The sequence below is a fragment of the Streptococcus suis YS161 genome (assembly GCF_002760245.1).
In the GTDB taxonomy this organism is placed as follows: Bacteria; Bacillota; Bacilli; order Lactobacillales; family Streptococcaceae; genus Streptococcus; species Streptococcus suis_I.
Genome location: NZ_ASCA01000056.1, coordinates 57,244 through 102,237, shown reverse-complemented (window position 1 = coordinate 102,237; position 44,994 = coordinate 57,244). Strand labels below are relative to the sequence as shown.

Sequence of the window (44,994 nt, the reverse complement as noted above, 5' to 3'; positions counted from 1 at the left end):
CCTTTACTCAAAGACAACTCCAACCGATCCTTTAAAACCGCGTAGGCTACCTTAACCTCCAGCTTCATATCCTTGTAACGTTCACTCTCAAACAAAATTTTAGGGAGTTTATAATAACGCTCTGATGTCTGATATTGATTAGCGGTAATTCGTTTCATGATTGTCCCTCCAAGACTAAAATTCCAATATTTCCATATTCATCAAATCGGATTAAACCTGTTTGTTCCATTTCATTTACCAGTTGAGTTGCTTTCTCAATATCAACTCCTAAAATAGCCACGAGATGACACATCACGATTTGGCGTGATGATTGTTCCTTCTTTTGCATGAATTCCTCCTGAAAATAAAAAAACGAGAACACTTAGTAAAATGTCCTCGCTTGTGCGATATGATATTATAAATAAAAAATAAATTTTTCCTCCTTAATGACAGATTGTAGAACACTCAAATCCTTGATTTGACAGCGTTTTAAGCACCTGTCATTATTATGACACAATCCCCACCTGGAAAAGCAACACCAGACCAACGATAACGCTTGGGATCTCGAATCTGTACAACGACCTTCCCTTCCTTATCTTCGATTAGACACATGTTGGTCAAAGTGACCATTTCTTTTCTAGCCATTTTCTCCCTCTTTCTGTTTTAAAATCATTCTATATTCTGTGCGTTCTGCGCCTAAATTGACTGTTTTTTTGACACCATCAAATCGGAACCCCACTTTTTCATAGAAGGTAATGGCACGCGCATTCCCCTCCAAGACCCAGAGAGTAATGGTTTCGTAGCTCTGCAATTTTTCCAAAGCCGCCTGCATGAGCTGGTAACCAATCTTCTGATCATAATAGTCCGCCAAGACATAGAGGGCGTAGAGCTCCCCTGCACCTTGCAAATCCTCCTGACTAGACGAGCCGTAACAGGCAAAACCAACCACCTTATCATCCATCACAGCAATCAGGATATTCTGAGGATACCGAACTGCCCAGTCTTGACAGCGTTCTAAGGTGTAAGTATTCTTTAAAAATTCCTGAGGTAACAAGTCAGCATAGGCCTCCTGCCATGATTTCCAATGAACATAGGCCTTACCTAGCATTTCACTTTTCGTTTCCAGTGGTTTAATCATCATCTAATGTACCTCCGAATTTTTCCTCTAGTATACATTAAAAAACAAGTTGGCACAAGACCCAATGTCATTAATTTAACTAACCTATCACGTTTTGTGGTGGGTTAGTTAACTTAATGACATTGCCGTCAACTCTTTCTTACCTTTTTTATCAAATCTAACAGCTAATAACAGGAGAGACACTCCACCCACCACCAATAGTCCGGTTTCTACAGAGCCAGTATTTGGCAAAACTTGAGACGTGCTTGTCGATGGAGTAGATGCTGTGCCAGTAGCTGGACGATAGATCAGGTAATAATTTGCATCCGTTTCCTGAGCTAAGCCAGGCAAGTCACGAATAATCAACTCCTTTTCTGCATCTGTCAATTCTTGCTCTGTCACATAGGAATAATTGATAGACTGAGCACTAGCTGACGGTGCCGCTGCGACCGATGACGCCAAAAACAAACTTGCTACAGCTGCCGAGACAAGTCCAATTGACAGTTTCCGAAAACCGAACCGCTGTCGTTTTTCACCAAAAATATTTTTTATAAAAACTCCCCCTATTCCCTAAATAGTATAGAAACCATTATAACCTTTTATAGGGACGAGGCTGGGCAAAAAGTCCAAAGCCACTTCTCAGAGTTCGTATCAACATCTCAGCGCAGTGGTTGATTGGGTTTAACAGTCCAGTGGACTGTTAAAGGTTGGAGATAAGATTTGCGAAGCAAATCTCAGCAATTCGCATTTTACACTCCAAATCTGGCCTATACGACTGATGCGAACAGAGTTCGCTTCATCTCCAACCTCAAACTGTCTCCCAGACAGTTTGAGCTGTGCAGGGGTGGGAGTGAAACAGTCTGGGAATAGACTGTTTCAGCTCAACAACTTAAAACGAAAAATTGTTGACGAACTCTTCTTATGAATGGTTGAGTTCTTTCCCACTCCCAAGTCCACAAGTAAAAATTTTAAGTATTATAAAAGGTGGCAGGTCAATTTCTACCTGCCGCCTCTTGTAATTTCATTCTACTTAAATCACTGAACCTAGTAACTCTTACTACGTATTCTTCAACTCAATGACCATGTCACGAATCTGGGCTGCCAGTTCAAAGTCAAGTACTTCTGCTGCTTCCTGCATCTGACCTTCCAGTTTCTTGATCATAGCCTTGCGTTCGTCTTTGTTGAGGGCATTGAAGTCGACCACTTCTTCCTTGTCCTGATTGATAGCCTTGGTCACGCTTATCAGGTCACGGATTTCTTTCTTAATGGTCTGTGGAATAATGCCATGCTCTTCATTATAAGCCATCTGGATTTGACGGCGGCGGGCTGTTTCGTCCATAGCCTTGCGCATGGACTCGGTGACCTTGTCCGCATACATGATGACATGACCTTCAGAGTTACGGGCCGCACGACCAATTGTCTGGATGAGCCCTCGTTCATTACGGAGGAAACCTTCCTTGTCAGCATCTAGAATAGCAACCAGACTGACTTCTGGCACGTCAATCCCTTCACGCAAGAGGTTAATCCCTATCAAGACATCAAAGACGCCTAAACGCAAATCACGAATAATCTCCGTACGCTCCAAGGTCTTAATGTCCGAGTGCATATACTTGACCTTGACACCCATTTCTTTCAGGTAGTCGGTCAAGTCCTCTGCCATTTTCTTAGTCAGGGTAGTGATAAAGGTCCGCTCACCCTTCTCAACACGGGCATTGATTTCACCCAAGAGGTCATCCATTTGACCCATGGTTGGACGGACTTCCACTTCTGGATCCAAAAGCCCTGTCGGCCGAATAATCTGCTCGACAACGGTATCAGTCTGCTCCATTTCATAATCACCCGGCGTCGCAGATACATAGACAATCTGGTGGACATGACTCTCAAATTCTTCCCTGCGCAGCGGACGATTGTCCAGTGCACTTGGGAGGCGGAAACCATAATTGACCAACATCTCCTTGCGTGAGCGGTCACCATTGTACATCCCCTTAATCTGCCCCATGGTCATGTGACTCTCGTCAATCATAATCAGGTAGTCTTCAGGGAAAAAGTCCAGCAGAGTATAAGGAGGCTCGCCCTCGCTTCGCCCGTCCATGTGTCGTGAATAGTTCTCAACTCCGTTGGTGTAACCCATTTCCCGCAGCATTTCGATATCGTAGTCGGTCCGTTGTTTCAATCGCTGAGCTTCTAAGAGTTTTCCTTCTGCCTCAAAGACCTTGAGCTGCTCTTCCAGTTCCGCCTGAATCTTGGCAATGGCCGTTTCCATGTGGTCGTCGTTGGTCACGAAGTGGGTGGCAGGGAAAATCGCCAAGTGGTCCACATCGCCCAAGACCTTACCTGTCAGGCTTTCAATCTCACGAATGCGGTCGATTTCATCCCCGAAAAACTCCACACGGAAGGCGTGTTCATCACGAGAAGCTGGAAAAATCTCCACCACATCCCCACGCACACGGAAACGTCCCCGTTGGAAGTCAATGTCGTTGCGCTCAAACTGGATATCTACCAGAGAATTGAGCAACTGGTCACGGGAAATCTCCTGACCTGGTCGCAGACTGACCACGCTGTCAGAATATTCCTTGGGCGAACCCAAACCATAGATACAAGAAACCGAAGCTACAACAATAACATCGTTTCGCTCCAGCAGGGCTGAGGTTGCTGAGTGACGGAGTTTGTCAATCTCATCATTGACCGAGCTATCCTTCTCAATATAGGTATCGCTGGACGGGACATAGGCTTCGGGCTGGTAGTAATCGTAGTAGGACACGAAGTATTCTACCGCATTTTCTGGGAAGAACTCTTTGAACTCACTATAAAGCTGACCAGCCAAGGTCTTGTTGTGGGCGATAACCAGAGTGGGCTTATTGACACGGGCAATGACCTGACTCATGGTGTAGGTCTTACCAGTACCAGTCGCCCCCATGAGAATCTGGGCTTTTTCGCCCCCCTCGATGTTATCAACCAAGGTTTCAATGGCTTGGGGCTGGTCGCCAGATGGGGAATATTTCGATACAAGTTTAAATTGGTTTTCAGTATTTCGATTAATCATACTTCTATTTTATCATAAGTTCGACTAATGGAGAAACATTATAAACCATTCACAACTATGTCCAAAATATTAAATTTTCTCACATTTTAATGACTTTGTATGTTAGAACTTCTAACATTATAAAAGCCTCGATTTTGCATTAATTTTCAGAATATGATATACTAGGACAGTTATTTTATAATAGAAGGAGTATGGAAATGAAGAAAAAATTACTCATATTATTGGCAAGCATTCTGCCAGTATTCTTTATTTTTACTGGCGTTAAAGCTGACGATACTATTGATATCGTATTTGACAATGCTTACGCCCCATTCGAGTTTAAAGACTCAGATCAAATTTATAAAGGATTAGATGTTGACATCATCAACGAAGTAGCCAAGCGCTCAGGTTGGACCATGAATCAAAGCTTCCCAGGATTTGATGCAGCTGTAAACGCTGTACAGGCTGGATCTGCGGACGCCCTAATGGCAGGTACAACTATCACCGAAGCGCGTAAGAAAGTATTTACTTTCTCAGACCCTTATTTCGACACCAAAATCGTTATCGCTACCACAAAAGCAAATACCATCTCTTCATATAAGGACCTTAAAGGCAAGACTGTCGGTGTCAAAAACGGTACCGCAGCCCAAAACTTCCTAGATGAAAACAAAGACAAGTACGGATACAACGTAAAAACTTTTGATACTGGCGATTTGATGTATAATAGCCTTTCTGCTGGTGCTGTTGATGCAGTCATGGACGACGAAGCGGTTATTCAATACGCTATCCAACAAGGTCAAGACCTAAGCATTGACATCGAAGGCGAAGCAATCGGTTCATTTGGTTTCTCTGTAAAAAAAGGTAGCCAATATGAATATCTTGTTGAAGACTTTAACAAGGCTTTAGCTGAGATGAAGAAAGATGGCACCTACGAAACAATCATGAACAAATGGTTAGGAACTTCTACCACTTCTGCCGAAAGTACAGATTACTCATCTCGTTTAAGCTTAACAGGAAACGCATCAGCTAAAGCAACACCTGTCAAATCAAGCTACACAATTGTGGCAGATTCTTCTTTTGCTCCATTTGAATACCAAGATGAATCAGGTAACTATGTCGGAATCGATATGGAATTAATCAAGGCAATCGCTGAACAACAAGGATTTACCATTACCATTCAAAACCCTGGGTTCGACGCTGCACTAAATGCTGTTCAAGCTGGACAAGCTGATGCAGTTATTGCCGGTATGTCTATCACAGATGCTCGTAAGGAAATCTTTGACTTCTCAAACGCCTACTATACTTCAAACATCCTATTAGCTGTTAAAAATGGTAGCGACATCGCTTCTTACGAGGACTTAAAAGGGAAAACTGTTGGAGCTAAAAATGGTACTGCTTCATATAGCTTCTTAGAAGAAAACAAGGCAAAATATGGTTACACCCTAAAAGCCTTCGACGAAGCTTCAAGTATGTATGACAGTTTAAACTCTGGTTCTATTGATGCTCTTATGGATGACGAAGCCGTTCTTCTATATGCCATCCAACAAGGTCGCAACTTTGCAACACCAATTCCTGGCGAAAAATCAGGTGAGTACGGATTTGCCGTTAAAAAAGGTGCCAACCCAGAATTAATTGAAATGTTTAACAATGGCTTAGCTACCCTAGTTGAATCAGGCAAGTATGATGAAATCCTTAATAAGTATTTCAACTCAACTGAAGAAGCAAGCACAACGACTTCAACTGTTGATGAGACAACGATTGTTGGTCTTTTGAAAAACAACTACGGTCAATTGCTCTCAGGTCTTGGTATCACAATTGGACTTGCCCTTCTATCATTTGCTATTGCAATTGTCATCGGTATTATCTTCGGTATGTTTGCTGTCAGCCCTGTTAAAGCACTCCGTGTTACTTCATCTGTTTTTGTAGATGTTGTTCGTGGTATTCCGCTCATGATTGTCGCTGCATTCATCTTCTGGGGTATCCCAAACTTGATTGAATCCATCACAGGTCAACAATCACCAATTAACGACTTTGTTGCTGGTACCATTGCCCTATCCCTCAACTCTGGTGCCTATATTGCTGAGATTGTTCGTGGTGGTATTCAGGCAGTTCCAGCTGGTCAGATGGAAGCATCTCGCAGTTTGGGTATTTCCTACGGAACAACCATGCGTAAGATTATCCTACCTCAAGCTGGTAAAATTATGTTGCCTAACTTCATCAACCAGTTTGTTATTACTCTGAAAGATACTACTATCATTTCTGCGATTGGTTTGGTCGAACTCTTCCAAGCAGGTAAAATCATTATTGCACGTAACTACCAATCCTTCCGTATGTATGCAATTCTTGCCATCATTTATTTGGTAGTTATCACACTCTTGACTCGCTTAGCACGCAAACTCGAAAAAGGAGGCAAATAATGGCTCAATTAAAAATTAACGTCCATGACTTACACAAGTCTTATGGTAAAAACGAGGTCCTCAAAGGTATTACTGCTAAGTTCTATGAAGGCGATGTTGTTTGTATCATCGGTCCTTCTGGTTCAGGTAAATCGACCTTCCTTCGTACAATGAACTTACTTGAAACCATTACAAGTGGTCAAGTAATAGTCGATGGATATGACTTAACCGATCCTAAGACAGATGTTGACGCCTTCCGTTCAAATGTCGGAATGGTATTCCAACACTTCAACCTCTTCCCTCATATGTCTGTACTTGACAATATCACATTTGCGCCAATCGAACACAAATTGATGGACAAGTCTGAAGCTGAAAAGGTCGGCATGGAATTATTGGAAAAAGTAGGATTGGCAGACAAACGCGATGCTATGCCAGACAGCCTTTCAGGTGGTCAGAAGCAACGTGTTGCTATCGCTCGTGCCTTGGCTATGAACCCAGACATCATGCTCTTTGACGAACCAACTTCTGCCCTTGACCCTGAAATGGTTGGCGATGTACTCAATGTTATGAAAGACTTGGCTGAGCAAGGTATGACCATGTTGATCGTAACTCACGAAATGGGCTTCGCCCGCAAGGTCGCTAACCGTGTTATCTTTACGGATGGCGGTGAGTTCCTTGAAGATGGTACCCCAGAGCAAATCTTTGATAACCCACAACACCCACGTTTACAAGACTTCCTAGATAAGGTATTGAATGTGTAGATATGCAAAAAGCCTTTGACCCAAAGAGTCAAGGCTTTTTTAGCATTTCATAATACAATTACAATATCATCTTGTAAGACCAACCTTTCTTTGTCTTTTCAACAGCTTCAAAGCCACATTTCTCAAATAGTTTACGGGAGCCCGTATTCCAGTCATAAATTTCTTCGACAAGTATTTCCTCAAGACCCACTTCCCTTGCACGCTCGATCATTCGCTGTAATACCTTAGTCCCGATTCCCTTTTTCCAATACCGCTTATCTCCAATGGCAATGGCAAAATCATCTGCAAACAGCGTCACATCACCAATTGGGATAAACTGATCGTCTTCAAAAATTTCAATAAAGTAACATTCGCCATTTTTAGACAAATAATCATACATACGATTGAGCAAGTCAAGACTATAACGTTCTTTATCGCCATCAACAAGCCAGACCAATTCTAGATCTTGGTGCCATTCAAAAGCAAAATCATGCTGACCATCATACCGACGTAAACGGACTTGTTTGTCTATTTCTAAAATATCTGCTTGCTTAATTCCAGTGATTGCCATTTCGGATCCTCTCTCATTTACAATAAGTTCATTTTAACATACATCTCTATCAATATCAATAAATGTTATAGCATGCTAATTGACAAGATTTTATCAAAATGCTATACTGAAATAAATAAAGCATGCGAGGTAAGGAGAAATGGACAATAACAAGTAAACTCAATCTAAGTTCTATACTTATTTAGTAGTTTTCTTGCGTCCATTTTTCTGTTTCCTCTATTCCTTGAATAGGGTCTTTTTGAGCAGATTTCGACACACTACTAAATAGGTAGTGTGTTTTTTCTTGTAAAGGAGGCCCTATGCTACTAACCACTCAACATTTATCTCTCGACCATCAAAAAGATTTAAGAACCTTGGTTCACGACCTAAACTTCATTGTCAACCCTGGCGATAAAATAGCCATCATCGGGGAAGAAGGAAATGGCAAATCCAGTCTATTACTCACCTTGATGGACTCAACTCTTGTTGCTGACTACCTGCTTCAATCAGGCAATATTCAACGAAATTTTTGCTCACCAGTCTACATTCCCCAAAGTCTTCCACTGGAAATAGCAGAGCTAACCTTGAACGACTACTTCTTCGGAGATATGGACAGTGACATTGATTACGGCCTACTCTACCTCTATGCTGAGCAACTCCAGTTTAACAGTGAGCGATTTGCCAGTCAACAATTGATTGGAAGCCTGTCAGGTGGCGAAAAATTAAAAATTCAGTTAATCAAATCTCTAGCAACTCCATCTGATATTATTTTTCTGGATGAACCATCCAATGACTTGGATTTAGATACCTTACTTTGGCTTGAAAACTATATCATCACGAACCCTAAAACCATTCTATTTGTTTCCCATGATGAAGACTTTCTTAGCAAAACAGCCACAAAAATCATTCACCTAGAATCGGTTAAGAAGAAAACACTTGCTCAAACCAAGGTTGAAGAACTGGACTACCAGGATTACGCATTGAGACGCCAACAAGCCTATCAGAAACAAGTCCAACAAGCTCGGAACGACAAAAAAGAATTTGACAAAGCTATGAACAAGCACCTACGTCAAAAATCACAGGTTCGTCATACCTTGCTCAACACCCATGATGCCACACTAGGACGGCTCATAGCCAAGAAAATGAAAAATGTCTTATCACGTGAAAAACGCTATGAAAGAATGAAAGAAAATCTCACACAAGTTCCTTTTCATGAAGATGCTATTTCCCTCTTCTTCTCAGACATTTCACCACTACCAGCTAGAAAACAAGTGCTTCACTTAGAAAACTTCCAATTAAAGGTTGACGAGCAACTACTCGTTCAAAACATCCATTTCAACATAAATGGGCAAGATAAGATTGGTATCATTGGACAAAATGGAATTGGTAAATCCAGCTTTCTAAAGATAATCTATAAAGAATTCAGGCAACGAGCGGATATAAACTTGGGCTACATGCCCCAGCACTATACAGAAGTCCTTGATGAGTCTAAAACTCCACTTGATTTTTTATTAGAAAATGGCAATCGTGAGCAGGAACAACTTATCTTAACACATCTAGCCAGTCTGCAGTTTACACGACAAGAAGTTCATCACAAGATCTGTGAACTTTCGGGGGGACAAAAAGCCAAGTTACTCTTGTTAAAAATGGTTCTTGATCAAGCCAATTTTCTCTTATTAGATGAACCAAGCCGAAACTTCTCTCCTACTTCTCAGCCATATATTCGTCAACTATTTGCCGATTATCCAGGTGGCTTGGTATGCGTATCACACGACAGACGCTTTTTGAAAGAGGTTTGTCAAAGAATCTACCGACTAACTGAGAATGGACTGGAAGAACTAGAACATATATAAAAAAGGAAACTGGCACACACGCCAAATTTCCTTTTATTTATTCATAAAGAATGAAATCATGCCATTCGATTCACAACCTATAATTTATCAAGAGCAAGTTGCAAATCTTCAATCAAATCATTGATATTTTCAAGACCAACAGATAGGCGGATTTGATTTGGTGTTACACCTGCTGCAATTTGGTCTGCTGGTGCTAATTGAGCGTGCGTGGTTGTAGCTGGATGAACTACTAGTGATTTAGCATCGGCAACGTTTGCTAGATTAGAAAAGATTTCCAAACTATCAATAACCTTACGCGCTTCTTCTGCTCCGCCTTTTACTTGGAAAGAGAAAATAGAGCCAACTCCCTTAGGCAGGTACTTATCCGCCAAAGCCTTATAAGGACTATCTGGAAGTGATGGATAATTGACCGACTCTACCTGAGGATGACTAAGTAAAAAGTCAACAATTTTTTCAGCATTAGACACATGACGCTCTACACGGAGAGACAAGGTTTCTAACCCTTGTAAAAGTAAGAAAGCGTTGAATGGAGCAAGGGCAGCACCTGTATCGCGAAGCAATTGTACACGAACTGCTACAATAAATGCTGCAGCACCAATATCACGAGTATAACTAATGTTATGATAGCTTGGATCTTCTTCAACAAATTGCGGAAACTTACCAGATGTCGCCCAGTCAAACTTGCCGCTATCGACAATCACACCGCCAATGGTCGTACCATGCCCACCGATAAACTTGGTTGCTGAATGGACTACAATATCAACACCATGAGAAAATACATTAATCAAATATGGGGTTGCGAAGGTATTATCTGAAACAAGCGGGATATGGTGGTTGTGTGCAATTTCTGCTAATTTTTCAAGATCAGGAATATTGATAACAGGATTTCCCAAGGTTTCAATAAATACCAGTTTTGTATTATCTTTAATCGCAGCTTCTACCGCTTCAAAATCATCAATATCTACAAAGCTTGTTGTAATACCATAGCGAGGAAGGGTTTCTTTGAATAGGTTAAAAGTCCCACCATAGAGTGTCGTTGCCGCCACAATGTGATCTCCAGCATGTGCTAGCGCTAGAATAGTGTATGTGATGGCTGCCATTCCTGAAGAAGTGGCCAAGGCACCAATCCCACCTTCTAAGGCTGCTACACGATTTTCAAAAGTAGAGACCGTCGGATTCGTGATACGAGTATAGATATTCCCCGGTTTACGTAAAGCGAATAAATCTTCTGCTTCTTGAGCATCTTCAAATACATAGGAAGTGGTTTGATAAATCGGTACTGCACGTGATTTTGACGCGGGGTCAACTTCCTGCCCAGCATGGAGTTGAAGGGTTTCAAATGAAAATTCTCTAGTCATAAAGGTACTCCTTTGATCTTTTTCTGTATTCTACCTCATTTTTACCATCTTGACTAATACTTAAACATTAGAGATATGTATAGTTAACAACTATAGCCACTAATCAGTTATCCTATAAGAAAAATTTTTCCATATTACATGGATACTAAACAAGCACTTAAATGACTAAAATGTCAGTCAGTAAAACTGCAAACTTACATTCCAACACAAAAAAGATATTCTCGTAAAGTCGGTATGATTGGTCATGCAATCAATGGCATAGAGGAAGCTATGTTTGCAATGCTCTATGAAGCTGATCGGACTTATTATCGTTGTCAACATTGCGGTTACCGATTTTCTAGAAAGGAGAATCGTTTTATTTCTAACATCGAATAACCTCCCTGATTTTAATAGCTATAATTCAAAAACATTCACTCCAATTTTTATTAGCTGAAATATAATCCTATAAACGCATCAGTAGACTTCTTTCTTTAAGATTCTAAGCTGATGCGCTTTTTATTTATCTGTTACTCCAATCAGCATGAGATGTTTTCCTACAACTGCATCAGTTAACTGACTAACTTAAAAATTCCTGTCCAATTTAGAAATGCCTTTCGACGCATTTGTTCGATTTCACAGCGAAATAATCCTGCTAATGTTGCTCTATTTAAAACAATATCATTCTTACGAGAAAGGCTAGTTACTTTATTTACAAGCGTCTCGACTTCTTCACCATCTCTAATTCCCATATCCCATAACTCTTGAAGTACCGATTTTTTATACATTTTCTCATATTCTGCCATACCTTGTAGAGTCCAGTAACGTTCATTATTCTCAACTTCTAACCATTGCCACACAATTTCTGTATCAGCTACATTAGGTTTTTCATGCTGACAGGATAGACAGAGGACCATCTGATTAGCCAGGCTCGTATCCTTGCTCCATTTGCTTGATACAATCTGACACACAGCTACACCATGAGAACTTTTACATCTCCAGCATTTTCCTTCAAGCAATTCATCAGCGCTCAAAATTCCTCTTTCTATCAAAGTATCATTCCAATACTCTGCAACTTTCGATACTTCAGCTTTCTTATTCAACAAATCAAACATTTTCATTCTCCTACTATAATTACTTTTCTAATATCTGTGTCCGAACCATACTAGCCTGCAACATTGCTAACTCCACTACACAAGAATAATGACTCAAATCAAGATTTTCCAACAAACGATAAGATACAAATAACTTCGGTTGTAATCGTGTGAGAGGTTTTGACCATATTACCGCTTCTGACTGGAATTGTTTGAGTGCCTGAAAATAAATCTGATTGACTGTAAGATAGGCTCTACCATTTAGTAAATATGCGTAATCTTGTATTAAATCTCTACAAAACGAAGCTACCCAAATAGCTGCGGTCTTCTCAGAATCAGTATCGTAATCGGCTAATAAGTCCAGCGTAATCAGACTTCCTTTTCCAAAATCCTTCGATTTCTGATCTCGCAATTTTTCAGTATTTATCGGAGTCGTCAAACCAAAATGATTAGCATAGGTTTCCCACTCTTTATAAATATCATTCCAAGAAATCTCTGTCATCCTTTTCATTTGCGACTCCTATTTTTCTTTTTGTGAGATTATCATAACACCGTTTTGATTTTTTGTCAAACATGTTAAACAAAATTTGCAAAAAATATTTTTTAATGGTATAATTGGTTAAACAGATAAGGAGACAACCATGATTTTAGGTGATATTTTAAAAGAATACCGAAGCAAGAATAAATTATCAATGGATAAATTCGCTGAATTATCTGGTTTAACAAAAGGTTATATTTCTATGTTGGAAAAGAACCAGCATCCCAAAACCAAAAAAGCTCTCCTGCCAACGATGGATACGCTAGAAAAAGTCGCTAAGGGCATGGCTATATCGGTTGGTGAGCTAATCGAGCAACTAGATTCCAATCAGGATATAGCTTTAACGATTACTCCTTCCCAATTTAAACTCTTTCAACAGCCTATTCATCCAGAGGTTCAAACCTTGGACAATGAATTAAAAGGTGATTTCCATGCACAATGGTTAACTTTTGGTCAAGAACAGTTATCAGCTATGCAAACTGCCTCAGTTACTCCTGCTGCTTCTATTCTTCACTTGGATGACTATCGGGAGCGAATCGAATTACCTGTTCCTGGTAAGGTTTCTGCCGGTACAGGTTACTGGCAGGATACAGATATGAACAATCTTGTATCATTCTATAACGATGAGATTCCAGATAACCAATCTTATGATACAATCGCTCAGGTTGTGGGAGATTCTATGGCTCCGCATATCGAGGATGGAGACTATCTCTTCATTCGCCTAACTCCTCATATTCCTCTAAATACGATCGGAATTTTTTCAGTCAATGGGGAAAATTTTGTTAAAAAGTTCAAAGGTGACTATTTGCAATCACTCAATTCTGACTATGATGATATCTATTTTAGCCCAGAAGACGATATTCGGCCTATTGGTCAAGTTGTAGATATTTATAGTCCAGATTGATTTCTAAGCCTAGTTAATCACTAGTTATATTGGCTACATTCATCCATCTGGTTTTGGAAAGTCTGTTCGTATAGCTGGCGTTTTTTCCTACTGAAAACAAACTGAAAAGCACAGTAAAAGGAGGCTATGACAGCCTCCTTTTTATATGTCAAATTGGAAAAGTCCATTACCAGATAGTTATTTGACAACAAGTTAATGATTAAATAATTATTCTGCTACCCTTATGTCTTTGATTGTCCTCTTACTATTTGTCTAAAGTGTGGAGATTGCTTATTATGATGAAAATCGCTAGAGCTTTTTGTGATTTTCTAAGGTTATGTTCAAAAGTTACAACATCTTGAACACATAGTAGTTACGACACGAATAACCTTAGCCTACTTCTGATTGAACCGGGTAGCAAGGCTAAATAATGAGTTAATGCTATGCATTTGACAATGGATATCACAAATAGATATAAAACAGGGATAACGGACTTTTCCCCTACTAGCATCCCTCTCTTTTTATTAGAGAAAGATGGCTAATAGTATATACACTTCTACGAACGCTAAAGAACTCCTTTCAACAATTCAGATGGCGTTCAACATCTTAACTAACTATTTCCTTTTTTCAATTAGATTATACCACTATTATAAAACGCTTTCAAATAATTATGTGCTCCAAAGTCAACTTTTTTGCTTTTCTTTTTCCTTGATAAAGTTTTCCCACATTTTTTGTTGCGGCTTAGCAAATGGGTAGGTAGGAAAATCTTCTACAGAAACCCATTTCAATTCTTTTGATTCTGGAAGGTTAAGTGTTTCTGCCACACCTTCTACCATTTCTATCTGCCATTTGCGGTGACTAAAAATGTGCTGGACGATGCCAAATTCTTGCTCTTGCCAATCAACAGTCAGACCATAAAGTTCCGTAAAGCTCTGCCGAATATCTGGCTGAACAACTTCTTCTGCAACTTCAAAGAGAGAGACTTGTTTGTCAACGATTGCTCCTTTTTCCAAAAGCGGAAAAGACCAGAAACCTGATAGAAGACCTGCTTCATTATTTTTTTCCAATAAAAATTGATTGTCTTTATTTCTGATGAGAAATCCCTGGTAGGCCACGGGAATCGGCTTTTTCTTTGGTGCTTTGATTGGATACTTATCCATTGTACCGTTTAAGTAGGCTGCGCTAAAGGCTTTGACTGGGCTGTCCTGGGGACGTGGATTAACTGGCGATTCAATATCCGACCCTAGATCCATCAGAGCTTGGTTGAAATCGCCCGGTCGCTCTGGATCAATCAATAGCTCCATCATCGCTTGGAAAATCTTGCGATTGGCAGGAAGCCCAATGTCATAATCAACCTCAAACAAGCGGCTGAGAACCCGCATCACATTGCCATCTACCGCTGGTTCTGGCAAATTAAAAGCAATACTGGAAATTGCTCCAGCAGTATAGGGACCAATGCCCTTTAGGCTTGAAATGGCTGCATGCGTGGTCGGAAATTGCCCATCAAAATCTTCTACCATTTGCTGAGCCGCCTTTTGCATATTCCGCACGCGCGAATAATAGCCCAATCCCTCCCAGAGTTTGAGAATGACCTCCTCTGGTGCTTGTGCTAAATCACTAATCGTAGGCAAGTGATGGAGAAAACGTTCATAATAAGGAATGACCGTGTCTACTCTTGTCTGTTGAAGCATGATTTCAGAAACCCATATAGCATACGGATCCTTGGTCCTTCTCCAAGGCAAATCACGTTTATTGGCATCATACCAATCTAAGAGTGCCTTGCGAAAAGCTTGAATCTTTTCCTCCGGCCACATTTCAATTCCATATTCTTTCAAATCTAACATACATCTAGTATAACACAAAGAAAGGGAGCCAGCTTTTGCCAACTCCCTTATATCGTTTATAATCAAAATCAAACTAGCTCCAAAGGTTTGGGGAAACTTTGGAGGTTGGAAATAGAACGAACGAATTTGTTTTTCTAAATCTAGCCAAGACTGTCTGCTTTTGATGTTCGAAGAGTTTTATTCTACTTTTCCTGTTACAAACATGGTAAAACTTGCTGAAGTAAGTAGCTGTTTATCTTGATTTTCTATCTTAACTTCGACGACCTTTGTTCTACTTCCATCATGTGTGCAAGAGCCTATTACTGATAAGGTATCACCAAGTTTAGCTGCCTTCATATAATGGATATTGGACTGTAGGGTGACAGAATAAGAACCCCGTGCTACCGTTGTCAGACCTGCAACTGAATCTGCCAATGTGAAAAGAAAGCCTCCATGTGCCATACCGTATGGATTGAGAGATTTTTCCGTCACCTTTGTAGTCAGTAGCACCTCTTTCTCATTGAGCATTGTAGCTTGATAGTCATCTAAAACCGTAATCGGTTGTAAGTTTAATTTATCTAACACTTTCATCCTCCTCTGTCTGCTGACTTGTTTGCATTTGATAATAAACGCCTTGTTCAGCCATCAACGCTTCATGGTTCCCTTGTTCAACAATTTTTCCATCCACCATGACCAAAATCAAGTCAGCTGATTGAATGGTTGATAGGCGATGAGCAATAATAAAACTGGTCCGTCCTTCCATCAATTTGGCAAATGCTTCCTGTACTAAAATTTCTGTCCGTGTATCAATAGAGGAGGTCGCCTCATCTAAAATCAGGATTTTAGGTATCTTGACAAAGACACGCGCAATAGACAAAAGCTGACGTTGTCCCTGGGATAAGCCTTCTCCTCCATCTGCCAAAACCGTATCGTAACCCTGTGGAAGCTGACGAATAAAGAAGTCTGCATTAGCTGCCTTTGCCGCCTCAATGACCAATTCCCGCGTGGCATTTGGATAGCCATAGGCAATATTATCATGAATGGTACCAGATTTGATCCATGTCTCCTGTAAAACCATCCCAATCTGTCTGCGAAGATCCTCACGACTGTATTGGCTAATCGGAACCCCATCTAAGACAATCTGACCAGCCGTCACATCGTAGAAACGCATAAGAAGGTTAATCATGGTTGATTTACCAGCACCAGTAGGTCCAACAATGGCTACTTTTTGTCCAGCTTTGACATCAATGTTCAACTGTTCTATCAGAGAACGGTCAGGGCTATATGAGAAAGACACATTGTCAAAGGAAATAGCTCCCTTCAACTCCTCTGAATCAATTTTCCGCTCAGCCTGATCGTCAATGCTATCTAGAGCCAAGATAGCAAACAGCCTGTCTGCACAAGCTAAGGCGCTCTGCAATTCCGATAGGACCGAAGAAATATCATTAAAAGGCTTGCTGTACTGACTAGCATAATTGAGGAAGGTTGTCAGAGATCCCACTGTAAAATTTCCTGCCATAATTCTCAGCGCTCCAAGTCCTGCAAGTAAGGCATAAATAATAGCATTGATAAACCGCGTACTTGGATTGACCGTTGAAGAGGCAAAGATAGCCTGTTGGGAATAGGTTGCATACTGGTCATTCACAACTTGAAAACCTTGCGTAAATTGCTCTTGAGCATTGAAAGATTGAACCAGTGTCAATTGACTGATGGACTCTTCCAAAAGCTGAGATTGCCTCCCACGTGCCTGAGTCTGTTGCCTATAATAACCATAGGATTTCTTAGCGATATAGCGTGCCACAAGCAGAGAAACCGGAGTCAGGGCGACAACAAGCAACATCATGGTCAAGTCAAGCCTAGCCATAGTGAAAATAGTTAAGAAAATGGTCAAGATACCAATGAAAAATTGATTGAAAATCATCAAGAGACCATTTGTTAATTGCTCACTATCACTTGAAAAACGAGCCACCAAATCACCGACTGATTGACGATCCAGATAAGATAGGGGCATCTGGTGCAGCTTCACATAGACCTGTTCACGCAAGTCGGCCACCATTCCGTAAACCAAGCGATTGGTTACCAAAGGTAAGTACCATTGCACCAGCGTATTAAGCAAGATAACCATCACCATTTTGCCTAAGATACCGAGCAAGACCTGACCATTTGCTATCAATACTGCATCGACTGCCTGACCAATCAAGATAGGCAGATAAACTGTCAGAAGGACTTGCACCAAAGTTCCCACCAACATCAAGGACATTCGAAGGGGCTGGTGTAAAACCAATCTGACCAGTTCCTTAAAACTAGATTGTCTCATAGCTATCCTCCTCTCCTTGTTGTTGCGATTGGTGAATTTCTTGATAAATAGCAGAGCTTCTCAGTAAGTCCTCATGGCGACCAAGCCCAACTTGACGCCCTTGTTCTAAGACTAAAATCTGATCAGCTGTCCGTAAACTATTGGTTCTTTGTGACACCATGATTAAGTTCTGACCTGGTAATTCCTGGCGAATAGCCACTAATAATCGACTCTCCGTCAAATAATCCAGAGCAGAGGTCGCATCATCCAAGATTAAAATCGGTGCTTTCTGTAAAATAGCGCGTGCAATGGTCAAACGTTGACGCTGTCCACCAGAAAAATTCTTCCCAAAGGCTTCGACTGGGCTATCCAGACCACCTTTATCCTCTATGAAAGATTTAGCCTGTGCAATTTCTAATGCAGACCATAGGTCACTATCAGATATTTCTTCCAATCCTAAAGATAAATTAGAACGTATAGTTCCAGCAAAAAGCTGAGCCTGTTGCGGAACGACGGCAATTTGCTGCCGCCACTCTTTTAAATTCTTAGGACTTTTTCCATCAATGAAGAGAGAGAGCTGATTTGTTGGCACTGAATAGAGTGCCTGCAATAAATCTACTAGGGTGGACTTACCTGACCCAGTTCCCCCGATAATTCCCATAAACTGGCCTTTACGTAAGTCAAAAGCAATGTCAGACAGGGACTCCTCAGCAGATTTTGGATAAGAAAAGGAAAGATGACGCACAGAAAAGATAATCTCCTTATCCTCACTAACCACTATTGGCAAACTAGACTCTACATCCTCAGATGTTTGGTCAAAAACCTCTTGAATACGTTGCGCTGAAATATAGGTCTGGTTGAGAGTAGACACGACCATAATCATCTTGACCAATTCAACTAAAATTTGAAGAAGGTAGTTGATAAGAGCGACCAACATCCCCTGTTCCAACAAATTGTGTGAAATGGCTATATTTCCCTGCCAGATGAGAATGAGTAAGGTGCCGTTGACCACTAAAAATGTCAATGGCGATAAAAGACTAGACCAAAAACCAGCCTGCAACTGTTGCTTCTTATAAATCTGATTTATGCCTTGAAAAGCCTTAATTTCCCGCTCTCTTTGTCCAAATGCACGAATCACTCGCCAACCAGTCACTGTCTCACGTACCTGCCCCACCAAACCATCTAATTCTTTTCGTATCGATTGATAAATACGGCTGGTCATAACAGAAATGACTGTCACTATAAAAATCAATAAGATAATCATTCCTAGAAAATAGGCAGATAGACTTGGGCTAATATAGAATGCCATGATGAGCGAACCAAATACGACAATTGGAGCACGTAAAAACAAACGAAGAAAAGTATTAATACCCGTTTGAATTTGTAAAGTGTCGCTAGTCAATCGTGTCAGCAAACTGGATGAGGAAAGAATATCTCGGCTAGACTTGGGAAGGGAAAGAACCTTCTGATACAAGTCATTCGTCAGCTCTTTAGTCACTCCAACCGCTGCTTTAGCTGAATAATATTGCGCTATTAGTGAAACAATAATTCCAATACATGCTAGACCAACCAGTAAAAAAAGCATAGCAACCAGGTTTCCCTGGCTGCCATTTGGAATAATTGTATCAACGATATAGGCGATAATTAATGGTACCAAAAGCTCAAAACAAGCTTCCAATAGTTTAAAAACTGGACCTAATATGGATTCCTTAATATAGTCCTTAAAATATCGTGATAAAAATTTCATATTAACGGTGCTCCAAAGCCTGAACCGCAGTAATCAAGGTCAAGTTGTAAACATCATCAGGGTTACAACCACGAGACAAGTCGTTTACAGGCTGATTCAAACCTTGTAAAACAGGACCTACCGCTGCAAATCCACCCATACGTTCGGCAATTTTATAACCAATATTACCAGCTGAGATACCTGGGAAGATAAATACAGTCGCTTGACCAGCAACACTCGAACCTGGTGCTTTTAATTTACCTGTGGTAGGAACAAAGGCAGCATCAAATTGCAATTCACCGTCCAAATCCAACTCAGGACGCAATTTTTGAGCAATTTTTGTAGCTTCAACAACTTTATCTACTTTAGGACCAGCACCAGATCCTTTTGTTGAATAGCTGAGCATTGCAACTTTTGGATCAATACCAAACATTTTAGCAGTACGTGCTGAGTTGATAGCGATTTCTGCCAAGGTTTGAGCATCTGGATCAATGTTGATAGCACAGTCACCAAAAATATAACGCTCTTCACCTTTTACCATCAAGAAGGCACCTGATGTTTTCGATACACCTGGCTCTGTTTTAATGATTTGAAGAGCTGGACGAACTGTTGAAGCAGTTGAATGAATCGCACCAGATACCATACCTTCTACTACGCCCATATATACCAACATAACACCAAAGTAGTTAACATCTTTCAACAACTCATGTGCCTGCTCTTCTGATACCTTACCTTTACGGCGCTCTACCAAAGCAGCTACCATCTCATCATATCTATCATAATGAGCTGGGTCAATAATTTCAAAACCTTCTGTAATCCCTTCAATGTCAAGGTAAATCTTAATACGATCTGGGTTTCCAAGCAAGACGGGTACTACATCCGACTCATTTACCAAACGTTTTGTAGCCTGCAAGATACGTGGTTCTTCACCTTCTGGCAATACGATACGTACTTTTTTACCCTCTAGCTTTGTAGCTAATTGCTCAAAAATTTTCATGAACAAACTCCTTAAATTTATTTACTTATTAACTGATTGATAACAGCCTGAAAATCCTCAGGAAGCGGTGCTTCCAAATCAATCCTTTCGGCTGTAAAAGGATTGTCGAAGGCCAAATTATGACAATGCAAGGCTTGACGTTCTATCCCACATTCCAAACTTCCACCATACATATCATCTCCTAACAATGGAAATCCAATGTGAGAAAAATGAACACGAATCTGATGAGTCCGTCCAGTATGTAGTTGAATATCTACTAAATGAATATCTCCCCACGATTGCACAACACGATAGGAAGTATGAGCATATTTTCCATTCTTTGTCACACAACGGGTAATGATGCTATCTTCTGGACGACCGATAGGGGCAATAATATCCCCTGTCTCTTCTAGCTGCCCATTCCCCTTCACCAAAGCATAATAACGTTTATGAATAAGCTTTGCCTGCAACTGCTTATCGAGTCGTGCATGGGCATAGCCGTGCTTGGCAAACAGCATAACGCCTGATGTATCCCTATCCAGACGAGTCACAATATGAACCTGCTTATTCTCATAATTCTGCTCAATAAGATAACCTTTTACAAAATTTGCGATTGTGGATGAATGCAAGGCAGAAGGAATGGAGGCGTAGCCAACTGGCTTATTTATCGCCAGAAAATGATCATCTTCATAGACAATATCCAGCGAAAAGGAAATCGGTTTCAAACTTCCCGTTAAATCCTCCTCAGCTGGTATGTCAATTGTAACCCTATCTCCAATATCAAGCAAGTAAGTTGCATTGCGTTCGATACCATTGACCCAAATATTGCCACCAGTGTACTTGATTTTTGCCAACAAGCCCTTTGAAACACCGTGTTTTTTAAGGAAAGTCTTTATTTTCGTATGCTGGTCAGCAATGAATTCAAACCGCATTACTCCACCTCTCCAATAAAGGCGTCCTTAACCCGATTCCAAAAACTAGTATGGCTCGGTGTTGCAACAAAATGAATCTTACTATTGTCTATCTGATACTCTATACTTTCAATACTATCATAGACAAAAGTCTTATTGTCTACCGCAATCGAGTAACGGTCACTATGCTTTGGTTCAATCACAATCTTGTCTTTTTTAGGGACAACAACGGATGAACCTAAGGTGCGGTAAACACGATTGTTCAAACTTGCCACTTCTGCAATCTGCAATGCCTCGATTGTTGGATGTAAAACAGCACCACCTAATGACTTGTTATAGGCTGTTGATCCTGTCGGCGTTGAAACCGAAATTCCATCCCCTCTGAAGCGTTCGAAGGGCACATTGTTAATAATAATATCTGCGACCATGGTCTTAGAAAGACGTTTTACTGTCGCCTCATTTAAGGCACGCGCCTCGACAATGCGACCATCTGTCATCTTGACCTTAACATTTAAAATCGGATACGATACTCTAGCACCTGTATCAAGCTTAAGATTTTCAATCAACTTGTCCACTTCAAAATCGCGATAATCTGTATAAAACCCCAAATGGCCCGTGTGAATCCCTACAAAACGTACACGATCAATCAACTTTTCATATTTGTGAAAAGCAGATAAAAGCATCCCATCTCCACCGATAGAAATGACAATATCTGGATTTTTAGGAGTCAAAATAAAATTTGCTTCTTTTAACTTTGTCCATAATTCTTTGGACACCGCTTCACTCTTAGGATTTCGACTAGCGAGCAGAGCGATTTTTTTTCTACCTGTATTCTTCATCTGTATCATCACTGTTGCCCACACCGTCATTCAGTTTGCGATAGGCAGGATCAAATAAGGCCTGCGCTTCTTGAATGTCGTTGCGGATTTTTCGCATCTCCTCATCTAATTCATAGGCAATTTTTGCTGTAACTTCCAAGCGTTTCTTGATTTCTTCTGGAAAATTCCCCTTATATTTATAATTCAGAGAATGTTCAATTGTAGCCCAGAAATTCATGGAAAGGGTTCGAATCTGGATTTCTGCCAGAACCGTCTCGTTGCCATTTATAGTATCCACAGGATACTCAATCACCACATGATATGAACGGTAGCCAGAGGCTTTCATATTATTGATATAATCCCGTTCATGCACAATTTGCATATCCTTGCGTTTCCGCAAAATAGCTAATACTTCTTCAATGTCATCCACAAATTGAACCATAATCCGAAGACCGGCAATATCTTGCATATCTTGAGCAAGATTTTCCAATTTAATATGTCGCAGGGCCATTTTTTCTTTAATGGATTCAATCGGTTTTACCCGTCCTGTGACAAACTCAATTGGAGAATGCCTATTAGCCTTGCGATACTGCTTGCGAATCCCCCGCAGTTTGATTTTCAATTCACCAACTGTCTGAATATAGGGGTCTAAAAATTCTTCCCAGTTAAAGTCCATACGGCCCCTTTCTTGTCAAAACTTTTAAATTGTATTAGAATAACACAAAGACTAATCTATTATAACACATTGAAAGGGTTTACTGCATGAAAAACCACCTTGAAATTGAGTATAAAACCTTACTGACCAAATCCGAATACAAACGCCTGCTTACTGACTTTTCAGATGTGAGCCCAATTCTTCAAACAAACCACTACATTGATACCCCAGACCTAGATATGAAGAATCACCGCTTTTCACTCCGTATTCGTACATTTGAGGACTCAGCAGAACTAACCTTAAAAATTCCACAAGAAGTCGGCAATCAAGAATATAACCAAGTTCTAGACATCCAAACTGCTCATGATTTACTGGAAAATTTTCAACTACCAGCAGGACAAATTTCTGACATTATTTCTGCAACCGAAATTCCACTTGATAAACTTGCTGTCTGGGGAAGCCTCACGACAAAACGCTATGAGAAACAGACATCTATAGGCCTTATGGCCCTCGATGAAAATGATTATGTGGGACAAAAAGATTACGAATTAGAAGTCGAAGTGACCGATGCAGATGCAGGGAAAATTCTTTTTGATGAATTCCTTAAGAAGAAATCAATTCAATTCAAATATGCTAGTAGTAAGGTCGCACGAACTGCTGCCCACATGAAATAACTATAAAAAATCAGCCAATTAAGGTTGATTTTTTAGTTTCACTACTGAAAATTTTTCATTTTTTTGATAGAATAGAACTATCTATTGTAAAAAGTACTTTTATGTCATCATAAAAGCTCAGTGTGTAAAAGGAGTTACTTTAAAATGGTACAACCACTCGGTGAACATAACATTAAATTATTCTCACTCAATAGCAACCGTGATATTGCTGAAAAAATTGCTGATTCTGCTGGAATTCCTCTTGGAAAGCTGTCTTCTCGTCAGTTTTCTGATGGTGAGATTCAAATTAACATTGAAGAATCTGTACGTGGCGTAGACGTCTACATTATCCAATCAACAAGCTATCCGGTCAATAATCACTTGTGGGAATTATTGATTATGATCGATGCTTGTAAACGTGCTAGTGCCAACACCATTACAGCTGTCATCCCTTATTTCGGCTATGCTCGTCAAGACCGTACCGCTTCTCCACGCGAACCAATTACAGCGAAATTAGTTGCAAATATGCTGGTTAAAGCTGGTGTCGACCGTGTATTGACTCTTGATTTACACGCTTCACAAATTCAAGGTTTCTTTGATATTCCAGTAGACAATCTCCTTACAGAACCACTTTTTGCAGCCTACTACATGGAAAAAGGACTCTGCGGAGAAGATGTCGTCATTGTGAGTCCTAAAAATTCTGGTATCAAACGCGCGCGTAATATCGCTGAATTTCTAAATGCACCGATTGCGATTATCGACTACGCTCAAGATGATTCTGAGCGTTCTGAAGGCTATATTATCGGTGATGTTGCTGGTAAAAAAGCTATTTTGGTGGACGATATTCTCAATACTGGTCGCACTTTCTCACAAGCTTCAAAAATTGTCCAAGAAGGTGGTGCTACTGAAATTTATGCAGTTGCCAGCCACGGTCTCTTTGCAGGAACTGCAGCCCAACTCTTAGATGAAGCACCAATCAAAGAAATATTAGTTACCGATTCTGTTGCAAGCAAAGAACAGCATCCTAAAAATATCGCCTTCCTAACAGCTAGTGACTTGATTGCAGATGCCATCCACCGTATCCAAGAACATCAGCCACTCAGCCCACTTTTCAAATTTACTAGTCCTGAAAAAGAAAACTAGGAGTAACTCTTTGATTTATTTAGATAATGCAGCAACCACTGCTCTATCTCCTACTGCACTCCAACGGATGATGGAAGTGGCTCAAGAAAATTATGGAAACCCCTCCAGTATTCATCAAAGCGGTCGGAAAGCCAATCAATGTCTTAGACAAAGTCGTCAAGAGATTGCTCAGATTCTCTCCGCCTCTCCCGAACAAATTATTTTCACATCTGGAGGCTCCGAAGCTGATACTTTAGCTATTCAAGGCTATGCACTTGCGCATCAATCCAAAGGAAAACACCTGATTACTACGGCTATCGAACACCATGCTGTCCTCCATACCATGCGGTATCTAGAGGAACGGTTTGGGTTCGAGGTAACCTATATCCAACCAGTCAACCAAGTAATCACCGCTCAACAAATTCAGGATGCCCTCCGGCCAGATACTATTTTAGTCAGCGTCATGTTTGCTAACAATGAGACCGGTCAGCTACTTCCCATCAAGGAAATTGGAGAGCTCCTAGCCGATCATCAAGCCGTCTTTCATGTAGATGCTGTCCAAACAATTGGAAAAATTGCAATTTCTCCCTCTGACTACGGAATTGACTTGCTCGCGGCCTCTGCCCATAAATTCCATGGTCCAAAGGGGATGGGATTCCTGTATAGTAAAGTTCATAGATTTGATTCCTTGATCCACGGCGGAAAGCAGGAACAGCAACATCGAGCAGGTACTGAGAATCTCCCTGCTATTGCTGCTATGGCGACTGCCCTAACAGAACAATATGAGTCCTTAGATACGCATCATAAGCATGTCAGTGAACTGCGACAACATATTATCGAGGGGTTGTCTAGCTTAGACTATTATCTCAATCAGACTGGACCTCATCTCCCTCATGTCCTTAATATCGGTTTTCCTGGTAAACTTAATGAACAACTACTCATGCAACTAGATTTGGCAGGTATTGCTGTTTCTAGCGGTTCTGCATGTACGGCAGGTGTTGTCCAAAATAGCCATGTTTTAGAAGCTATGTATGGAAAAGACTCCCATCGTCTGAAAGAATCCATTCGTATCAGCCTATCTGAAATCAATACAAAAGAAGAGATAGATACTCTTATCATCGAACTAAAGAAAATACTTGGAGGTTAAAATGGCATTCCAACAATCAGTTACCTTAAAAGATTGTAATTTTACTTATCACATTAGCCCTGCTATCAAAAAATATACACTCCGTGATAACACCTTTGAACAAACCAAAGCAGGTCACTATCAGCTTACACGTCTTCTGGAAGAAATTCCAAATTCAAACCAAGGATTCCTCTTGAAAATTATTATCAATCAAGACCTAACTGGTTTTAAAATTAACATTACCGACAAGTCTGGTCTTCATCTGGTAAACATTTTTAAGCCAGAAAGTAACAAGGTTATTCAAGAAAAATTCTATTTCCTCATGGATAGCTTGATTGACCGTGACATCTTTACAAAAGAGGCTTAGTATGATTGAAATTCACTATCTTGACGCTTACAAGCAAGAACGTATCCAAACATTTGAGAATAAAGATGCAGCCATTCTGGCTTTTGCCGGTTGCTTAACCCTCCCAGACTATTATCCAGTTACCAACATTACACAAGACGGACAAGCTCTGGATTACAAAGGGACAATCGGGGATCTCTATCGCTATTTACAAACACTAGATTAGACAGTTTCCTGTTTAATCTTTTTTTAAAATCAATCTGTTGATTTTTTCACAAACTTGGACTAGAATAGAATAAAGAACTGTTTAATATATAAATAATCGATAAAGCGTATTCTATCGAAATAAAGGAGTCTAAAGTGAAAAACGATAAAAAATCTGATATTCCACGCGCTACTGCCAAACGTCTATCCCTCTATTATCGCATTTTTAAACGTTTCTATGCTGGAAATATTGAAAAAGCTAGTTCAAAAGAAATTGCCGAAGCTATCGGAATCGATTCAGCTACCGTCCGCCGAGATTTTTCCTATTTTGGAGAGCTTGGTCGTCGTGGCTTTGGCTACAATGTCAAAGAGTTGATGGATTTCTTTGCGGATATTCTAAATGATACCTCCATCACCAATGTTATGCTTGTTGGTGTTGGGAATATGGGGCGGGCCTTGCTACACTATCGCTTCCACGAACGAAATAAAATGAAAATAGTCATGGCTTTTGAAGCAGATGATAATCCAGCTGTTGGAACGACAGATGAAAATATCCCAATCCATGCAATCTCAGAGATCAAGGAACGTATCAGCGAAGCAAACTCTCAGACAGCCATTCTAACGGTACCCAGCATCAAGGCACAAGAAGTGACCGATATTCTTGTTGAAGCTGGTGTCAAGGGGATTCTGAGCTTTTCACCAGTGAACTTGTCTGTCCCAAAAGATGTCGTTGTCCAGTATGTTGATTTGACTAGTGAATTACAGACACTACTCTACTTTATGCGAAAAGGATAAGCAATGAAAAAACCAGTTATTGGTATTTCTGGAAATGAATATAAAACAGGGGATCATACAGAACCCCTGCTTTCTTATACCCAGACTTGCCTCGTACAAGCTATTGAAGATGCTGGTGGGCTCCCACTCATCCTTCCTGTTACAGAGCCAGATTTGGCAAAATATTATATTCATCTTATTGACAAACTCATCCTAACAGGAGGACAAAATGTCCAGCCAAGTTACTATCACGAAGAAAGAACTATTGACAGCGATAATTATCTACCAAAGCGTGACGAGTTTGAATTGGCCCTCATAAGGGCTGCCCAAGAAAATCAGAAACCTATCTTCGGTATCTGCCGTGGTCTACAGCTCTACAATGTAGCTCAAGGTGGTAGCCTTCATCAATCAATTTCTGAACATTGGCAAGACATAGACGGACAAGAAGTCAGTCAAACGATTCAACTGACTCAAAATAGTCCACTTTACGACATATATGAGTCCGATCCGAGTGTGAACTCATTTCACCGTCAGGCTATCAAAGACTTAGCCCCTGACTTAGAAATCATTGCACTATCAGATAATCAACAGATTATTGAAGCAGTTCATTCAGCCTACCCAACTAAATTTTTAGGGGTTCAATGGCATCCTGAACTACTCTACGGTAAACGTGAGATTGAAAAAGAACTCTTCCACTATATTGTCAATAAACTTTAAAATAACTCACTTTCTTCTCTAAAAGAATAGTAATCCTTATTTCCAACAATTAAATGATCTAATAATACCAGTCCTAGCTTTTCGCAGGACTCTTTTAAATTCTCCGTAAATAGCAAATCATTCCTACTAGGTTGTACTGAACCCGACGGGTGGTTATGAACGATGATAATCGATGTTGCCATACATTTTACTGCGTAATGCAAAATTTCACGTGGTTCTGCAATACTACGATTAACACTCCCAATAAAAATCGTTTTTTGACTGATAATCTGGTTCTGTGTATTGAGATAAAGTGCAACTAGATGCTCCTGCTTCTTATGCCCGATTTCATGAATCATCTTACGTCCCAACTTCTCACTTCCCAAAATTCTCTCATTTAAGAGTAGCTCTGATTGATTGATACGTTTTCCAAGTTCAATCATAGCCTTAATTTCAATCGCCTTGACGCGCCCAATTCCAGTCAAACTTTGCAATTCTTCAATTGATAGTTCTCTTAGAGCCGCTAAACTCTCCAAACGATTCAATAATTTATTGGAGAGAATAGAAACAGGTTCTTTTTTTGTCCCAGTTCTAATAAAAATTGCTAGTAGTTCCTGATTACTGAGACGCTCAGCTCCAACTTCTACTAAACGTTCTCTAGGTAGAATTGCCTCTTCTTTAAATTCAATTTGATACATAATTTCCTCCTCACCTATCTATTCGTAAAATCTTGCAAAAAAAGAAGCCATATAAAACCAAAGATTATCTCCCCAGTCTTATACCACTTCTTTATCCTTAATATATAGATGTTTTATTGTCCATAATCATACTGATTATAACTCTTATTGAAGGAATCTAAGATGTCTTTTGCAGTTTCATTATATGGAGTTGTTGATTCAAGAACTCCTTTTACAATGATACGTTGCGTTGCATTATAGTCCGTACATGTTACCAACGTAACTTCTGTACGTCCTTCTACATCATCAATGACATAGACACTTTCAGGCGAAACAATTTCCACACTATCAATAACGTAGGTGTAAACATTGGTCTTGTCAGTAATATAGATTTTCATGCCGTTTTTAGCACGATCAAGCGGTGAAAAGAGAACATCTGCCGCACCAGTTACACCAAAAATATGGTGGCTGGCCAACGCATAATTTCCTTTCCCCATCTCTTGGTTTTCCTTCATAGTACCAGCTCCATACATGAGCGAAGTATTGAAGACCCCTTTAAAAATAGGAAGGTTGATACCAAGCTCGGGAACCGCAATTCCACCAATTACAGGTAAGCGTTGTGCATCCCACTGAGCTGCTAAAATAGCCTCTGTAGAAATAGACTGAACCTGATCGAAATCAAATGTTGTTTCAGCCTGTTTATTCTTTTCGATATCCTCTGTCGTAACATTGCTAATCTGGTATTTATTCGTATTCCAGCCGATAATAAAATTACGGATAGAGGTGTTGAATATCAACGCTAGGGAAATCAGTATCAATACAACTGTTAAAAGATTGCGCCAAAAAGAACCTTTACGCTTCTTCTTGTTTTCACGTTTTGACATGACTATTTATTCCTTTTCTTCTTTAATTTCGGCAGCATCTACCAAGGCAAAGGTCATGATTCTCGCTTCATCATTCAAGCGCATCACTTTTACACCCATGGTTGAACGACCAGTTTGAGAGATATTGGCAACACTTGTACGAATAATAACGCCAGTATCGGTAATAACCATAATATCTTCATCACCAGATACCGTTGTCAAACCTGCCAGAGAACCATTCTTCTCAGCAACTTTAAGAGTCTTGATACCCTTACCACCACGACCTTTGGTTGGATACTCACTGGCTGGTGTACGTTTACCAAAACCTTTTTCCGTCAATACGAGTACTTCTTGGTCATCAGAAATCATAGTAGCGCCAACTAACTGGTCTCCCTCGCGTAAATTGATACCACGAACACCTGTTGCTGTACGTCCCATATTACGAACATCTGTTTCAGTGAAACGTACAGAATAACCGAACTTAGTCCCCATAATAATGTCTGCTTGACCATTTGTTAAGAAAACATTGATAAGTTCATCGTCTTCTTTCAAATTCAAAGCTTTCAGACCGCTCTGGCGAATATTGGCAAATTCTGACACACTAGTCCGTTTTACAACACCTTGGCGGGTTGCAAAGAAGAGATAGCTATCTGCCTCCTGGTCCTTAGTTACATTGATAATGGTTTGAATTGCCTCGTTTTCTTCCAATTTAAGCAAATTGACCACTGGAAGTCCCTTTGCAGTACGACCATATTCTGGGATTTCATAGCCTTTGAGACGGTAAACACGTCCCTTATTAGTGAAGAAGAGCAAGCGATCATGAGTGCTTGTAGAGACTAATTCTCGTACAAAATCATCATCCTTGACGCCAGTTCCTTGAACCCCACGTCCTCCACGCTTCTGAGCTTGAAACTCATCCTGTGCCAAACGCTTGATGTAGCCTTGGTTTGACAAGGTGATTAAAACATCCGTTTCTTCAATCAAGTCCTCATCTTCAAGGGATAGAACTTCACCAACCATCAATTCTGTACGGCGTGGGTCAGCATATTTACGTTTGACTTCTTCTAATTCGTCTTTAATAATCTGAACAACACGCTCAGGCTTAGCTAGAATATCAGCCAAATCCGCAATCAAGGCCACTAACTCATCATATTCTGATTGAATCTTGTCGCGTTCCAAACCTGTCAAACGACGGAGACGCATATCAAGAATAGCCTGACTCTGACGTTCAGAAAGGTCAAATTTCTCCATCAATTCAGCTTGAGCAATAGCATCAGTTTCTGAATTACGGATAATACGAATGACTTCATCAATATGGTCAAGAGCAATCAGCAAGCCTTCTAAGATATGAGCACGCGCCTCAGCCTTTTCTTTATCAAATCGTGTACGACGAGTGACTACTTCTTTTTGGTGTTCAATATAAGACTCTAGAATCTGACGTACAGAAAGGATTTTCGGTACACCATTTTGGATGGCCAACATGTTGAAACTAAAGTTGGTTTGAAGCTGTGTTTGCTTGAATAGGTTATTCAAAATAACGTTAGCAGAAGCATCACGACGAACTTCGATAACAAATCGTACACCCTCACGGTTGGATTCGTCTCGAACAGCAGTGATTCCTTCAATACGTTTTTCTTGGACTAATTTAACAATATGTTCTTGAACCTTGGACTTATTGACCATATATGGAAACTCTGTAACAACAATGCGTTCACGACCATTTCCATATTCTTCAATCTCTGTGCGGGAACGAAGAACTATTGAACCTTTACCAGTTTCATAAGCACGGTGAATTCCAGATTTCCCCATAACCAAGGCACCTGTCGGAAAATCTGGTCCAGGCAAGACTTCCATAATCTCACGTGTTGTTACCTCGGGATTGTCCATAACCAGCTTAACTGCCTCGATAGTCTCGCCCAAGTTGTGTGGAGGAATGTTGGTAGCCATACCAACGGCGATACCGGTCGTTCCGTTAACCAGAAGGTTAGGGAAACGAGCAGGTAAAACCTCTGGCTCACGTTCACTCGCGTCATAGTTATCCGCAAAATTTACCGTGTTCTTGTTAATATCACGAAGCATTTCAAGCGCAATCTTGCTCATGCGTGCTTCTGTATAACGCTGAGCGGCTGCTCCGTCGCCATCCATGGAACCAAAGTTTCCGTGACCATCAACTAACATGTGACGGTAGCTCCACCATTGCGCCATACGAACCATGGCTTCGTAAATCGCACTATCTCCATGCGGGTGATATTTACCCATAACATCCCCTGTGATACGGGCTGATTTTTTATGTGGTTTATCCGGTGTAATTCCTAATTCATTCATCCCATACAAAATACGGCGATGAACCGGCTTCAGACCATCACGTACATCAGGCAGAGCACGTGAAACGATAACACTCATCGCATAGTCGATGAAGGATGATTTCATCTCATTGGTCAGATTAACCGTTACTAAGTTTTTATCTTGCATTATATGCCTCTTTCAACAGTCATTGTGCTTCTATTATACCATATTGGCGAATAAATTTCTTTGTTGGAAACTAGCATGTAAACATTTTCAAACGCGCTTTCACAAGTGACAAAAAGCTTAAAACATGCTAGAATGTATTATGGTCGGGATGAAGTCATCCCCAAATAAAACTAAGGAGATGTTTAGCAATGACTGCAACTAAACAACACAAAAAAGTAATCCTTGTCGGTGACGGTGCCGTAGGTTCTGCTTATGCTTATGCTCTTGTTAACCAAGGGATTGGTCAAGAATTGGGTATCATCGATATCAACAAAGACCGTACTCAAGGTGATGCAGAAGACTTGAGCCACGCATTGGCCTTCACATTCCCTAAAAAAATCTACTCTGCTGAGTATTCAGATGCTCATGACGCAGACTTGGTTGTATTGACAGCTGGTTTGCCACAAAAACCAGGTGAAACTCGCCTTGAATTGGTAGAGAAAAACCTTCGTATCAACCAACAAATCGTTACAGAAATCGTTAACTCTGGTTTCAACGGTATCTTCCTTGTTGCTGCTAACCCTGTTGACGTGTTGACTTACTCAACTTGGAAATTCTCTGGTTTCCCTAAAGAGCGTGTTATCGGTTCTGGTACTTCTCTTGACTCAGCTCGTTTCCGTCAAGCATTGGCTGAGAAAATCGGTATCGACGCACGTTCAGTTCACGCTTACATCATGGGTGAGCACGGTGACTCAGAATTTGCAGTTTGGTCACATGCCAACGTTGCCGGTGTGAAATTGTACGACTGGTTGCAAGATAACCGCGATATTGATGAGCAAGGTCTTGTTGACTTGTTTGTATCTGTTCGTGATGCAGCCTACTCAATCATTAACAAAAAAGGCGCAACTTACTACGGTATCGGTGTTGCACTTGCACGTATCACTAAAGCAATCTTTGATGATGAAAATGCAGTACTTCCATTGTCAGTTTACCAAGCTGGCCAATACGAAGGTGTTGAAGATGTCTTCATCGGTCAACCTGCTATCATCGGTGCCCACGGTATCGTTCGTCCAGTCAATATCCCATTGAGCGAAGCTGAATTGCAAAAAATGCAAGCATCTGCTAAACAATTGAAAGACATCATCGATGATGCTTTCGCTAACCCAGAAATTGCAGCTGGTGTAAAAAACTAATTATATAAAATAGTAAAAAAGGTGAGCAATAGCTCGCCTTTTTTACCTTCTAATATCATAACGTAACATAGCAATTCCATCTGTGACAGTGGACTCTACCAAGAGCAATTTCTTTTCTTCCAAAAGTGAGGCGAAAAGTGGAATACCGTCACCCAAAATAGTAGGAATAATCCCAATAATAAGGTGATCAATCACTCCCGCCTCTAAACAGTCCTGAAGCAGACTTGCTCCACCAAACAACCAAATATCTCCACCTTCTCTAAAACGAAGTTCCATAATCTCCCCGATGATATCCCTTACGAAACGCACATTACCATAGTCCGTCTGCTCGGTATGACTCGCAACGATAAATTGCTTTTCCTGATATCCTTCAATCATTTCCAACGGACAATCTTCTAATGATTTTCTCCCCATCACAACTGTATCACAGTTGTTAAAGAATTTTTGATTATCAAACTGTAAGACTGTATCATATTTATCGGTACCATGTCCTTCAATCCAATCGTAGCTCCCATCCTTACGTGCAATAAATCCATCTGAACTCATTGCAATATTTAACACCAATCGTCTCACAATTAACCTCATTTCATACCTTAGTGACAAACTATTATACCAGTCATTCTCCCTATTCTCAACCAAAAGTCCCTCTAACTCCTCTTCCTTTGAATAGGACAATTATTCATTTCCTGTACAGCAAAGAACATGATAAAAAGGTACACTGGACCTTAAAAAAATTGAAGAAGTTTGCGAAAGATAGCAAGTTATTAAACTCTTATAAACATTGATATTTCGGCGTTTCTGAGAGTTTTTAATTTTCAACATAAAGAAAAAAGATTGAAGAAAATGAACCGCACCCCAAAAGTTAGACAGAAAAAATCTAACATTTGGGGTGCTATTTTCATGAAATTGAGCTATGAAGACAAAATCGAAATCTATGAACTACGCCAAAGTGGTCAGTCTATCAAGAACTTGTCAAACCAATTTACTATTTCAGAATCTGTTATCCAATATATGCTTCGACTGATCGATAGGTATGGAATAAACATTGTCAAGAAAGGTAAGAACACTTATTATCCTCCAGAACTCAAGCAGGAAATGATTGATAAAGTACTTCTTCAGAAGCAGTCGAGTCTGTCAGTCTCACTTGATTATGCCTTGCCAAACCGAGGAACACTCCCAAACTGGATAGCACAATACAAGAAAAACGGGTATACTATTCTTGAGAAAACAAGAGGGAGGCCACCAAAGATGGGGCGTAAACCAAAGAAAACCTGGGAAGAGATGACGGAGTTAGAGCGACTTCAGGAGGAAAATGAACGGCTTAGAACGGAGAATGCCTATCTAAAAAAGTTGAGAGCGCTTCGTTTAAGGGACGAAGCCAGAGAACAAGAAAGGCTCAGACAGTTAGAGAGATGGTCGCAGAAGGATTCCGACTAAATCTACTGCTGACGATTGCTCAATTAGTTCCTTCTACCTATCATTATCAAGTCAAACAACTGGACAAACCAGATAAAGATAAGGACTTAAAAGCTGAAATTCAAGCCATTTATGATGAACATAAGGGAAACTATGGCTACCGTCGCATTCACCTTGAGCTAAGAAATCGTGGATTTTCTGTCAACCACAAGAAAGTACAAGGGCTGATGAAAGAGTTAGGTTTGACTGCTCGTATTCGTAGACGCAAGAGATACAAGTCTTACAAGGGTGATGTGGGCAAGAAAGCTCCTAATCTCATTGAGAGAGCCTTTGAAGGGTCTAAGCCTTTTGAGAAGTGCTATACAGATGTGACGGAGTTCGCTCTACCAAATTGTGCTGAAAAACTCTATCTTTCTCCTGTTCTCGATGGCTATAATAGTGAAATTATTGATTTTACCTTATCCCGCTCTCCAAACCTCATACAAGTCAAGACCATGCTTGAGAAGGTCTTCCCTGAGGAAACTTACCCAAATACCATTCTCCATAGTGACCAAGGTTGGCAATACCAACATGAAGTCTATCACCGTTTTCTTGCAAGTAAAGGCATACGTCCTTCCATGTCTCGCAAGGGAACCAGCACAGATAATGGCATGATGGAATCCTTCTTTGGTGTCTTGAAAACAGAAATGTTTTACGGATTTGAGAAAAATTTCAAGTCTCTGGATCAACTGGAGCAAGCCATCACCGAGTATATTTTTTACTACAACAATAAACGCATTAAAGCAAAACTAAAAGGACTTAGTCCTGTTCAGTATAGAACTAAATCCTTTCAATAATATTTTTTATCTAACTTTTTGGGGTCAGTACAAAATTATCCAAAATGGACTTTTTCTTCAATCTGAAAGGTTCGCTGGACCTTATTCGCTTTCGTATTTTCAAGCTCATGATAAAAAGGTCCACTGGACCTTTTTATTTAGATTTGATATAGTTGATACCGTCTGCTTTAGGAGCGACTGCTTTACCAAAGAAAGCAGACAGAGCAATAACAGTAATCAAATATGGTGCAATTTGAAGATAAACCGTTGGAATATCTTTCAATCCTGGTAATTGTCCACCCACTACTGCCAAACTTTGCGAAAGACCGAAGAATAGACTGGCGAGCATAGCGCCAATTGGATTCCACTTACCGAAAATTACAGCTGCTAGAGCGATGAAACCTGAACCTACGATTGTTGTTGCAGAGAAGTTGATATTCACTGATTGAGCACTTACAGCTCCACCAACACCACCAAGGAAACCAGCAATCAACACACCTGCATAACGCATAGCGTAGACATTGATTCCCAAAGTATCCGCTGCCTGCGGATGTTCACCTACTGAACGAAGGCGCAAACCGAACTTGGTTTTATAAAGGATGAACCAAGCAAGAAATGCTGTTGCAATAGCTACATAACCCATCAAGCTTGTATTTTTGAAGAAAATTTCACCAATGATTGGAATATCTGCCAAGATAGGGAATGAAAATTTACCAAATGATTCAGTAATACTATCAGTTTGACCCTTATTATAGATAACCTTGACTAGGAAAACTCCCAATGCTGGAGCCAAAAGGTTCAACACCGTACCTGATACAACGTGGTCTGCACGGAAATTAATCGTCGCCATCGCATGAATAGCTGCAAAGACAACACCAGCAAGACCTCCTACAATAACAGCTAATAATGGAGTAGCATTACCAAATGTCCCTGCAAATTCGATATTGAAAACAACACCAGCAAAGGCACCGATAACCATGATTCCTTCTAGACCAACGTTTACAATACCACCGCGTTCAGAGAAAACTCCTCCAAGACTGGTAAAGATTAAGGGTGCTGAATAAATCAACATTTGCGAAATGAGTAAGGCAAGAATTGAAACATTCATCTTATTTCGCTCCTTTCGCTTTATTTCTAGATTTTAATAATTGTTCAAAAATAAATTTCACACCGATAAAGAAAATGATTGATGCCGTAACAACGTTGATCAATTCAGGTGGAATCTGTGCACGTACCATACCTGGGGCACCGACAGAAAGAACACCGAATAGAAAGGCAGCCAATGGAATACCTAACGGTGAATTAGAAGCTAAAAGCGCTACTGACATACCATTAAAACCAATATCCAAGTTACCGCTTTGGATATAAACGTTTTGGAAAGTACCCAAACCTTGGATAGCTCCCCCAAGACCCGCAAGAGCACCTGAAATAACCATAGATAGAATAATCGTACGTTTCGCAGACATACCCGCATAATCCGATGCTGTTGGGTTAAGCCCCACTGAGCGAATCTCAAAACCAAGAGTCGTTTTGGTCAATAGGAACCAAATCACAAAAACTGCAATAATGGCAAAGAAAATACCAATATTCATACGTGAGTTATCTGTCAATGCACGGAGCCACTCTGTTTGGTAAGAGGCATTTGCTGACACGTTAACTGTCGAGTCTGTATTCTTCATCAAACTATCTGCAAATACATCACGAATGATATAGTTACATGAATAGAGTAAGATGTAGTTCATCATAATCGTAACGATAACTTCACTTGTTCCCAAATAGGCACGTAGAATACCTGGAATAGCTCCAGCAATACCGCCTGCCAACATAGCAATCAAGACTGTTCCCAAAATCAAAACTGGACGTGGTAAGTCAGGATTTGCCAAGGCAAACCATCCAGCAAAAACCCAACCAACATAGGCCTGACCAGACAAACCAACGTTGAAGAAACCTGCACGACTAGCTACTGCGAAACCGAGAGCAGTGAAAACAAGTGGTGCCATTGCACGGAAAATTTCACCAATTGATTTGATATTACCAAAAGCTGAATAGAATAACTCTTCATACCCCCAAATTGGATCGTAGCCAAAAACAAGCATGACAATCGCTCCAAGTAGGATACCACTGACCACAGCCATTAATGGAAGGGCCAAATTCTTATATTTATTAAGCATGTTCTTCTCCCTTCTCAATATGTCCACCTGCCATCAAGACACCTAACTCTTGTTTATTGGTCTTAGCAGGTTCAACAATACCATGGATGACACCATCATGGATAACAGCAATTCTATCTGATACATCCAAAATTTCATCCAATTCGAAGCTGACAACAAGAACAGCCTTACCCTTATCACGTTCTGCAATGAGACGCTTACGAATATACTCAATAGCACCAACGTCCAAACCGCGTGTTGGTTGGCTAACAATGAAAAGGTCTGGGTTGCGATCGATTTCACGCGCGATGATAGCTTTTTGCTGGTTACCGCCTGAAAGAGCCTTGATTGGGACGAGTTCACTCGCCCCACGAACGTCAAATTCTTCCATTAACGCGCGTGCTTTTTCATTAATGATATTATAGTTCAAGATACCATTTTTTGAAATCGGTTCTTTATAGTAAGTTTGAAGCGCAAAGTTCTCCGCAACAGTCATCGGAAGAACGAGTCCATCACGATGACGATCTTCGGGAACGTGGCTCACTTGCATTTCTGTAATTTTACGTGGAGTTTTACCAACTACTTCCTCACCTTTGATAGTGATTGAGCCAGATTTTACCTTACGTAAACCAGTGATTGCCTGAATCAACTCACTTTGACCGTTTCCGTCGATACCGGCAATACCAACAACCTCACCTGCTCGAACATCAAGCGACAAGCCCTTAACTGCTGGAATACCACGGTTTTCATTGACAACCAAATCCTTAATTGACAAAATAACTTCTTTAGGGCTCGCTTCAACTTTCTCTGTTTTAAAGGAAACGGAACGTCCAACCATCCACTCAGCCAAATCTTGGTTTGTTGCTCCTTCAACGGCAACTGTTTCGATTGATTTACCTCGACGAATAACTGTTACACTATCGGCAACTGCACGAATTTCATCCAATTTGTGCGTAATCAAAATAATAGATTTACCTTCTTCAACCAAGGCTTTCATAATTTTCAAGAGCTCTGCAATTTCCGCAGGGGTCAATACAGCTGTCGGCTCATCAAAAATTAAAAGGTCTGCTCCACGGTAAAGTGTTTTAAGGATTTCTACACGTTGCTGTGCACCCACAGAAATATCTGCAACCTTTGCAGTTGGATCAACTTCAAGACCATACTTAGCAGAAAGTTCTTTAATTTCTGCGATAGCTTTTTTAAGGTCAATCACGCCACCTTTGGTGGTTTCAGAACCAAGAATGATGTTCTCAGCAACTGTGAAAGCATCAACCAACATAAAGTGTTGATGCACCATACCAATCCCCAATTGGGCTGCTTTGGATGGAGAGTCAATCTTCACGGATTGACCGTTGATAACAATTTCACCGCTTGTAGGTTCCAACAAGCCAGCAAGCATGTTCATCAGAGTAGATTTACCCGCACCATTCTCACCAAGAAGGGCATGGATTTCACCACGTCTGACATTCAAATTGATGTGGTCATTCGCTACAAATTCACCAAATATCTTAGTGATATTGCGCATTTCAATGACATAATCCTTCGTCATAATCTATTATCCTTTCTGACTATAGCCTTCTGAAAATTCTTCAGTACCACTTTAGTACCTTAAAATTCTTCATCAACTATACCATTTTTGTCAGTAAAACCTACCATAGCTGATAGGCTTTACTGAGAAAAATCTCAGCCCGAAAACGGCGACCCCGTCGGGTCGCCGAATCGGAATTGTCGAAAAGAAATTCATTAAGGTTTTTCAGGAACTTCTACTTTACCATCCAAGATAGCTTGCTTAGCATCTGCAACTGCTTTAGAAGCATCTTCTGAAAGGTTAGTTTCTGCCAATTCAACACCTTTATCTTTCAATGAGAATCGAAGTACTTGACCACCAGGGAATTCACCTGCAACAGCTTTAGTTGCAATATCTTTAACTGAAGTACCAACTTGTTTCAATGTTGAAGCCAATACAAAGTTAGAAGACTTACCATCTTTAGAAGTGTATTCACCTTCTGCTGATTGGTCACGGTCAACACCGATTACCCAAACTTTATCTGCTTCATTACGAGTTTCATTTTCTGCTTTAGCAGCAGCAAATACACCGTTACCAGTACCACCAGAAGCGTGGAAGATCACGTCTGCACCTGCAGCATATTGAGCAGCTGCAAGAGTTTGACCTTTAGCAGCATCACCAAATGAACCTGCATAGTCAATTGTAATCTTGATGTCTTTGTTTACAGACTTAGCACCCGCAACGAAACCAGCTTCAAAGCGATCGATGATAACACCTTCCATACCACCGATGAAACCTACGTGGTTTGTCTTAGTTGACTTAGCTGCAGCAACACCAGCAAGATATGATGCTTCATGGTCTGCGAAACCTACGCTGACTACATTGTCTTGATCTGGAACAACACTATCCACGATTACATAGTGTGTGTCAGGATTATTTGGTGCAACCTCAGCAATCGCACTCTCCAAGGCAAAACCAATACCGAACACAAGATTGTAACCACCAGCAACAGCTGAATCAAGGTTTGTGATATAATCTGATTCACTAGCTGATTGGAAGTAATCGTAGCCATTACCTTTAGAAAGACCAGCTGCATTACCCCATTCTTGAAGACCTTCCCATGCAGATTGGTTGAATGAACGGTCATCAACACCACCAATGTCAGTAACGATAGCAGCTTTCACAGATGTGTCCGCTGATGAAGATGCTTCTGAGCTACTGCTTTTTGAAGCACGGTTACCACATGCAGCCAAAGATACAGCCGCAACAGCTGCTAGACCAAGTCCAACAAGTTTCTTGTTCATTTCTGAACCCTCCTAAAAATCTTTTTGCAACTACATTGTTGCAGAGTAATATTGCTACAGTCAAATGACTGTCATACAGACTAGGTTAAGTCTGTAAAAGAATATGGAAGTAATTCCCCGACTGTCATCTCGACTGTCGATTTATCTTTAGCGACCAAGGTCACTTTTAAATCCTTATCAAAAAATTCTGCCATAACTTGGCGACAAGCTCCACAAGGAGATATTGGCTTTTCTGTTTCGCCATAAATAATGATTTCAGAAAAATCTTTCACACCTTCAGAAATGGCTTTGAAAATAGCTGTCCTTTCAGCGCAATTGGTCAAACCAAAGCTTGCATTTTCAATGTTTACACCCGTAAATATTTCCCCTGTCTTAGCTACAAGAACTGCACTAACTGGAAACTTTGAGTACGGTACGTATGCTTTTTGACTGTTTTTTACAGCTAATTCAATTAAATCAATAGTCTCCATCCGCCTGTGCTCCATTCATGATTGCCACGCCTGATGACGCACCAATACGAGACGCTCCTGCTTCGATAAAGGCAATGGCATCTTCATACGAACGTGCACCACCTGAAGCCTTCACTCCCATGTCAGGACCTACTGTTTTTCTCATTAAGGCAACATCCGCTACTGTGGCACCGCCTGTAGAAAATCCTGTAGATGTTTTAACATAGTCCGCACCAGCTTCTTGAGATAATTGACAAGCTTTCACTTTCTCATCATCAGTAAGAAGGCATGCTTCGATGATAACTTTGACTAGTTTATCACCACTTGCTGCTACAACAGCTTTAATATCCTCCAAAACCAAATCGTAATTTCCAGTTTTCAGAGCACCGATATTGATAACCATGTCAATCTCATCTGCTCCATTTGAAATTGCATCTTTTGTTTCGAATGCTTTTACAGCAGGTGTGTTTGCTCCGAGAGGAAAACCAATAACCGTACAAACTTTTACATCACTATCTTTCAAGCTTTCAGCTGCTAAAGCAACCCAAGTTGGGTTAACACAGACACTTGCAAAATCATATTCTTTTGCTTCTGCCAAAATCTTTTCAACCTGCTCTCGTGTTGTCTCAGGTTTCAAGATTGTATGGTCAATATATTTATTCAATTTCATGGTTTTCTCCGTATATTAAGAAATAATCTCAATGATTTCTTTCGTTTTTACACTCTCTTTATCTATTTTAACATTTTTTTTGAAAATTGTAAGCATATTTTCCGAAATATTTTCATTTGCGTAAATTGTTGCTACGTTTTCTCCTTTGGAAACTGGCTCACCAACTTTCTTATGGAACACAATTCCGGTCTCATAATCCAAATCGTCTGTCTTAACAGCCCGACCTGCTCCAATTCGCATAGCAAATAGTCCGAATTCCAAGGCCGGAAGTCCAACAATATAGCCGTCTTCATCTGCCAAGACATCTACTTGATGTGAAACCTGAACTGGACGATATAAGTCTTCTAAATCACCACCCTGAGCTACAACCATCTCTTCAAATTTCTTGAGGGCAGCTCCGTTTTCGATATGCTGGCGAACTTCTTCTACTGTCTTTTCAACATTTGCCAAACCAAGCATGATTTGAGCCAGTTCACAGATGAATTCTGTCACATCTTCTCTGCCATTGCCCTTCAGAATGTCGACAGCTTCTAGAATTTCCAAACGGTTTCCGATGGAAGTACCTACTGGCTGAGACATGTCAGTCAAAACAGCAACTGTCTTACGTCCAACCGCCTTGCCAAGGTCCACCATGGTTTGAGCTAGAACCCGCGCTTCTTCAACGGTCTTCATGAAGGCACCTTCTCCCACTGTTACATCTAGAAGAATCGCATCCGCACCTGCGGCAATTTTCTTAGACATTACCGAGCTGGCAATCAGTGGAATAATGTCAACGGTTGCTGTCACATCTCGAAGGGCATAGAGCAATTTATCAGCTTTGACAAGATTGTCTGACTGTCCGATAACTGCAACACCAGTATCTTGAACTTGCTTGATGAAATCTTCTTGACTAACTTCAATCTGGTATCCTTTGATTGACTCTAACTTATCCAAGGTTCCGCCAGTATGACCAAGTCCACGACCACTCATCTTTGCAACTGGAATATCAAAACTTGCTACCAATGGCGCTAAGATGAGTGTGACCTTATCTCCGACACCACCTGTAGAATGCTTATCTACCTTGATGCCTGGAATTGCAGACAAATCAATCTGTTCACCCGTTGCAACCATAGACATTGTCAAATCAGAAATCTCACGTGTTGACATCCCTTTGAAATAAATCGCCATCGCCAAGGCTGACATTTGATAATCCGGTACTGTCCCAGCTACATATCCATCAATCAACCATTTGATTTCTTCAGACGATAGTTCTAAGCCATCACGCTTTTTTTGAATTAAATCAACTGCTCTCATTCTCTCACACTTTCAAGGATGTAGTAACCCTTGTCTTTCTTTATAATCTGGCAGTTGCCGAACACCTCTTCCATCTTAGCCTTGGCACTCGGTGCACCTTGTTTCTTTTGAATGACAATGGTCAAGGTTCCGTTTGCCTCTAAGCGTTGAAAGGCTCCAGCAATTACTTCATGTACAACCGATTTTCCGGCCCGAATAGGTGGATTTGAAACAATATGATTGAATGTTTCGTCCACGTTTTCGTAGATATTGGATTGATAAATTTTAGCGGTAACACCATTCCTCTCAGCATTTTTTGTAGCTAAATCCAAAGCTCTGCTATTAATATCAATCAGTGTTGTCTTGGTGCTGAACACCTTAGCAAGTGTCAAACCAATTGGTCCATAACCACAACCAACATCCAACACCGATGCCCCTTTTTCAAAATGAAGGGTTTTTAAAAGCACTTGACTACCATAATCAACCATCTTCTTGCTAAAAACACCTGCATCTGTCATGAAAGACATTGGGGTGTCTAGTAAGTTTACGTGGATTTCATGAATATCATGTGCTACTGTAGGATTTTTTTCGTAATACATATTGGACATGTACTTATTATAACATTTCCTAAAAACGTTTTCAAGAGTTTTTCTTACATGAAAAATATGATAAAATGAAATCGATATTGAAACGCTTACCTATAGGAAGAATTATGTATGAAAAACGAGTTTTTAAATTTTGAACAAATTGACCGAGCCACTTGGCAACAACTACACCGTAAGACTACCATTCCACTTAGTCAAAGCGAACTAAATTCTATTAAAAGTTTTAACGACCGCATTCAATTACATGAGGTTTCTGACATCTATCTTCCTTTGGTTAATCTTATCCATATCTATCGGAAAGCACGCAAAGACCTAAATTTTACGAAGAGTTTATTTCTACAAAAGACTATCAAGCCACAACCATTTATCATTGGCGTTTCCGGAAGTGTTGCTGTCGGCAAATCAACAACTAGTAGATTGCTGCAAATTCTTATCGCTCGGACATTTAAACACGCCAAGGTTGAATTAGTGACAACAGATGGTTTTCTCCATCCAAATGCGGTCTTAGAAGAACGGCAACTGTTAAATAAAAAGGGGTTTCCTGAGTCCTATGACATGGAGAAATTGATTGATTTCCTTGATAAGATAAAAAATGGCTACGACTGCCAAATTCCTGTCTATTCACATGAAATCTATGATATTGTCCCCAACAAAACTCAGGAAATTAAGTCTCCAGATTTCTTGATTGTTGAAGGAATCAATGTATTTCAAAATCCACAAAACCAGCGCCTCTATGTCAGTGACTATTTTGACCTATCTATATACGTTGACGCTGATGTGGAGCATATTGAAACCTGGTACTTGGAGCGATTCCAAAAATTATTGACATTGGCAAAAAACGACCCTAACAACTATTACCATCGTTTTACCCAGATGACGTACCCTGAGATTCTATCTATTGCCCAGAATACTTGGAAAAATATTAATCTAGCTAACTTAGAAAAATTCATTGAACCAACCAGAAACCGTGCTGATATTATTCTTCATAAGGCCGAAAACCATGAGATTGATAAAATTTATCTAAAAAAATAAATTTCACTTGTCAAAAACACTCTTTTCAGATATAATGGTATAGTTAGTACAAGAAAGGGTGGAGGTGAAACCATTGGCAAACATTAAGTCAGCTATCAAACGCGCTGAATTGAACGTTAAACAAAACGAGAAAAACTCAGCACAAAAATCAGCTATGCGTACTGCAATCAAAGCATTTGAAGCTAACCCATCTGAAGAGCTTTTCCGTGCTGCTAGTTCAGCAATCGATAAAGCAGAAACTAAAGGTTTGATTCACAAAAACAAAGCAAGCCGCGATAAAGCACGTCTTGCATCAAAACTTGCTTAATTAAAAAAGAAACCTTTGGGTTTCCTTTTTTTTATTTTTTCCATCATAAGGAGGCGGGACAAAGTGGAACAGTTTTCCCTCGAAGAATAACATCATAAACTCGTCAACCACAAAGCCCTCACTAAGATTATACACCTAGTGAGGACTTTATGTTTGTTTTCATTATTCTGTGGGTGAGGGCGGAGCCACCATGGATGTCTTTCCCGCTCCCTATTTTTTATTATTAGGGAAGAACACGCTCCTAGAGATTCAAACTAATTCCTTAAAACCAATCTGCTAGTTCAAAAGTATAGGTTTGGTCATTATAATAGTACTGATACTCTCCTACATCGCCCAAAGCCTGAAAAATAGCATTATTTTCAGTAGAGGCCAATGTAATCATTTGTTGCATTGCTTCTGCTGTTCCGAATTGCAAGACTACTTTATCCGTACCTTGTAGTCGCTGGTCAGTGAGGGACTGTAAAACTGCAGCTTCATCAAAACTTGTGAAATAAACTCCCTTTTGAACATAGTAATTCAATGAATTATCTGTACACTTTGGATAGGTCAATGCTCTAGGTTCGTAATATTGTTCTTCTCCCCAGTAGTCGAGTAGGTCGGTATCAACAATCCTACTTCTCTCTAATATTTCATCAGGGACACATAGATAAT

At 40.3% G+C, this 44,994-nt stretch carries 46 protein-coding genes (1 of these 46 only partly in view); 15 read left to right on the top strand and 31 right to left on the bottom strand.

Annotation, left to right across the window (positions count from 1 at the left end; all coding sequences use genetic code 11):
- From SST111_RS07720 to uvrB, 6 genes are all read right to left on the bottom strand, one after another.
- The coding region (locus SST111_RS07720) for a replication initiator protein A (protein WP_180274039.1) at window positions 1-158 on the bottom strand (158 nt) is incomplete at its 3' end.
- Window positions 155-328 (bottom strand): hypothetical protein, encoded by a 174-nt coding sequence (locus SST111_RS07715; protein WP_044689879.1) that lies wholly within the window; start codon window positions 326-328, stop codon window positions 155-157. The genes SST111_RS07720 and SST111_RS07715, both read right to left, overlap by 4 nt.
- Window positions 329-468: 140 nt before the next feature.
- On the bottom strand, window positions 469-624 hold the full coding sequence (locus SST111_RS07710; protein ID WP_024381332.1) for a DNA mismatch repair protein MutT: 156 nt from the start codon (window positions 622-624) through the stop codon (window positions 469-471).
- The gene (locus SST111_RS07705; RefSeq protein WP_180274038.1) at window positions 617-1,120 is read right to left on the bottom strand and encodes a GNAT family N-acetyltransferase; all 504 of its coding nucleotides are present in this window, start codon (window positions 1,118-1,120) and stop codon (window positions 617-619) included. Before SST111_RS07705 ends, SST111_RS07710 begins: the two co-directional genes overlap by 8 nt.
- 105 nt (window positions 1,121-1,225) lie before the next feature.
- Window positions 1,226-1,639: a YSIRK-type signal peptide-containing protein gene (locus SST111_RS07700; protein ID WP_228377189.1), complete on the bottom strand. Its 414-nt coding sequence runs from the start codon at window positions 1,637-1,639 to the stop codon at window positions 1,226-1,228.
- Between the two features lie 514 nt (window positions 1,640-2,153).
- On the bottom strand, window positions 2,154-4,139 hold the full coding sequence (gene uvrB / locus SST111_RS07695; protein WP_099810536.1) for an excinuclease ABC subunit UvrB: 1,986 nt from the start codon (window positions 4,137-4,139) through the stop codon (window positions 2,154-2,156).
- Window positions 4,140-4,336: 197 nt separating this feature from the next.
- Here uvrB and SST111_RS07690 point away from each other — a divergent pair, with 197 nt between their 5' ends.
- Both SST111_RS07690 and SST111_RS07685 read left to right on the top strand, forming a co-directional pair.
- Window positions 4,337-6,535 (top strand): ABC transporter substrate-binding protein/permease, encoded by a 2,199-nt coding sequence (locus SST111_RS07690; protein ID WP_099810535.1) that lies wholly within the window; start codon window positions 4,337-4,339, stop codon window positions 6,533-6,535.
- Window positions 6,535-7,275, top strand: a complete 741-nt coding sequence (locus SST111_RS07685) for an amino acid ABC transporter ATP-binding protein (RefSeq protein ID WP_099810534.1) — start codon at window positions 6,535-6,537, stop codon at window positions 7,273-7,275. The genes SST111_RS07690 and SST111_RS07685 overlap by 1 nt, the downstream gene beginning before the upstream one ends.
- Before the next feature lie 58 nt (window positions 7,276-7,333).
- On the opposite strand, the gene SST111_RS07680 is transcribed toward SST111_RS07685, so the two are convergent.
- Window positions 7,334-7,825: a GNAT family N-acetyltransferase gene (locus SST111_RS07680; RefSeq protein WP_099810533.1), complete on the bottom strand. Its 492-nt coding sequence runs from the start codon at window positions 7,823-7,825 to the stop codon at window positions 7,334-7,336.
- Window positions 7,826-8,124: 299 nt separating this feature from the next.
- Between SST111_RS07680 and SST111_RS07675 the strand changes: the two genes are divergently transcribed.
- The gene (locus tag SST111_RS07675; protein ID WP_099810532.1) at window positions 8,125-9,657 is read left to right on the top strand and encodes an ATP-binding cassette domain-containing protein; all 1,533 of its coding nucleotides are present in this window, start codon (window positions 8,125-8,127) and stop codon (window positions 9,655-9,657) included.
- 77 nt (window positions 9,658-9,734) lie between these two features.
- Here SST111_RS07675 and SST111_RS07670 read toward each other — a convergent pair whose 3' ends face one another.
- The 3 genes from SST111_RS07670 to SST111_RS07660 all read right to left on the bottom strand — a co-directional run bounded on the left by SST111_RS07670 (window position 9,735) and on the right by SST111_RS07660 (window position 12,596).
- Complete coding sequence (locus SST111_RS07670; RefSeq protein WP_099810531.1) at window positions 9,735-11,015, bottom strand: O-acetylhomoserine aminocarboxypropyltransferase/cysteine synthase family protein; 1,281 nt, start codon at window positions 11,013-11,015, stop codon at window positions 9,735-9,737.
- Between the two features lie 548 nt (window positions 11,016-11,563).
- A complete protein-coding gene (locus SST111_RS07665) occupies window positions 11,564-12,106 on the bottom strand; it encodes a hypothetical protein (RefSeq protein ID WP_024410480.1) in 543 nt (180 codons plus the stop codon).
- Window positions 12,107-12,125: 19 nt separating this feature from the next.
- Window positions 12,126-12,596 carry a hypothetical protein gene (locus SST111_RS07660; RefSeq protein ID WP_024385761.1) on the bottom strand — a complete coding sequence of 157 codons (471 nt, stop codon included), beginning with the start codon at window positions 12,594-12,596 and terminating at the stop codon, window positions 12,126-12,128.
- A gap of 130 nt (window positions 12,597-12,726) precedes the next feature.
- Here SST111_RS07660 and SST111_RS07655 point away from each other — a divergent pair, with 130 nt between their 5' ends.
- On the top strand, window positions 12,727-13,527 hold the full coding sequence (locus SST111_RS07655; RefSeq protein WP_099810530.1) for a helix-turn-helix domain-containing protein: 801 nt from the start codon (window positions 12,727-12,729) through the stop codon (window positions 13,525-13,527).
- Window positions 13,528-14,189: 662 nt separating this feature from the next.
- Here SST111_RS07655 and mutY read toward each other — a convergent pair.
- The 8 genes from mutY to SST111_RS07615 form a co-directional block, all read right to left on the bottom strand.
- On the bottom strand, window positions 14,190-15,350 hold the full coding sequence (gene mutY, locus SST111_RS07650; RefSeq protein WP_024403429.1) for an A/G-specific adenine glycosylase: 1,161 nt from the start codon (window positions 15,348-15,350) through the stop codon (window positions 14,190-14,192).
- Between the two features lie 177 nt (window positions 15,351-15,527).
- On the bottom strand, window positions 15,528-15,920 hold the full coding sequence (locus SST111_RS07645; protein WP_029751809.1) for a PaaI family thioesterase: 393 nt from the start codon (window positions 15,918-15,920) through the stop codon (window positions 15,528-15,530).
- On the bottom strand, window positions 15,904-17,646 hold the full coding sequence (locus SST111_RS07640) for an ABC transporter ATP-binding protein (RefSeq protein ID WP_099810529.1): 1,743 nt from the start codon (window positions 17,644-17,646) through the stop codon (window positions 15,904-15,906). The genes SST111_RS07645 and SST111_RS07640 overlap by 17 nt, the downstream gene beginning before the upstream one ends.
- Window positions 17,633-19,372, bottom strand: a complete 1,740-nt coding sequence (locus tag SST111_RS07635; protein WP_099810528.1) for an ABC transporter ATP-binding protein — start codon at window positions 19,370-19,372, stop codon at window positions 17,633-17,635. The genes SST111_RS07640 and SST111_RS07635 overlap by 14 nt, the downstream gene beginning before the upstream one ends.
- Window position 19,373: 1 nt before the next feature.
- Complete coding sequence (pta, locus tag SST111_RS07630; RefSeq protein WP_002935239.1) at window positions 19,374-20,348, bottom strand: phosphate acetyltransferase; 975 nt, start codon at window positions 20,346-20,348, stop codon at window positions 19,374-19,376.
- 17 nt (window positions 20,349-20,365) lie between these two features.
- Complete coding sequence (locus SST111_RS07625; protein ID WP_024409673.1) at window positions 20,366-21,259, bottom strand: RluA family pseudouridine synthase; 894 nt, start codon at window positions 21,257-21,259, stop codon at window positions 20,366-20,368.
- The gene (locus tag SST111_RS07620; protein ID WP_002935241.1) at window positions 21,259-22,077 is read right to left on the bottom strand and encodes an NAD kinase; all 819 of its coding nucleotides are present in this window, start codon (window positions 22,075-22,077) and stop codon (window positions 21,259-21,261) included. The genes SST111_RS07625 and SST111_RS07620 overlap by 1 nt, the downstream gene beginning before the upstream one ends.
- Window positions 22,061-22,732: a GTP pyrophosphokinase gene (locus SST111_RS07615; protein ID WP_002935242.1), complete on the bottom strand. Its 672-nt coding sequence runs from the start codon at window positions 22,730-22,732 to the stop codon at window positions 22,061-22,063. Before SST111_RS07615 ends, SST111_RS07620 begins: the two co-directional genes overlap by 17 nt.
- Window positions 22,733-22,818: 86 nt before the next feature.
- Here SST111_RS07615 and SST111_RS07610 point away from each other — a divergent pair, with 86 nt between their 5' ends.
- From SST111_RS07610 to SST111_RS07580, 7 genes are all read left to right on the top strand, one after another.
- Window positions 22,819-23,385 carry a CYTH domain-containing protein gene (locus SST111_RS07610; protein WP_015646779.1) on the top strand — a complete coding sequence of 189 codons (567 nt, stop codon included), beginning with the start codon at window positions 22,819-22,821 and terminating at the stop codon, window positions 23,383-23,385.
- A 144-nt stretch (window positions 23,386-23,529) separates the two neighbouring features.
- Window positions 23,530-24,507 (top strand): ribose-phosphate diphosphokinase, encoded by a 978-nt coding sequence (locus tag SST111_RS07605; protein ID WP_012775438.1) that lies wholly within the window; start codon window positions 23,530-23,532, stop codon window positions 24,505-24,507.
- A gap of 10 nt (window positions 24,508-24,517) precedes the next feature.
- Window positions 24,518-25,633: a cysteine desulfurase family protein gene (locus SST111_RS07600; RefSeq protein WP_099810527.1), complete on the top strand. Its 1,116-nt coding sequence runs from the start codon at window positions 24,518-24,520 to the stop codon at window positions 25,631-25,633.
- Window position 25,634: 1 nt separating this feature from the next.
- Window positions 25,635-25,979, top strand: coding sequence for a DUF1831 domain-containing protein (locus tag SST111_RS07595; RefSeq protein WP_002940732.1), 345 nt, complete (start codon window positions 25,635-25,637; stop codon window positions 25,977-25,979).
- 1 nt (window position 25,980) lies between these two features.
- Window positions 25,981-26,184, top strand: a complete 204-nt coding sequence (locus tag SST111_RS07590) for a DUF4649 family protein (protein WP_029173642.1) — start codon at window positions 25,981-25,983, stop codon at window positions 26,182-26,184.
- Window positions 26,185-26,318: 134 nt separating this feature from the next.
- Window positions 26,319-26,957, top strand: coding sequence for a redox-sensing transcriptional repressor Rex (locus SST111_RS07585; protein ID WP_044670317.1), 639 nt, complete (start codon window positions 26,319-26,321; stop codon window positions 26,955-26,957).
- 3 nt (window positions 26,958-26,960) lie between these two features.
- The gene (locus SST111_RS07580; protein ID WP_099810526.1) at window positions 26,961-27,653 is read left to right on the top strand and encodes a gamma-glutamyl-gamma-aminobutyrate hydrolase family protein; all 693 of its coding nucleotides are present in this window, start codon (window positions 26,961-26,963) and stop codon (window positions 27,651-27,653) included.
- Here the strand turns inward: SST111_RS07580 and radC are convergent.
- The 3 genes from radC to gyrA all read right to left on the bottom strand — a co-directional run bounded on the left by radC (window position 27,650) and on the right by gyrA (window position 31,644).
- On the bottom strand, window positions 27,650-28,330 hold the full coding sequence (gene radC, locus SST111_RS07575) for a RadC family protein (RefSeq protein WP_002935253.1): 681 nt from the start codon (window positions 28,328-28,330) through the stop codon (window positions 27,650-27,652). The two genes, SST111_RS07580 and radC, sit on opposite strands and share 4 nt — an antisense overlap.
- 113 nt (window positions 28,331-28,443) lie before the next feature.
- Window positions 28,444-29,193 carry a class A sortase gene (locus tag SST111_RS07570; protein ID WP_002940809.1) on the bottom strand — a complete coding sequence of 250 codons (750 nt, stop codon included), beginning with the start codon at window positions 29,191-29,193 and terminating at the stop codon, window positions 28,444-28,446.
- Window positions 29,194-29,199: 6 nt separating this feature from the next.
- Window positions 29,200-31,644: a DNA gyrase subunit A gene (gyrA, locus tag SST111_RS07565; protein WP_099810525.1), complete on the bottom strand. Its 2,445-nt coding sequence runs from the start codon at window positions 31,642-31,644 to the stop codon at window positions 29,200-29,202.
- Window positions 31,645-31,832: 188 nt separating this feature from the next.
- On the opposite strand from gyrA, the gene SST111_RS07560 reads away from it, so the two are divergent.
- Window positions 31,833-32,816 (top strand): L-lactate dehydrogenase, encoded by a 984-nt coding sequence (locus tag SST111_RS07560; protein WP_002940816.1) that lies wholly within the window; start codon window positions 31,833-31,835, stop codon window positions 32,814-32,816.
- 42 nt (window positions 32,817-32,858) lie between these two features.
- Here the strand turns inward: SST111_RS07560 and SST111_RS07555 are convergent, their stop codons facing one another.
- Entirely contained in the window at window positions 32,859-33,389 is a 531-nt protein-coding gene (locus SST111_RS07555) for a dihydrofolate reductase family protein (protein WP_099810539.1), read from the bottom strand.
- A gap of 327 nt (window positions 33,390-33,716) precedes the next feature.
- On the opposite strand from SST111_RS07555, the gene SST111_RS07550 reads away from it, so the two are divergent.
- Window positions 33,717-35,068 (top strand): IS3 family transposase gene (locus tag SST111_RS07550; RefSeq protein WP_099810538.1). Its coding sequence is split into 2 segments (ribosomal slippage): window positions 33,717-34,173 and window positions 34,173-35,068, totalling 1,353 coding nucleotides; the frame shifts between segments, so codons are not numbered across the junction.
- Window positions 35,069-35,201: 133 nt separating this feature from the next.
- On the opposite strand, the gene SST111_RS07545 is transcribed toward SST111_RS07550, so the two are convergent.
- From SST111_RS07545 to SST111_RS07510, 8 genes are all read right to left on the bottom strand, one after another.
- Entirely contained in the window at window positions 35,202-36,155 is a 954-nt protein-coding gene (locus tag SST111_RS07545; protein WP_012775589.1) for an ABC transporter permease, read from the bottom strand.
- 1 nt (window position 36,156) lies between these two features.
- Window positions 36,157-37,218, bottom strand: a complete 1,062-nt coding sequence (locus SST111_RS07540; protein WP_024379615.1) for an ABC transporter permease — start codon at window positions 37,216-37,218, stop codon at window positions 36,157-36,159.
- Complete coding sequence (locus tag SST111_RS07535) at window positions 37,211-38,746, bottom strand: ABC transporter ATP-binding protein (RefSeq protein WP_002935272.1); 1,536 nt, start codon at window positions 38,744-38,746, stop codon at window positions 37,211-37,213. Before SST111_RS07535 ends, SST111_RS07540 begins: the two co-directional genes overlap by 8 nt.
- A gap of 194 nt (window positions 38,747-38,940) precedes the next feature.
- The gene (locus SST111_RS07530; protein WP_024397718.1) at window positions 38,941-40,008 is read right to left on the bottom strand and encodes a BMP family lipoprotein; all 1,068 of its coding nucleotides are present in this window, start codon (window positions 40,006-40,008) and stop codon (window positions 38,941-38,943) included.
- 80 nt (window positions 40,009-40,088) lie between these two features.
- Entirely contained in the window at window positions 40,089-40,478 is a 390-nt protein-coding gene (locus SST111_RS07525) for a cytidine deaminase (RefSeq protein WP_002940839.1), read from the bottom strand.
- The gene (gene deoC / locus SST111_RS07520; RefSeq protein WP_099810524.1) at window positions 40,465-41,127 is read right to left on the bottom strand and encodes a deoxyribose-phosphate aldolase; all 663 of its coding nucleotides are present in this window, start codon (window positions 41,125-41,127) and stop codon (window positions 40,465-40,467) included. The genes SST111_RS07525 and deoC overlap by 14 nt, the downstream gene beginning before the upstream one ends.
- Window positions 41,128-41,142: 15 nt before the next feature.
- Window positions 41,143-42,420: a pyrimidine-nucleoside phosphorylase gene (locus SST111_RS07515; protein ID WP_099810523.1), complete on the bottom strand. Its 1,278-nt coding sequence runs from the start codon at window positions 42,418-42,420 to the stop codon at window positions 41,143-41,145.
- Window positions 42,417-43,007 carry a class I SAM-dependent methyltransferase gene (locus tag SST111_RS07510; RefSeq protein ID WP_024376492.1) on the bottom strand — a complete coding sequence of 197 codons (591 nt, stop codon included), beginning with the start codon at window positions 43,005-43,007 and terminating at the stop codon, window positions 42,417-42,419. The genes SST111_RS07515 and SST111_RS07510 overlap by 4 nt, the downstream gene beginning before the upstream one ends.
- Window positions 43,008-43,115: 108 nt before the next feature.
- Here SST111_RS07510 and coaA point away from each other — a divergent pair, with 108 nt between their 5' ends.
- Window positions 43,116-44,036, top strand: a complete 921-nt coding sequence (gene coaA, locus SST111_RS07505) for a type I pantothenate kinase (protein ID WP_002935283.1) — start codon at window positions 43,116-43,118, stop codon at window positions 44,034-44,036.
- Between the two features lie 58 nt (window positions 44,037-44,094).
- Window positions 44,095-44,343, top strand: coding sequence for a 30S ribosomal protein S20 (gene rpsT, locus SST111_RS07500; RefSeq protein WP_012027069.1), 249 nt, complete (start codon window positions 44,095-44,097; stop codon window positions 44,341-44,343).
- 262 nt (window positions 44,344-44,605) lie between these two features.
- Here rpsT and SST111_RS07495 read toward each other — a convergent pair whose 3' ends face one another.
- Window positions 44,606-44,994 carry the 3' end of a transglutaminase domain-containing protein gene (locus SST111_RS07495; RefSeq protein WP_099810522.1) on the bottom strand. It continues 841 nt past the right edge of the window, so the window shows 389 of its 1,230 coding nt (coding positions 842-1,230); its start codon lies off the right edge, out of view; the stop codon is at window positions 44,606-44,608.

Coding starts and splice junctions, on each gene's coding strand:
- SST111_RS07665 (WP_024410480.1), bottom strand. CDS start 12,106: ATGTTTGATTTGTTGAATAAGAAAGCTGAAGTATCGAAAGTTGCAGAG.
- SST111_RS07570 (WP_002940809.1), bottom strand. CDS start 29,193: ATGTCAAAACGTGAAAACAAGAAGAAGCGTAAAGGTTCTTTTTGGCGC.
- SST111_RS07615 (WP_002935242.1), bottom strand. CDS start 22,732: ATGGACTTTAACTGGGAAGAATTTTTAGACCCCTATATTCAGACAGTT.
- SST111_RS07535 (WP_002935272.1), bottom strand. CDS start 38,746: ATGACGAAGGATTATGTCATTGAAATGCGCAATATCACTAAGATATTT.
- SST111_RS07525 (WP_002940839.1), bottom strand. CDS start 40,478: ATGGAGACTATTGATTTAATTGAATTAGCTGTAAAAAACAGTCAAAAA.
- SST111_RS07655 (WP_099810530.1), top strand. CDS start 12,727: ATGATTTTAGGTGATATTTTAAAAGAATACCGAAGCAAGAATAAATTA.
- SST111_RS07645 (WP_029751809.1), bottom strand. CDS start 15,920: ATGAAAGTGTTAGATAAATTAAACTTACAACCGATTACGGTTTTAGAT.
- SST111_RS07690 (WP_099810535.1), top strand. CDS start 4,337: ATGAAGAAAAAATTACTCATATTATTGGCAAGCATTCTGCCAGTATTC.
- SST111_RS07605 (WP_012775438.1), top strand. CDS start 23,530: ATGGTACAACCACTCGGTGAACATAACATTAAATTATTCTCACTCAAT.
- deoC (WP_099810524.1), bottom strand. CDS start 41,127: ATGAAATTGAATAAATATATTGACCATACAATCTTGAAACCTGAGACA.
- pta (WP_002935239.1), bottom strand. CDS start 20,348: ATGAAAATTTTTGAGCAATTAGCTACAAAGCTAGAGGGTAAAAAAGTA.
- SST111_RS07705 (WP_180274038.1), bottom strand. CDS start 1,120: ATGATGATTAAACCACTGGAAACGAAAAGTGAAATGCTAGGTAAGGCC.
- SST111_RS07675 (WP_099810532.1), top strand. CDS start 8,125: ATGCTACTAACCACTCAACATTTATCTCTCGACCATCAAAAAGATTTA.
- SST111_RS07540 (WP_024379615.1), bottom strand. CDS start 37,218: ATGCTTAATAAATATAAGAATTTGGCCCTTCCATTAATGGCTGTGGTC.
- SST111_RS07620 (WP_002935241.1), bottom strand. CDS start 22,077: ATGAAGAATACAGGTAGAAAAAAAATCGCTCTGCTCGCTAGTCGAAAT.
- SST111_RS07680 (WP_099810533.1), bottom strand. CDS start 7,825: ATGGCAATCACTGGAATTAAGCAAGCAGATATTTTAGAAATAGACAAA.
- SST111_RS07625 (WP_024409673.1), bottom strand. CDS start 21,259: ATGCGGTTTGAATTCATTGCTGACCAGCATACGAAAATAAAGACTTTC.
- radC (WP_002935253.1), bottom strand. CDS start 28,330: ATGTATCAAATTGAATTTAAAGAAGAGGCAATTCTACCTAGAGAACGT.
- coaA (WP_002935283.1), top strand. CDS start 43,116: ATGAAAAACGAGTTTTTAAATTTTGAACAAATTGACCGAGCCACTTGG.
- SST111_RS07710 (WP_024381332.1), bottom strand. CDS start 624: ATGGCTAGAAAAGAAATGGTCACTTTGACCAACATGTGTCTAATCGAA.
- SST111_RS07530 (WP_024397718.1), bottom strand. CDS start 40,008: ATGAACAAGAAACTTGTTGGACTTGGTCTAGCAGCTGTTGCGGCTGTA.
- mutY (WP_024403429.1), bottom strand. CDS start 15,350: ATGTTAGATTTGAAAGAATATGGAATTGAAATGTGGCCGGAGGAAAAG.
- SST111_RS07640 (WP_099810529.1), bottom strand. CDS start 17,646: ATGAGACAATCTAGTTTTAAGGAACTGGTCAGATTGGTTTTACACCAG.
- SST111_RS07545 (WP_012775589.1), bottom strand. CDS start 36,155: ATGAATGTTTCAATTCTTGCCTTACTCATTTCGCAAATGTTGATTTAT.
- SST111_RS07595 (WP_002940732.1), top strand. CDS start 25,635: ATGGCATTCCAACAATCAGTTACCTTAAAAGATTGTAATTTTACTTAT.
- SST111_RS07670 (WP_099810531.1), bottom strand. CDS start 11,015: ATGACTAGAGAATTTTCATTTGAAACCCTTCAACTCCATGCTGGGCAG.
- SST111_RS07610 (WP_015646779.1), top strand. CDS start 22,819: ATGAAAAACCACCTTGAAATTGAGTATAAAACCTTACTGACCAAATCC.
- gyrA (WP_099810525.1), bottom strand. CDS start 31,644: ATGCAAGATAAAAACTTAGTAACGGTTAATCTGACCAATGAGATGAAA.
- SST111_RS07635 (WP_099810528.1), bottom strand. CDS start 19,372: ATGAAATTTTTATCACGATATTTTAAGGACTATATTAAGGAATCCATA.
- uvrB (WP_099810536.1), bottom strand. CDS start 4,139: ATGATTAATCGAAATACTGAAAACCAATTTAAACTTGTATCGAAATAT.
- SST111_RS07685 (WP_099810534.1), top strand. CDS start 6,535: ATGGCTCAATTAAAAATTAACGTCCATGACTTACACAAGTCTTATGGT.
- SST111_RS07560 (WP_002940816.1), top strand. CDS start 31,833: ATGACTGCAACTAAACAACACAAAAAAGTAATCCTTGTCGGTGACGGT.
- SST111_RS07590 (WP_029173642.1), top strand. CDS start 25,981: ATGATTGAAATTCACTATCTTGACGCTTACAAGCAAGAACGTATCCAA.
- SST111_RS07580 (WP_099810526.1), top strand. CDS start 26,961: ATGAAAAAACCAGTTATTGGTATTTCTGGAAATGAATATAAAACAGGG.
- SST111_RS07715 (WP_044689879.1), bottom strand. CDS start 328: ATGCAAAAGAAGGAACAATCATCACGCCAAATCGTGATGTGTCATCTC.
- SST111_RS07510 (WP_024376492.1), bottom strand. CDS start 43,007: ATGTCCAATATGTATTACGAAAAAAATCCTACAGTAGCACATGATATT.
- SST111_RS07660 (WP_024385761.1), bottom strand. CDS start 12,596: ATGAAAAGGATGACAGAGATTTCTTGGAATGATATTTATAAAGAGTGG.
- SST111_RS07515 (WP_099810523.1), bottom strand. CDS start 42,420: ATGAGAGCAGTTGATTTAATTCAAAAAAAGCGTGATGGCTTAGAACTA.